The sequence below is a fragment of the Leisingera sp. ABD4_442 genome, from assembly GCF_056160905.1.
Window position 1 is genome coordinate 1 of sequence record NZ_JBSWYB010000026.1, and the last position, 56,890, is coordinate 56,890.

At 61.7% G+C, this 56,890-nt stretch carries 49 protein-coding genes and 1 pseudogene (1 of these 50 cut by a window edge); 22 read left to right on the forward strand and 28 right to left on the reverse strand.

Annotated features, from left to right (window positions below):
• Positions 1–937 precede the first annotated feature (937 nt).
• On the forward strand, positions 938–1,888 hold the full coding sequence (locus tag ACXAHG_RS16740; RefSeq protein WP_475059106.1) for a GlxA family transcriptional regulator: 951 nt from the start codon (positions 938–940) through the stop codon (positions 1,886–1,888).
• Positions 1,889–1,972: 84 nt separating this feature from the next.
• On the opposite strand, the gene ACXAHG_RS16745 is transcribed toward ACXAHG_RS16740, so the two are convergent.
• Both ACXAHG_RS16745 and ACXAHG_RS16750 read right to left on the reverse strand, forming a co-directional pair.
• Positions 1,973–3,037, reverse strand: a complete 1,065-nt coding sequence (locus ACXAHG_RS16745; RefSeq protein ID WP_475059109.1) for a D-cysteine desulfhydrase family protein — start codon at positions 3,035–3,037, stop codon at positions 1,973–1,975.
• 6 nt (positions 3,038–3,043) lie between these two features.
• A complete protein-coding gene (locus ACXAHG_RS16750; protein ID WP_475039200.1) occupies positions 3,044–3,772 on the reverse strand; it encodes a hypothetical protein in 729 nt (242 codons plus the stop codon).
• 89 nt (positions 3,773–3,861) lie between these two features.
• On the opposite strand from ACXAHG_RS16750, the gene ACXAHG_RS16755 reads away from it, so the two are divergent.
• Positions 3,862–4,767 (forward strand): LysR family transcriptional regulator, encoded by a 906-nt coding sequence (locus tag ACXAHG_RS16755; protein WP_475059112.1) that lies wholly within the window; start codon positions 3,862–3,864, stop codon positions 4,765–4,767.
• 96 nt (positions 4,768–4,863) lie between these two features.
• Here ACXAHG_RS16755 and ACXAHG_RS16760 read toward each other — a convergent pair whose 3' ends face one another.
• Positions 4,864–7,281: a GcvT family protein gene (locus tag ACXAHG_RS16760; protein WP_475059114.1), complete on the reverse strand. Its 2,418-nt coding sequence runs from the start codon at positions 7,279–7,281 to the stop codon at positions 4,864–4,866.
• Positions 7,282–7,537: 256 nt separating this feature from the next.
• On the opposite strand from ACXAHG_RS16760, the gene ACXAHG_RS16765 reads away from it, so the two are divergent.
• From ACXAHG_RS16765 to ACXAHG_RS16785, 5 genes and pseudogenes are all read left to right on the forward strand, one after another.
• Positions 7,538–8,452, forward strand: a complete 915-nt coding sequence (locus ACXAHG_RS16765; protein WP_475059117.1) for a LysR family transcriptional regulator — start codon at positions 7,538–7,540, stop codon at positions 8,450–8,452.
• Positions 8,453–8,490: 38 nt separating this feature from the next.
• Positions 8,491–8,817: a Rieske 2Fe-2S domain-containing protein gene (locus tag ACXAHG_RS16770; RefSeq protein ID WP_475039207.1), complete on the forward strand. Its 327-nt coding sequence runs from the start codon at positions 8,491–8,493 to the stop codon at positions 8,815–8,817.
• Positions 8,818–9,021: a hypothetical protein gene (locus ACXAHG_RS16775; RefSeq protein ID WP_475059119.1), complete on the forward strand. Its 204-nt coding sequence runs from the start codon at positions 8,818–8,820 to the stop codon at positions 9,019–9,021.
• Positions 8,973–9,257 (forward strand): hypothetical protein, encoded by a 285-nt coding sequence (locus ACXAHG_RS16780; RefSeq protein ID WP_475059122.1) that lies wholly within the window; start codon positions 8,973–8,975, stop codon positions 9,255–9,257. Before ACXAHG_RS16775 ends, ACXAHG_RS16780 begins: the two co-directional genes overlap by 49 nt.
• A pseudogene (locus ACXAHG_RS16785) lies at positions 9,241–9,417 on the forward strand (aromatic ring-hydroxylating dioxygenase subunit alpha); the annotation flags it as partial. The gene ACXAHG_RS16780 and the pseudogene ACXAHG_RS16785, both read left to right, overlap by 17 nt.
• Before the next feature lie 143 nt (positions 9,418–9,560).
• Here ACXAHG_RS16785 and ACXAHG_RS16790 read toward each other — a convergent pair.
• The 7 genes from ACXAHG_RS16790 to ACXAHG_RS16820 form a co-directional block, all read right to left on the reverse strand.
• Positions 9,561–10,361: a phosphodiesterase gene (locus ACXAHG_RS16790; RefSeq protein WP_475059124.1), complete on the reverse strand. Its 801-nt coding sequence runs from the start codon at positions 10,359–10,361 to the stop codon at positions 9,561–9,563.
• A gap of 28 nt (positions 10,362–10,389) precedes the next feature.
• Positions 10,390–11,190 carry a carbohydrate ABC transporter permease gene (locus ACXAHG_RS16795; RefSeq protein ID WP_475059126.1) on the reverse strand — a complete coding sequence of 267 codons (801 nt, stop codon included), beginning with the start codon at positions 11,188–11,190 and terminating at the stop codon, positions 10,390–10,392.
• A complete protein-coding gene (locus ACXAHG_RS16800) occupies positions 11,187–12,080 on the reverse strand; it encodes a carbohydrate ABC transporter permease (protein ID WP_475039212.1) in 894 nt (297 codons plus the stop codon). Before ACXAHG_RS16800 ends, ACXAHG_RS16795 begins: the two co-directional genes overlap by 4 nt.
• A gap of 63 nt (positions 12,081–12,143) precedes the next feature.
• Positions 12,144–13,406 carry an ABC transporter substrate-binding protein gene (locus ACXAHG_RS16805; RefSeq protein ID WP_475039213.1) on the reverse strand — a complete coding sequence of 421 codons (1,263 nt, stop codon included), beginning with the start codon at positions 13,404–13,406 and terminating at the stop codon, positions 12,144–12,146.
• 1 nt (position 13,407) lies between these two features.
• Positions 13,408–14,526 (reverse strand): ABC transporter ATP-binding protein, encoded by a 1,119-nt coding sequence (locus ACXAHG_RS16810; RefSeq protein ID WP_475059129.1) that lies wholly within the window; start codon positions 14,524–14,526, stop codon positions 13,408–13,410.
• Positions 14,523–15,284 (reverse strand): DeoR/GlpR family DNA-binding transcription regulator, encoded by a 762-nt coding sequence (locus ACXAHG_RS16815; RefSeq protein ID WP_475039217.1) that lies wholly within the window; start codon positions 15,282–15,284, stop codon positions 14,523–14,525. The genes ACXAHG_RS16810 and ACXAHG_RS16815 overlap by 4 nt, the downstream gene beginning before the upstream one ends.
• A gap of 218 nt (positions 15,285–15,502) precedes the next feature.
• Positions 15,503–16,396 carry a LysR substrate-binding domain-containing protein gene (locus ACXAHG_RS16820; RefSeq protein WP_475039218.1) on the reverse strand — a complete coding sequence of 298 codons (894 nt, stop codon included), beginning with the start codon at positions 16,394–16,396 and terminating at the stop codon, positions 15,503–15,505.
• Between the two features lie 229 nt (positions 16,397–16,625).
• Here ACXAHG_RS16820 and ACXAHG_RS16825 point away from each other — a divergent pair, with 229 nt between their 5' ends.
• The 4 genes from ACXAHG_RS16825 to ACXAHG_RS16840 are packed head-to-tail and all read left to right on the forward strand — an operon-like array spanning position 16,626 to position 22,925.
• Positions 16,626–19,055, forward strand: a complete 2,430-nt coding sequence (locus ACXAHG_RS16825) for a GcvT family protein (RefSeq protein ID WP_475039220.1) — start codon at positions 16,626–16,628, stop codon at positions 19,053–19,055.
• A 26-nt stretch (positions 19,056–19,081) separates the two neighbouring features.
• Positions 19,082–20,608: a trimethylamine methyltransferase family protein gene (locus tag ACXAHG_RS16830; RefSeq protein ID WP_475039222.1), complete on the forward strand. Its 1,527-nt coding sequence runs from the start codon at positions 19,082–19,084 to the stop codon at positions 20,606–20,608.
• Positions 20,609–20,664: 56 nt separating this feature from the next.
• Entirely contained in the window at positions 20,665–21,687 is a 1,023-nt protein-coding gene (locus ACXAHG_RS16835) for an Ldh family oxidoreductase (protein WP_475059131.1), read from the forward strand.
• A complete protein-coding gene (locus tag ACXAHG_RS16840) occupies positions 21,684–22,925 on the forward strand; it encodes an NAD(P)/FAD-dependent oxidoreductase (RefSeq protein ID WP_475059134.1) in 1,242 nt (413 codons plus the stop codon). Before ACXAHG_RS16835 ends, ACXAHG_RS16840 begins: the two co-directional genes overlap by 4 nt.
• A 24-nt stretch (positions 22,926–22,949) precedes the next feature.
• Here ACXAHG_RS16840 and dld read toward each other — a convergent pair whose 3' ends face one another.
• The 3 genes from dld to ACXAHG_RS16855 form a co-directional block, all read right to left on the reverse strand.
• Positions 22,950–24,632, reverse strand: coding sequence for a D-lactate dehydrogenase (dld, locus tag ACXAHG_RS16845; protein WP_475059136.1), 1,683 nt, complete (start codon positions 24,630–24,632; stop codon positions 22,950–22,952).
• A 19-nt stretch (positions 24,633–24,651) separates the two neighbouring features.
• Positions 24,652–26,718, reverse strand: a complete 2,067-nt coding sequence (locus tag ACXAHG_RS16850) for a TRAP transporter large permease subunit (RefSeq protein ID WP_475059139.1) — start codon at positions 26,716–26,718, stop codon at positions 24,652–24,654.
• A gap of 123 nt (positions 26,719–26,841) precedes the next feature.
• On the reverse strand, positions 26,842–27,894 hold the full coding sequence (locus tag ACXAHG_RS16855; RefSeq protein ID WP_475059142.1) for a TRAP transporter substrate-binding protein: 1,053 nt from the start codon (positions 27,892–27,894) through the stop codon (positions 26,842–26,844).
• Between the two features lie 329 nt (positions 27,895–28,223).
• On the opposite strand from ACXAHG_RS16855, the gene ACXAHG_RS16860 reads away from it, so the two are divergent.
• From ACXAHG_RS16860 to ACXAHG_RS16870, 3 genes are all read left to right on the forward strand, one after another.
• A complete protein-coding gene (locus tag ACXAHG_RS16860) occupies positions 28,224–28,997 on the forward strand; it encodes a FadR/GntR family transcriptional regulator (RefSeq protein WP_475059145.1) in 774 nt (257 codons plus the stop codon).
• A gap of 320 nt (positions 28,998–29,317) precedes the next feature.
• A complete protein-coding gene (locus tag ACXAHG_RS16865) occupies positions 29,318–30,358 on the forward strand; it encodes an efflux RND transporter periplasmic adaptor subunit (protein WP_475059147.1) in 1,041 nt (346 codons plus the stop codon).
• Positions 30,359–30,368: 10 nt separating this feature from the next.
• Complete coding sequence (locus tag ACXAHG_RS16870; protein WP_475059150.1) at positions 30,369–33,410, forward strand: efflux RND transporter permease subunit; 3,042 nt, start codon at positions 30,369–30,371, stop codon at positions 33,408–33,410.
• Positions 33,411–33,474: 64 nt separating this feature from the next.
• Here the strand turns inward: ACXAHG_RS16870 and ACXAHG_RS16875 are convergent, their stop codons facing one another.
• From ACXAHG_RS16875 to ACXAHG_RS16895, 5 genes are all read right to left on the reverse strand, one after another.
• A complete protein-coding gene (locus tag ACXAHG_RS16875) occupies positions 33,475–35,718 on the reverse strand; it encodes a methyl-accepting chemotaxis protein (RefSeq protein WP_475039236.1) in 2,244 nt (747 codons plus the stop codon).
• Positions 35,719–36,140: 422 nt separating this feature from the next.
• Positions 36,141–36,923, reverse strand: a complete 783-nt coding sequence (locus ACXAHG_RS16880; protein ID WP_475059153.1) for an alpha/beta fold hydrolase — start codon at positions 36,921–36,923, stop codon at positions 36,141–36,143.
• Positions 36,924–36,934: 11 nt separating this feature from the next.
• The gene (locus tag ACXAHG_RS16885) at positions 36,935–37,129 is read right to left on the reverse strand and encodes a 2-hydroxymuconate tautomerase (RefSeq protein WP_475039239.1); all 195 of its coding nucleotides are present in this window, start codon (positions 37,127–37,129) and stop codon (positions 36,935–36,937) included.
• The gene (locus ACXAHG_RS16890) at positions 37,120–37,635 is read right to left on the reverse strand and encodes a flavin reductase family protein (RefSeq protein ID WP_475039241.1); all 516 of its coding nucleotides are present in this window, start codon (positions 37,633–37,635) and stop codon (positions 37,120–37,122) included. Before ACXAHG_RS16890 ends, ACXAHG_RS16885 begins: the two co-directional genes overlap by 10 nt.
• Positions 37,632–38,675: an LLM class flavin-dependent oxidoreductase gene (locus tag ACXAHG_RS16895; protein ID WP_475039243.1), complete on the reverse strand. Its 1,044-nt coding sequence runs from the start codon at positions 38,673–38,675 to the stop codon at positions 37,632–37,634. The genes ACXAHG_RS16890 and ACXAHG_RS16895 overlap by 4 nt, the downstream gene beginning before the upstream one ends.
• Positions 38,676–38,779: 104 nt before the next feature.
• Between ACXAHG_RS16895 and ACXAHG_RS16900 the strand changes: the two genes are divergently transcribed.
• Both ACXAHG_RS16900 and ACXAHG_RS16905 read left to right on the forward strand, forming a co-directional pair.
• A complete protein-coding gene (locus ACXAHG_RS16900) occupies positions 38,780–39,613 on the forward strand; it encodes a LysR family transcriptional regulator (protein ID WP_475039244.1) in 834 nt (277 codons plus the stop codon).
• A gap of 60 nt (positions 39,614–39,673) precedes the next feature.
• Positions 39,674–40,123, forward strand: a complete 450-nt coding sequence (locus ACXAHG_RS16905; protein ID WP_475039246.1) for an Lrp/AsnC family transcriptional regulator — start codon at positions 39,674–39,676, stop codon at positions 40,121–40,123.
• On the opposite strand, the gene pdxR is transcribed toward ACXAHG_RS16905, so the two are convergent.
• A complete protein-coding gene (gene pdxR, locus ACXAHG_RS16910; protein ID WP_475039247.1) occupies positions 40,120–41,598 on the reverse strand; it encodes a MocR-like pyridoxine biosynthesis transcription factor PdxR in 1,479 nt (492 codons plus the stop codon). The two genes, ACXAHG_RS16905 and pdxR, sit on opposite strands and share 4 nt — an antisense overlap.
• 160 nt (positions 41,599–41,758) lie before the next feature.
• Between pdxR and ACXAHG_RS16915 the strand changes: the two genes are divergently transcribed.
• Both ACXAHG_RS16915 and ACXAHG_RS16920 read left to right on the forward strand, forming a co-directional pair.
• The gene (locus ACXAHG_RS16915) at positions 41,759–43,342 is read left to right on the forward strand and encodes an ABC transporter substrate-binding protein (protein WP_475059155.1); all 1,584 of its coding nucleotides are present in this window, start codon (positions 41,759–41,761) and stop codon (positions 43,340–43,342) included.
• Between the two features lie 68 nt (positions 43,343–43,410).
• A complete protein-coding gene (locus tag ACXAHG_RS16920) occupies positions 43,411–44,337 on the forward strand; it encodes an endonuclease/exonuclease/phosphatase family protein (protein ID WP_475059158.1) in 927 nt (308 codons plus the stop codon).
• 6 nt (positions 44,338–44,343) lie between these two features.
• Here ACXAHG_RS16920 and ACXAHG_RS16925 read toward each other — a convergent pair whose 3' ends face one another.
• Positions 44,344–45,279, reverse strand: coding sequence for a LysR family transcriptional regulator (locus ACXAHG_RS16925; protein WP_475059160.1), 936 nt, complete (start codon positions 45,277–45,279; stop codon positions 44,344–44,346).
• 169 nt (positions 45,280–45,448) lie between these two features.
• Here ACXAHG_RS16925 and ACXAHG_RS16930 point away from each other — a divergent pair, with 169 nt between their 5' ends.
• The 4 genes from ACXAHG_RS16930 (at position 45,449) to ACXAHG_RS16945 (ending at position 48,950) form a co-directional block, all read left to right on the forward strand.
• The gene (locus ACXAHG_RS16930; protein ID WP_019294599.1) at positions 45,449–46,462 is read left to right on the forward strand and encodes a TRAP transporter substrate-binding protein; all 1,014 of its coding nucleotides are present in this window, start codon (positions 45,449–45,451) and stop codon (positions 46,460–46,462) included.
• Positions 46,463–46,533: 71 nt separating this feature from the next.
• A complete protein-coding gene (locus tag ACXAHG_RS16935) occupies positions 46,534–47,070 on the forward strand; it encodes a TRAP transporter small permease (RefSeq protein WP_475039255.1) in 537 nt (178 codons plus the stop codon).
• Positions 47,071–47,088: 18 nt separating this feature from the next.
• Positions 47,089–48,429: a TRAP transporter large permease gene (locus tag ACXAHG_RS16940; protein ID WP_475039257.1), complete on the forward strand. Its 1,341-nt coding sequence runs from the start codon at positions 47,089–47,091 to the stop codon at positions 48,427–48,429.
• Between the two features lie 17 nt (positions 48,430–48,446).
• Positions 48,447–48,950 (forward strand): universal stress protein, encoded by a 504-nt coding sequence (locus tag ACXAHG_RS16945; protein ID WP_475039259.1) that lies wholly within the window; start codon positions 48,447–48,449, stop codon positions 48,948–48,950.
• Between the two features lie 59 nt (positions 48,951–49,009).
• Here the strand turns inward: ACXAHG_RS16945 and ACXAHG_RS16950 are convergent, their stop codons facing one another.
• The 8 genes from ACXAHG_RS16950 to ACXAHG_RS16985 all read right to left on the reverse strand — a co-directional run.
• Positions 49,010–50,506, reverse strand: coding sequence for a M81 family metallopeptidase (locus ACXAHG_RS16950; RefSeq protein WP_475059162.1), 1,497 nt, complete (start codon positions 50,504–50,506; stop codon positions 49,010–49,012).
• 5 nt (positions 50,507–50,511) lie between these two features.
• A complete protein-coding gene (locus tag ACXAHG_RS16955) occupies positions 50,512–52,134 on the reverse strand; it encodes an amidohydrolase (protein ID WP_475059165.1) in 1,623 nt (540 codons plus the stop codon).
• Positions 52,135–52,152: 18 nt separating this feature from the next.
• On the reverse strand, positions 52,153–52,941 hold the full coding sequence (locus tag ACXAHG_RS16960; RefSeq protein ID WP_475059168.1) for an SDR family NAD(P)-dependent oxidoreductase: 789 nt from the start codon (positions 52,939–52,941) through the stop codon (positions 52,153–52,155).
• Positions 52,938–53,876: an oligopeptide/dipeptide ABC transporter ATP-binding protein gene (locus ACXAHG_RS16965; RefSeq protein ID WP_475039267.1), complete on the reverse strand. Its 939-nt coding sequence runs from the start codon at positions 53,874–53,876 to the stop codon at positions 52,938–52,940. The genes ACXAHG_RS16960 and ACXAHG_RS16965 overlap by 4 nt, the downstream gene beginning before the upstream one ends.
• On the reverse strand, positions 53,873–54,853 hold the full coding sequence (locus tag ACXAHG_RS16970) for an ABC transporter ATP-binding protein (protein WP_475059171.1): 981 nt from the start codon (positions 54,851–54,853) through the stop codon (positions 53,873–53,875). The genes ACXAHG_RS16965 and ACXAHG_RS16970 overlap by 4 nt, the downstream gene beginning before the upstream one ends.
• Positions 54,850–55,707, reverse strand: coding sequence for an ABC transporter permease (locus ACXAHG_RS16975; RefSeq protein ID WP_475039269.1), 858 nt, complete (start codon positions 55,705–55,707; stop codon positions 54,850–54,852). The genes ACXAHG_RS16970 and ACXAHG_RS16975 overlap by 4 nt, the downstream gene beginning before the upstream one ends.
• 14 nt (positions 55,708–55,721) lie before the next feature.
• Positions 55,722–56,660 carry an ABC transporter permease gene (locus tag ACXAHG_RS16980; RefSeq protein WP_475059173.1) on the reverse strand — a complete coding sequence of 313 codons (939 nt, stop codon included), beginning with the start codon at positions 56,658–56,660 and terminating at the stop codon, positions 55,722–55,724.
• Between the two features lie 111 nt (positions 56,661–56,771).
• On the reverse strand, positions 56,772–56,890 hold the final stretch of the coding sequence (locus ACXAHG_RS16985; protein WP_475059176.1) for an ABC transporter substrate-binding protein. The gene runs 1,444 nt beyond the window's last position; the window shows 119 of its 1,563 coding nt (coding positions 1,445–1,563); its start codon lies beyond the right edge, outside the window; it ends in the stop codon at positions 56,772–56,774.

Below are 56,890 nucleotides of genomic sequence, written 5' to 3' on the forward strand. Positions count from 1 at the left end.
GGAAGACCCCAGCAGAGGTCTTCCGGGAAAAGATGCTAGAGGAAATGAGGTGAGCCACCTACCCTGGACCCAGACAAGAGTCGCGGTTCAAGTATCGCTCACAGAGGTGCAGGCTATCGGTGATTGACAGGTTTGCGGTGGTAAATATACCAACAAAGGCGGCTCATAGTTCATTAAAAAAGAGGCGAGCAATCTGTAATGCTCAAGGGAGCGATATTCCTAACTGGTGCCGTGTTAATCGCACTGATGGGATACCTGCCTTTCGAACTTTTGGAATGCGACGAGTTGATCGCAAGACATGGCGCAGTGTTTTTCTGCATCCCGATCACATTTATTGCGATACCGTCAGTGGCGGCGGTTTTCCTAGCGTTGATCATTAAGCTCGCAAGGTCACAATCGCTTTAGGCATCCCCTTTACCCACAAGGCTTTCCAGTCCTTCGATATTTGATATCCGCGGGCTGAAAAGCCTTGTTACTGTAGTGCTATGCGGTGACTTTCCTGCTTTGCACTGCCGATGGCATTTCTGAATGGGGCTTACAAGGACGTGCCAGGGGCGCGCACCCCCGACTAGCGGCATGTGTCATTTTAAAGTGGGTATATCATTTCTCAATTAATGGGTCTTGAGAAGGACCCATTATCTGGTGGCAAAATAGTGTCGTCACCTCTGGGCCGGGCTGGCTTGCCCTATCGGCGGCAATCGCCGCAGCGCCAACCGGTACAGAGATCAACAGGAGCAAAGAATGACTGGCCGCCAGCACCCGATTGCACGCCGCCGCCGCAGGCGCAGAGGCCAGCCTGCGCACGCCGGGCCCGGGCTCTGCCGTCCGGCATCTGGCGCAACACCTTAGCAAGACAGGAAGCAGACAGATGACACAGCTTCATGCCTTTCCGGCCGCCGCGGCCCAATTGCACCAACGGCCGCGGCGATATCACAATGTGGCAATACTTTTGACTGGGGGGTTTTCGCTGCTCAGCCTGACTTCGCTGACCGATGTGCTTGATGCAGTGCAGACGGTGTCCAGCGGCGATTGTGCTGAGGTCTCTTTGCTGACACTGGATGGGGCACCGATCAGGTCGCGCTCCAAGGTGCTGGTGGCGCCGGACGGGGTACTGGCGGACAGTCTGCGCAGCACGGAGGCACAGCCCCGGCCTGATGTTTATGTGATCTGCTCCGGCCAGCATTTGACCGCAGACGAAGAAGTGGCGGTTTTGGACCTGGTGCGCCGCTGCCGCACCGCGGCGACCCCAGTCTGCGCAATGGGGGCTGCCGTCCGGGTGATTGCGCGATCGGGCCATATCAGACGCGGCACAGACCACTGGTCCCGGCTGCCGGCCAACCGTGAGACATTGCCCCATGTGGAGTTCGAGGACTCAATTTTTGTCCGGGATGGCAATCTGTTCAGCTGCTCCGGTGAGCTGGGGGCAATGGATTTTGCCCTGAATTGGGTGGAGAACAAAATTTGTGCCGGAACCGCGGGCAAGATCCGGAACTACCTGCTGCTGCAATCTGCCCGCAGCGGCGGCCGGGCGCAGACCTGCTCTGCGGCAGACCGCTACAGAGGGGTGCCGCCCAAGCTGCAAAAAGCCATTGATCTGATGCTGGCCAATATGGAAGAGCCCCTGCCCGTCAATGAGATTGCGGCCGGGATCGGCCTGTCGGTGCGCCAGGTGGAACGGATGTTTCTGCGCCATCTCGGGACCTCGCCGGTGAAATTCTACCGCGCGCAGCGGCTGGAACTGGGCCGCAGCCTGGTCGAGGACACCAGCATGCCGGTTACCGAGATCGCACTGGCTTGCGGCTTCAAGTCGCTGTCATCTTTCATCAAGCTGTTCCGCAACAGCTTTGGTGCCACGCCAGTCAGTTTCCGCGCATCCAAAGCTGCCTAAGCCGCCTTCTCTCCCATCGGTGCGGTCCGCCGCGCCGCTCTCCTCTTGCAGGCGGCTTGGCAGCTGGGTCCCCTCCGGGGTGTTTCACTCCGGAGGGCTTTTGCCGGCATTGCCATATTTCGCGAGGCCACGTGCCTGCAGCTCCTCCTGATAGGCAAACAGGGCGGCCTGCCCGCCGGTGTGCAGCAGAACAACTTTCTGCCCTTTGCGGATTACCCCTTCATTCAGCAGTCCCAGAAGCCCCGCAAATGTCTTGGCGGTATAGACCGGATCCAGAAAGATCCCCTCGCTGCGGGCCATGAGCTGCAGTGCAGCGCGGGTGCCGGCCCCAACCTGCCCGTAGCCGGGGGCCAATGCGCCGTCCCAGGTACGGATACAGCCTGTCACCAGCGCCGGATCAAACTGCATCAGCGCAGCCAGATCGCTCAGCACAGTCTGCATCCGGGAATGCTGCTGCGCCTGGCTGCGGCGCACGCAAATGCCATAGACCGGTGCGGTTTTGCCCGCCAGCCGCAAGCCGGTCAGGAAACCGCCGTGGGTCGCGCCGCTGCCGGATGGTACCACAGCCGCATCGAATCCTCCGGTCTGGGCGGCTAGTTCAGCCGCGCCGGCCACATAGCCAAGCGCGCCAAGCGGCGGATGGCCGAGACCCAAATGAATGACATAGGGATTGCGCCCTGCCGCCCGAAGCTGGTCCGCGCGTTCGTGAAGCGCGTTGTCGGCACCCGCTTCATCCTCGCCCAAAGGGTAGCTCATATGCTCCGCCCCCAGAATCTGCGCCAGCAGCACATTGCCGGAGCGGTAATACAGGTCACCCATATCGGCCACCCGTTCCTCCAGCTGCAGCACGGGCTGCATTCCCAGTTTCACTGCTGCGGCGGCAGCAGTGCGGACGAAATTGGACTGCACCGCGCCGGTGATCAAAATGGTGTCCGCCCCCCGCTGCTGCGCCTCGCCCATATAGAATTCCAGCTGGCGGGTCTTATTGCCGCCAAAACTGAGGCTGGTCAGATCGTCGCGTTTGATCCACAGGTCGATGCCCAGCTGGTCCGACAGGCGGTCCAGCCGCTCAACCGGTGTTGCAGTGTTCATCAATCTGGCGCGGGGGAACTCTGCCAGCTTCTTGCCGATGTCCATCTGTTCTTTCATCCTTTGTCATACAGCCAGGTATGCGCGCCGGAACAGGGCGGCACAGGCGAAAATTGAAATCCCGCGGGTCATATGTACCACAACCGCCTGCGGCAGATACGGCCCGGCCAAGCGGCCCAGCAGGCTGCCGGCCGCCGCCGCCACTGTCAGCTGCCAAAGCCAGGGGGCACGGGCCAAGGCGGCCCAATCGGACAGGCAGTGCAGCGCGAACGCAGTCCCATATGCCGCCAGTGCCACCGGTTGCACCAGCTTGCGGCAGTCCAGCGCCGTATGGCCGGCCGCAAGAAGGCCCAGCATCATCAGCGGCCCGGGGGTTGCGGCCCAGACGGTGGCCAGGCCTGAGAGGCCGGAAATTGCCCTGAAGCCGCGTGCCCCGGCCACCCTGACCCGCGGCAGCAGCGATGCGGCAACACCCGCCAGCAGCAGGACCGCTGTCAGGGCCAGGACAACAGGCTCCGGCAAATACGGATAGATCAGCAGACCCAGCAGAATTCCCATCAGGCAGCCGGACACCGCACTGCGGATCAAAGGCCTGCTGCCCCGCCAGGCTTGCAAATCAATCGCCACGGCGGAAACCAGCGTGTTCAGCAACAGCAGCACCGGAACCGCTGTGGCGGTGCCCAGCAATACCATCATCACCGGGGCGGCAATGATGCTGAAGCCGATCCCGGTCCCGGCCTGCACCCCTGCCCCGGCAGTTACGGCAAACAGCATCAAGGCAGTCTCGGAGGTCACTGCAATCTCCCTGCGGTCTTGGATGGTCCGCAAGATACCGGCGCAGCTCATGCATGAAAAATCATCTTATTGAATTTTCCGATGCTCACATGTTATCGGATGGGATGCGCATCACTGCCCGCCAGATCGAGATTTTCCAGATGGCGTACCGCCATCGTTCCACCCGTAAGGCCGCAGACGCTTTGCATGTTTCGCAACCGGCCATCAGCCGGGCTGTTGCGGACCTGGAGGCGGAGATGAGTGTTGCCCTGTTTGACCGCGCCGGCCGGGGATTTGCGCCCACCGCGGCGGCGCACAGCCTGCAGCAAGCGGTTCAGAAGCACTACCAGGGGCTGGAACGGATCCGGGAAACTGCCTTGCAAATCGCCTCCGGCACGGGCGGCCACCTGAGGGTGGCCGCAGTTCCTGCGGCCGCCGATACCCGGGTCGCTGCTGCGGCAGGCAGGCTGATGGCAGAACACGCTGCGCTCAGAATTGACTTGGATGTTCTGAGTGAAGGCGCCTGCCTTGCAGCACTCAGGGAAGGCAATGCCGATTGCGCCGTCATCTCGTCCGATCCGGGCGACCCGAACCTCATCTGCACGCGTCTGGCCGGCCTCCAGCCCGTGGCGGTCCTGCCGCTGCAGGATCCAATGGCCGGTGCCGCTGCCATCTCAGCGGCAGAGCTTGCGCAACAGCCGCAGGTTATGCTGCCTGCCAGCAGCCCCTTCCGCCGCGCCGTGGAGCTGATGTTCGGACGCGATGATATTTCCTTTCATATCCGTGCCGAGGCACGGACCCAAATGGCATTGATCAGCATGGCCGCGCAGGGAGCGGGCCGGGCTATCGCAGATGCCGAGGTGCTGGCGGCAGCGAAGGAAAGCAACGTCGCCGCCGTACCGCTGGCCGCAGAGCTGAGCTGGCCGCTGCGCTGTGTTACGCTGGCGGCTTCGCAGGACATTCCAGGCCTGCGCCGGCTCATCGCAGAGCTGCAGAACCCGTACGGGCCCGGCTGATACAGCCCTTTTCCGGCGGGACCGGCTTCCGTCATTCCCTTGCCGGCCAGGCTCCGGCCGGCAAGGAACCCGTAAATCGGGCCGGTCCAAGGTGGTTCAGCCTTTCATCCGCAGGCCAGCCGGATCATAGGGCGGTTGTGACAGCGGCACGGCGCTGTATTTGCGCCCTGCTACTTCGATCTCGAACCTGCGTGCCCGGGTTGCGGCCAAAGTTTCCCCTGGTGCGATGGCAATGTTGGCAAAGCACAGATTCTTTCCCGTCCTTGGCCCCCAAGCGCCGGAGCTGGTCAGCCCGGCACGGGCGCCGTTTTCCCAGACCGGTTCGTCGTGCAGGAGCAGCGCATCGCCCTGCACTTCCAGCAGGATCTGGCGGCGGGTCAGGCCGCCCTCCTTTTGGGCCAGCAAGGCGTCTCGCCCAAGAAACTCTCCCTTGGTCCAGTTCACCGCAAATCCGATGCCTGCCTCCAGCGGCGAGATGTCCGGCCCCAGATCGTGGCCCCAATGCTTGAAACCTTTCTCAATCCGGCAGCCGTCAAAGGCGTGAATGCCAAGCAGTCCCGTGCCCTCAGCCCGCAGCGCTTCGAACAACACAGGCCCCTGCCCTGCCGGAACGGAGATTTCCCAGCCCAGCTCGCCCACGAAACTGATCCTGGTAGCGCAGCCGGCAACGCCTGCCACTGTGACTCTTCGGGCTGTGGAAAAGGCAAAGACGTCCCAGTTGTCAGCTGACAACTTTTTCAGCAGCGCGCGGGAGCCTGGCCCCATTACGCCAATCACCGCTTCTGTTTCTGTCACATCGGCCAGGGTCACGTCAAAACCCTTCAGCCGGGCCTGTTTCTGCAGCCAGTGCAGATCCTTGCGCCGGGTCGCAGCGCCGGACGTCACCCGGAAGCAATCCTTGCCTGTCCGGGTCACGGTCAGGTCCGCCTCGGTGCCACCGCGCTGGTTCAGCCAGGCGGTATAAACGGCACGGCCCGCCGCCACGTCCACGTCAGCGGTGCTGACCCATTGCATCAGCGCCAGCGCATCCGGCCCCGAGACGTCGATTTTGGTGAACATCGACAGGTCAATCAATGAAACACCCGCTGCCATGGCCTGTGCCTCGCGGTTGGCTGCATACTGCCATGTCTGCGGGCCTGCGGCGTAGGGCAGGTTCTTCTCGGCCTCATCCTGTGCAAACCAGCGGGTGCGTTCCCAGGCGCCGCCAACCCCCCAGACTGCACCGGCCTGATCCAGCTGCCCGTGCAGCGGCGACAGCCGCAGGTTCCGTCCGGATATGGGCTGTTTGAACGGCCAGTGCATGGCAAAATTGTTGCCGACGGACTCCTTCATCTTGTCCTCCATGTAGGCATGGCCGGACTGCAAAGGATCGCAGCGCAGAATGTCGATATCCCAAAGGTCGCTGGGGGCTTCGCCGTCAATCATCCAGCTTGCCAATGCGTCGCCAACGCCGGCCGAGGACATAATGCCCACCGAGTTCAATCCGGTCGCCACAAACAGATTTTGCATTTCGGGCGTTTCTCCCACCAGCGGACGGCTGTCCGCAGTAAAGCTTTCCGGTCCGTTCAGAAAATGCTGGATGCCGGCGCTCTCCAGCCCCGGAAACATGGTCAAAGCGGCTTCGATAAAGGGTTCGGCCTGCTCCCAGTCGTCTTCCATCTCCAGGAATGGCCGGTCGCCCTCGGGGCTATGGGGATCCCAGGGTTTGGCATCCATCTCGAACCAGCCGACCAGCAGCTTGCCGGCGTCGCCCTTCATGTAGACATGGGTTTCCATGTCGCGGAACACCGGGAAGGTTTTGGGAAAGCCCTCGATCGGCTCCGTTACCACATACATGTGCTTGACCGCGTGCTGCGGCAGCACCACGCCGGCGTCATCGGCCAGCTTCTTGGACCACGCGCCAGCGCATAGGGCCACCTGGTTAGCCTCGATCCGGGTACCATCGGACAGTTCAACACCTGCCACCCGGCCCCCCTTCTGCAGCAGCCGCGCCACCGCGGCCCCTTCGCGGATCTCCACTCCGCGGCTGCGGGCGCCCCTGGCATAGGCCATGGACAGATCGACCGGGTTGACCTGCCCGTCTTCCTTGAGCGTCAGCGCGCCGTAGATACCTTCGGCGCTGATCCCTGGCACCCGGGCAGCCACTTCTTCGCCCGTGAGGATTTCCGGCGTCATGCCGGTATAGCCGGCCATCGCGTGGATCCGGTGCAGCTCATCCATCCGTTCCGGCCGCCGGGCGATCCAATAGCCGGTTGTCTGCTGATAGCCGGTCGCAAGCCCGGTTTTCTGCTCCAGCTCCGGGAAGGTCTGCAGCGCCCTTGACGCCAGTTTGGTCATGTTGAAGGTGGAGCGAAGCGGGCCAACAATGCCTGCCGCGTGCCAGGTGGTGCCGGAGGTCAGCTGGTTGCGTTCCAAAAGCAGGATGTCCTCTGCCCCCTTCTTTGCCAGGTGGTAAGCCAGGCTGAGGCCGATAACCCCGCCGCCGATGATGACAATATTGCGCTGCTCAGGCATGGCGCCCTCCAATTGGTTTCTTGCCAAAATGATGCGGTAAACAGCGCGTGGAGGCATTTGTTCAATTCTTGAGGGTGAGGTAATATATTGAAAAAAATCATATTTTTTCTTTAGCAGTCGTTTCGTAAACTTAAACGGCTTCTTGGGAGCGCCAATCCATGCTTTTTTCGCATGAATTTCCGTGTAGTTTCCCGATGACGTTCACACGGGAACCTTTGAGATGCCGCCAGAAACCGATTCCTTTCTGCTCCCTGTAATGAACGCGCTGGCGGCCTTTCGCGCGGTTGCGTCGCTTGGCTCGGTCAGCGCCGCGGCGCAAGCGCTTGGCACGTCGCAGTCCAGCCTGTCGCGCCATGTTCAAAACCTGGAGGAGCACCTGCGCTGCCCGCTGTTTTTGCGTCAGAACCAGCGGATGGTGCTGACCGCCGCCGGGCAGCAGTTTTTTGCGGCGGTTGATGCAGGGCTTGGCGCCATTTCGCAAAAGGCGCAGGAGCTGCACCGCCAGCAGGGGCCGGGAGAAATCCGCATCCGCTGCGGCCACGGCTTTGCCTACTTCCGGATGATGCAGCTTTACCCGCGTCTGCAGCGGGTCTATCCGGATCTGCAGATCAACCTGTCCGTGGGACCGCTGGGGCTCCATGCGGAGGGCAGCCTGCCGGATCTGGATGTACGGCTTGGCCCGCACCCGGATCCGGAATGGCATTCGGAAAGGCTGATCCCCGAAGATATCTGCCTGGCCGCCGCGCCCGCTCTATTGGACCGGCTTGGACTAGCTGGCCGCAGGCCAGAGCTGCAGGAGCTGACCGGTCTGCCGCTGCTGCACCTGGACCGCGGCGAATACGGCATCTTGTGGTTCGGATCCTTCTTCGAGCGTTTCGGCATCGAATACGAACCGGATCCGGCAACCTTGTTTTTCAACAGTTATCCGCATGTGGTTCATGCTGCGATCGAAGGCCGCGGCATCGCTATTATCTGGCGCGGCCTGGATGACGGTGCGCTGGAAAGCGGCGAACTGGCCGAGCTGCCCGGCACCGGCTTGCGCACAGAAAACGGGTACTTCCTGACCTGCCGCCGCGCCGTTCAGGCCGAGCCGGAAATCGCCCGGATCCGCCGCTGGCTGATCAATGCCTGTGCCAGCGGCGGGCTGCCGCGGCGGCAGCAGGCAATCTGATCCGCTATTCCCGGCGCCTCAGACAGAAGAGGCTGAACATGTATCTCCGCAACACCTGGTGTGTCACTGTCTGGGACAGCGAAGTCACCCGCGAACCGCGCCAGATCAAAGTGCTGGGCGAAAAGATCGTGATCTATCGCACCGAAGCCGCCGCACCGGTCGTCAGGATCGACGCCAGCCCGCACCGCAAGCTGCCACTGCGCAAGGGCTGTACAAAGGGTGACCAAATCGAATGCGGCTTCCACGGGACGACCTTTGACTGCGCTGGCGGCTGCGTGCTTGTCCCCGGTCAGGACAAGATCCCGGCGGCCACCAACATTCGCTCCTATCCGGCCGAAAGCTGTTGTGTCCTGGTCTGGATCTGATTGGGCGGTCCGGCGCTGGCGGGTGCGGACAAAATGTTCAAGGTGGAGCGTTTCGACAATCCCGCCTGGGGTATCAACATGGGCGCTGCAATGCCGTTTCCTTGCAGTTATCTTTGCATCACCGACAACCTGCTCGACCGTCTCATGTTTCTTGGGTGCATCAAAACTCCTTCAGCAATGCTGCTTGCGAAGGGGAGCCGCTGACCGTCGCCGGCACCGATGACGGGGTAATCGTGCCGCGCTGGATGTATTTTGTGGAGGCCGCGCCCTTTCACAAGAAACTGGTGCCGTGTGGGGGCAACTGCGACCGCGAGCAGCATTACGAGGTCCGCTATCCGTCGCTGTCCTATATCAAGGCGATCTTTACACCTGCCGGTAACGGCGGTGACGCGGGCAATCTGCCGGATGGACAGCTACAACTTCATGACCCCGGTGGATGAGAAAACCACGCGCTACTACTGGTTCCAGATCCGGAATGTGCATCCGGATGATGCAGAAATCTCGCAGGAAATAAGCGACTCTGTCAAATTCGCCTTCGACCTGGGTCTCGACATTCTGGTTGAGGTGCAAAAGGTCATGGACGGGAAAACAACACGCAATGCAGACTCGGCGATTGAGGCCGGCCCGCTGCTGTTCAGCCGCCGCCTGCAAAGGCAGATCAGCGCGGAGCAAAAAAGGCGGCTGCACCCATTTGAAGCCAGGCGATCCGGGCAAGGCGCTTTCTGCTGCCTTTGCCCTGCCGATCAGGAAAAGGCCACGGCGGTGCCGAAGTCGTGCAGTGTAATCAGATCTGTGCGGAACCGGCCATCAAAGCTGTGCAAAATGGCGCCGCTGCCGCCCTCTACCCAAGCCAGCGGGCCCTTGCCCTCCGGATCCAGCGCAATGCTGTGTGAGGCGCCCGGTGCAGTGGCCAGCGGGAAGGAGGCGAAGATGCCCATGCTCATGCGGTGTATATGGCCGCAGCCGATCTGCAAGGGGCCGCGGTAACGGGCCAGTATTTCTGACAGGCGTTCAGGCATCTTCAGCCCGATTTCATTCATGGCGGCAATCCCGGTCCCGACCGGCGGATGATGCAGGAACAGCAGAACCGGGCGCCCGCCTGCACCGGCAAGCTGCGCATCCAGCCAGTTGCAGGTTTCCAGGCTCAGTTCGCCATGTGCAGCCCCTTCCACAAGCGTGTCCAGCCCGATCAGGATCACTTCGTCCAGATCCTGCTGCCAGTTAACCGGGCCGGTTGCCGGCATCCAGTCCCTGCCCTGCAGTGCCGCGCGCATCGGCGCCCGGGCGTCGTGATTGCCGGGAGTAGCCAGCCAGGGCAGCGGGCTATCCTGCATCAGCCGCAGGAAATGGCCATAGGCGGCAGCACAGCCGGTTTCGGTCAGATCTCCGGATACTACAATCCGCGCGACCGGGCCGATGCGGGGCAGCAGCTGCTTCAATCCGTGCAGCAGCCGGGTCAGGGCGGCGGCAGTGTCTATCCGGCCCTGAAACAGCTGGCCTTCCGGCAGAATGTGCGTGTCTGAGATCTGCAGGATTCTGATCATGGTTAACGTGTCCGTTTCGGGGCCGGCGTCATTTGACACCAGCGGTCAGGAAGGCCTGGACAAACTGCCGCTGGAACACCAGGAACAGGATCAGGAGCGGCGCGATCACCATCACGGTGGCAGCAGAGATCACCGAGATATCCACCCCGTTTTCCGGCGCCCCGAACAGCGACAGGCCAACGGTCAGCGGCCGCGTGCTTTCGGAGTTGGTCACGATCAATGGCCACAGGAAGTTGTTCCAATGGGTCGAAACTGACACCAGCGCATAGGCCAGATAAGTGGGCCGTGCCGCCGGCACATAGACCCGCCACAGCACGCCCAGGGTTGAGCAGCCTTCGACCCGGGCGGCCTCTTCCAGCTCCTTTGGCACAGATTTGAAGGCCTGCCGCATCAGAAAGATGCCAAAGGCCGACGCCATATAGGGTGCGCCAATCCCGGTCAGGCTGTCCAGAATTCCCAGGGTGGCGGCAACCCGGTAGTTTTCGACGATCAGAACCTCAGGCAGGATGAAAAGCTGCAGCAGAACCAGGATGAACAGGGTGTCCCGGCCGCGGAATTCGGTCTGGGCAAAGGCAAAACCGGCCAGGGTGCACAGGAAGAACTGGCCCGCCAGGATCAGTGTCACCAGCAGAAAGGTGTTCAGGAAATAGCGCAGCCAGGGTGCGCCGTCCCAAGTCGTGCGGAAGTTGTCCAGCGTCAGCGGGGCGCTCAACCGGAAATTCACGGCATCGCTTACGTCATGGAACGCGGCCCAAAAGGCAAATATCAGCGGTGAGATCCACAACACCGCCAGCACGATTGCCAGGACCGGTTCGATATAGCGGCTCATCTGTAATGGGTCCTTTTGTCCAGCACCAGGAATTGGAAGGCTGCCAGCAGGCCCAACACGCCCAGCACCAGCGCAGTCATGGCTGCCGCGGCGGGGCGGTCGAAATAGGCAAAGGCATTTTCCCAGATGTAGTAGAGGATCAGCTTGGAGCTGTCGGAGGGCCCGCCCTTGGTCAGGATGAACAGGTGGTCGATCAGCTTGACCGAATTGATCATCGCATTGACCAGGATGAACAGCGTGGTCGGCATCAGCAGCGGCAGCACGATCCGGCGCAAATAGGTCCAGCGGCTGGCGCCCTCGATATCGGCGGCCTCCTTCAGGTCCGGCGGTATGGTCTGCAGGGCCGCCAGGTAAAAGATCATAAAGAAACCGGCTTCTTTCCAGATCGTCACCGCACAGACAGCCCATAATGCTGTGCCGGGTTGGCCCAGCCAGTTCACCGGTTCTGCCCCGAACAGCGCGCCGATCTGGTTCAGGATGCCAAAACTCGGCGTATAAAAGAACAGCCACAGGTTCGCAGCTGCAATCATTGGCAGCACAGTCGGCGTGAAATAGGCCGTGCGGACAAAGCTGCGTGCCGGGATTTTCGAGTTCGCCCATAGCGCCATGGCCAGCGCCAGAGCAATGGAGACCGGGATGGTGACGGCGGCATAAAGAAGGTTGTTCCACGCCACCAGCCAGAAGGTGGGATCCTCAAACAGATACTGGTAATTCTCCAGCCCCACGAACTCCGCAGGCCGGCGGCGGGTGCCGCGCGACCAGAGCGAGGTCACGACAGTGGCAATCGAGGGGTAGAAGGCAAACACCGACAGCATGACCAGGGCCGGGCTGAGCAGCAGCCAGCCATTGATCGCCCGGCGGCGGCGTTCCAGTGCAAAGATGTCCGTCATGTTGTCTCCTGGCTGAAAGCGGGGGCCGGGCAGATGACCCGGTCCCCGGACAGAGTTTGCGCCTTACTTGTAGGCGCGCAGCAGGCGTTCAGCGGCGGCCTGCGCTTCTCCCAAAGCGTCTGCGGCGGATTTCTCGCCGGTCAATGCCGATTGGATTGCTGCGTTCAGCCCATCGCGCACCCGTGCGGTTTCGAAGGTCGAAAACTCGGCCACCGCATGCTCCAGCTGGTCGCGGGCCACCAGAGCGGGCGGGAATTCCGCGGTGTAGGCTTTCAACGCTTCGGTCTCGTAGGCGGCAGGCGACACGCCCATATAGCCGGTGGCGATCGACCATTCGGCGGCCTGCTCCGGCGCGGTCATGAACTTGATCAACTGCAGCGCGGCTTCCCTCTCCTCAGCGGTGCTGTCCTTGAAGACATAGAAGTTGCCGCCGCCGGTGGGCGAGCCCAGCCGCACATTGCCAGGAAGCTTTGCCACGCCAAAGTCGAATTCGGCATTGTTTTTGACCGCGGTCAGGTTGCCGGTCGAATGCCACATCATCGCGGTTTTGCCTTCCAGGAAGGCCTGGCGCAGGGTGCCCCATTCGACGGTGCCTTCGGGCATGATGCCATGTTCCTGGCTCAGAGATTGCCAAAATTCCAGCGTATCGACCACGGCTTCGTCATCGAAATAGGTGGTGACGCCGTCGTTGGACATAACCTCCTTGCCGTTCTGGATCGCCAGCGCCTGGAACATCCAATAGGGGTAGCCGGTTGAGGGGATCATCAGGCCGTGATGAGCATCGCTTGTCAGGGCTTTGCCCATATCCACCAGCTCATCCCAGGAGGCCGGGGCCTTCTCTGGATCCAGGCCGGCCGCGCGGAACATGTCCTTGTTGTAATAGGCCACGATGGTCGAGCGCTGGAAGGGGACACCCCAGGTCTTGCCCTCGATTTTGCCGTTTGCCATCAGAGCCGGGTAAAAACTGTTCAGCCAGGCTTCTTCCTCAGCCCCCTCGACCAGATCATCAAATGGCACCACCAGGTCCTGTTCGATCAGGTCATAGGCGTCGATTGAGAACATAACCGCCAGCTGGGCGGGCTCCCCTGCTTCCAAAGCGGCCAGGGACTTGATGCGGGTGTCGTCGTAGTTGCCCGCATAGATCGCATTGACTTTGATATCCGGGTTCTGATCCTCGAATTTGCCAATGATACCGTCAACCACTTCGGTGAGCTTGCCGCCAACGGCAATCGGATAATACATCGTCAATTCAGTCTCTGCTGCCGCCGGATTGACGATAGCAGTCGATGCGGCAAGAATGGCCGCCAAGGCAGGCATACGGGTCATATCAAGTTTCCTTCTGGGCAAGTTCAGGTGACAAGTTCAGGTGACGGGGGGCCTTGGGCCCTGTTCCGGACGCTGTGTTTTGGCGAATGCGCGTCACGGAATTCTGCTGAGGCTCCTTTTCCAACTTCCCCGTGCGGGCGTTGAAAAGGAGCCGGCTTTCCTCTGGAATGGACACTCCGACTTCCTGGCCAAGCGAGAACTCCGCATCAGCCGGAAGAATGGCGGCCAGCCCGCGGGCTGCAGCATTGTTGAGCGCCAGGCGGGTTTCCGAACCGAGAAACTCGATATCTTCAATAGTTGCAGTGAGATCTCCTGCCGCCCGCGGCAGGATTTGAATGGCTTCGGGGCGGATGCCCGCCAGAACGCTGCTGTCCAGACCCAGCGCCGGGCCCTCAATCAGCGCCGCGGGTGGTTCACCGATGAATTGCGCAGCAAAGGTTGAGGCAGGGCTGCTGTAAAGTTCTGCTGGGCTGCCGGCCTGTTCGATACGGCCAGCGTTCATCAGCACCACGGTGTCAGACAGGCTCATCGCCTCGCCCTGGTCGTGCGTCACGTAAACCACCGTCAGCCCCAGCGTGCGCGCCAGCGCCCGGATATCCCGGCGCACCGAATGGCGCAGTTTGGCGTCCAGGTTCGATAGCGGCTCATCCATAAGGCACAGGGGTTTTTCCGCCACCGCTGCACGGGCCAGCGCCACCCGTTGCCGCTGGCCGCCGGACAGCTGGGCAGGCTTGCGCCGTTCCAGCCCCTGCAGGCCGGTCATCTCCAGTGCTTTGGCCAGGCGTTTGGCCTGTTCGCTGCGGCTGATCCGGCGCACCTTGAGCCCGAACAGCACGTTTTCAGCAACGTTCAAATGCGGAAACAGCGCATAGGACTGGAACACCATCGACAGGTTGCGCTGTGACGCGGGCAAGGCCGTTACGTCTTTGCCGTCAATCAGAATGCGCCCCGATTGCGGCTGTTCCAGCCCGGCAATCAGCCGCAGCAAAGTCGACTTGCCGCAGCCCGACGGCCCCAGGATGGACATGAATGCCCCTTGGGCCAGGTTCAGGCTGATGTCTTGCACTCCTCCCTGCCCATCCCACTGACGGCTGATCTTTTCCAGAGCGAGAAAGGTCATGGCTGCTCTCCTGCGACAATTAGTTGGCTGTCCAGAGGCTCCAGCAACGCGTTAAACGGCGGCCCAGGCCGCTGGTCGATCACGATATGATCCGCCTCTTCCAGACGTCCGCCGACGGCCGCAGCCCGGCGACCGAATTTTGAAGCATCCGCCACCAGAACTGAGGAGCGTGCGTTACGGCGCAGGCATTGGCGGATCTGTACTTCTTCCTCGTGGAAATCCAGCAGGCTGCCGTCGCTGTCGATGCCGCCTACCCCATAGACCGCGAAGTCGGCGCGGTAGCCGCGGAACAGATCCAGCACCTGGGCGCCCAGAATGTCCCGGTCTGGCAGCCGCATCGCACCGCCGGGCAGAATGATCCGTGCGCCGGGGGCCTCTGACAGGGCCATGGCAGCGTTGAGATTGTTGGTGATGATGGTCAGGCCTTCACGCCCTGCCAAGGCGGCGGCCACCAATGCCGGGGTAGTGCCGATTGAGAAGAACAAGGTGGCGCCATCAGGAATAAGCTGAGCCACCTGCCCGGCAATCTGTTTCTTGGCCGCGACATTCAGCGTCGAACGTGTGGCATAGGGCAGGTTTGAACTGCCTTCAATAAACTCGGCGCCGCCATGCAGCCGCCGCAGTTTGCCTTGTTCGCACAGGGCATTGATATCGCGGCGGATCGTATGCGCGGACACCTGCATTTGCTCTGCCAGCTCATCCACAAGGACCTTGCCTTGGGATTGAGCTGTTTCGAGAATCGCTGTTTGCCTGTTCATATCCCACCTCATAGTGCTCATATGAGCATATTATGTGACAATCTCATGACTATTCTGCTCAAAAGAGCGCAACGGTCAAGCTTCAGCTTCGCTGCAGGGCAGCGGCCGATGGCTGTGACAGACCTGACAAAGTGGTCCAAGCGGGTTGTGTCCGGCGTTGCGCGATGCTGAGGAGACCGCAATCCAACAGTTTTGCCGCTGGCTGGCAGCCTGTGAAATCAAAGTGTTTTCTTGGAGAACCCGGTCAGCCAGTCAAATACCAGTCTGGCGCGGTCGGATGCCTGGTTGTGCAGCTTGACATAAAACTCCAGCGGCGCCGAAATGGTGTCGGGCAGCAGCTTAACCAGCTTGCCGGAGGCGACCAGATCCGCAGTCAGGCCCTCCCAGCCCAGCACCGCCCCCATGTCGTCCTGCGCGGCCTGCAGGGCGATGACATAATTGTTGACGCGGTGGGTGGATTTCAGCGGCCCGCAATAACCCAGGGCCTGCGCCCAGCCCTGCCAGTCGGTGCCGCCGGTTTCCAGCGAGTCGAGATGGATCAGCGGCACATCCGCGATGTCCGCGACGCTGGCAATCCGGTGCTGGGCGGCAAACCGCGGGCTGCACAGCGCCATGATCCGGTCCCGGAACAGCGCCCGGCAATGGCCGCTGTCACGGGACATGTCGCCGTAGTGCAGGCTGAGATCGCAATCGCCGGCGGCGTTTTCAATATCGCTGACGATTTGTGCCACAGAGATATGCTCGTAGCTTTTCCAGAAATGGGCCAGCCGCGGCGTCAGCCACAGCGAACTGACAGCGGTGCTGGAGCGGACCGTCACCGAGCTGCGCCCGTGCTGGGCCCGCAGCTGCTCGAAGGCATCGCTGATCCCCTCAAACCCCCGTTGCAGGGCGACCAGCAGATAGGCGCCGCTTTCGGTCAGCTCGACACCGCGGTGAAAGCGGTTGAACAGGCTGCACTGCAGCTCCCGCTCCAGCGTTTTGATCTGGTGGCTGACCGCGGCGGGGGTGACGTTCAGCTCGCTTGCGGCCAGTTTGAAACTGGTGTTCCGGGCAGCGGCTTCGAAGCTGACCAGGGAGCTCATCCGGGGCAGGTCATAGGGGCGCTTGGGCAAGGCGGCTTTATCCTTTTGCAGGAAATGCTGATTGCTGCATGTCTCTTTTCTTGGTCTTGGGCAAATTCAGCTAAGCCAAGATGAAAATTTTTGCAATTGCCGGATGCGGGAATGACGCCAGAATGCAGCATCATTCCCCGGCACAGGATCAGCACCTGCCGGGCGATACCGTCAGGAATTCTGCCGCTGCAGCCCAAGCTGCCGGAAACCCGCAAACAGGAGTTGGTCTATGAAGTCGCATGCAAAAGTGGTGGTCGTCGGCGGCGGCTGTGTCGGAGCCTCGATCCTTTACGGGCTGACGCAGCACGGCTGCAGCGATGCGGTGATGCTGGAGCGGACCACGCTGACCTCCGGGTCGACCTGGCATGCGGCGGGGCTGCTGGTGACCTTCGTGCGCTCGCACAACATCTCCAAGATGACGATGGAAACCATCCGCATCTATGGCGAGGTGGAGGAGAAACTGGGGTCCTCCGTCGGCCTGCGCCAGGTCGGCCAGCTGCGGGTGGCCAATACCGAAAAGCGCTGGGATGAGTTCCAGTCCTATATCTCCATTGCCGAGGCCGCCGGCGTGCCCTGCCGCCTGGTGACGCCGGAGGAGATCAAGGAGATCCACCCGTTGCTGGCGCAGAGCGAGAACATCCGCGGCGGCATCCTGCATGACCAGGACGGTTACGTGAACCCGGCCGACATCACCATGGGCCTGGCCAAGCTGGCCCGTGACCAGGGGGCCACCGTCTATCAGAACACCGAGGCGCAGGGCTATGAGAAGCTGGACAACGGCCATTGGAAGGTGACCACCAGCAAGGGGGAGATCACCTGCGAGCATCTGATCTTTGCCACCGGCAACTATGCCCGCGAGAACGCCCGCCGGGTGGGGCTGGACCTGCCCTGCATCCCGATCGTGCATCAGTACTGGACAACTGAGACCGTGCCGCTGTTGAAAGAGCGCCGCGCCGAAGGTCTGCCCGAATTCCCGATCCTGCGGGATGAGGATTACGGCGCCTACCTGCGCGAGGATGTCGGCGGCTTCCAGTTCGGCCCCTATGAGTTCGAAAAAGACCTCAAGCTGTTTGCCGAGGACCGGGTTCCGGCCGATTTCGGCGCCGACCTGCTGCCGGAGGACTTCGAGGCGGTGGAAACCCAGTGGGAACGCGCGCTGGAGCGGGTGCCTGCCTTGGGCGAAGTGGGCATCAAAGCCAACACCCGCGGCCCCTTCCAGATGACCCCGGACGAGCTGCCGCTGTGCGGTCCGGCACCGGGGCACGACAACCTGTGGCTTGCCGAGGGCGTGCCCGGCGGCATCCTGTGGGGCGGCACCATGGGCGAACGCCTGGCGCGCTGGATCGTTGATGGCCACCCCGGCATCGACATGTCCGAAATCGACCCGCGCCGCTTTGGCGACTATGCCTCCAAGCGCTGGACCATGGACAAGGTGCGCGAGACCTGGGGTACCCATATGGACGCCCATGTCCCGGGTGAGGACTTCCCTTCCGCCCGGCCGATGAAGACGATGCCGTCCTACGATCTGCTGACGGCGCATGGCGCGGTCTGGACCACGTTCAACGGCTATGAATTCCCGCGCTGGTTTGCCAAATCGCCCGCTGAGGCCATCCCCGAACACAGCTTCCGCCGCACGGATCACATGGAGCTGGTGCAGGAAGAGGTGCGCGTCACCCGCGAGGAGGCCGGTTTCATCGAGATGTCGCCGATGACCAAGTTCACCGTGCGCGGCCCAGGTGCTGCCAAATGGCTGGACGGGATCATGGCCAACAAGCTGCCCAAGGTTGGCCGCATGACCCTGGCGGTGGCGCTGAATCCGCAGGGTGGCATGGAGGGCGAATACACCATTGTCCGCTACGGCGAGAACGACTTCTACCTGGTCTCCACCCCGAACGGGCAGGTCTACAACTGGGATTACCTGTCGCGCCTGCTGCCGGATGATGGCTCGGTGATCATGGAGGACATCTCGGAACAGCTGGGTGTGATTGCCCTGGCGGGGCCGAAGTCCCGCGAGATCCTGCAGCAGCTGACCGACAATGACCTGTCGAACGCGGCCTTCCCCTGGCTGACGGCGCAGATGGGCGAGGTCGGCTATGCCAAGGGCGTCCATTTGCTGCGTGTCTCCTACACCGGCGAGCTGGGCTGGGAGCTGCATCATCCGGTCGGCTACAACCGCCATCTGGTTGATCAGCTGCTGAAGGCCGGGGTCAAACCCTTTGGGCTGGAGGCGCTGGAATCGATGCGGCTGGAGAAATCCTACCGCGCGATCAACCGGGAGATCTGCAAGGACATGACCCCGTTCGAGGCCGGGCTGGACCGTTTCGTGGCGCTGGAGGGCCGCGAGTTCATCGGCCGTGAGGCACTGCTGCAACAGAAGGCCGCAGGCGGCTACAGCACGCTGGTCACCCTGAAGCTGCCGTTCTGCGACACCTCGGTGATGGCGGATGAGAGCGTGTACAAGGACGGCACGCTTGTCGGCCGCGTCACCTCGGGCGGGTTCTCCTATTACTGCAACCACGACATCGCGATGGCACTGGTGCCGCAGGAGCTCACCGCCGAGGGCACGCGCCTGCAGGTGATGGTCCACAACGAGATGCGCGAGGCCGAGGTGATCGGCGTCTGCGCCGTCGACCCAACCAGCGCCCGCGCGCGGGCTTGATCCCGGCCTAGCCACAGGAGCATGACATGACGGAACAAACAACACGGGCGCCGCGCGGCGCCCGGGGCGGACGGGCTGCGCGCGTCAAAGCCCGCACCAACCCGGCCCCGGTCTACCTGCCTGCGCTGAACCGCCGGGTCGGCCCCATTGATCTCTTGGGTCCTGAAGGGGTGGAGAAGATCCACAACGCGGCGATGACGATCCTGGAGACCACCGGCATCGAATTCCGCGATCCGGTGGCGCTGGCTGACTGGAAGCGCGCGGGCGCCGATGTGCAGGGCGAACGGGTGCGCATCGGGCGGGACATGCTGATGGAGCTGATCTCCTCGGTACCGTCGGAATGGGGCTATGCCGCCCGCAACCCCGACCGCTCGCTGCGGGTGGGCAACCGGCATTCGGTCTTTGCCAACGCCTATGGCGCGCCTTTTGTCTACGACCTGGACGGCAACCGCCGCCCCTCGGTGCTGGAGGATGCGCATAACTTCTTCAAGCTGAGCCAGATGAGCCAGTCGATGATGGTTCCGGGCATCCTGCCGGTGGAGCCGCAGGACGTGCCGGTGCCGCAGCGCCATCTGGAGCTGGTGCACGCGGCGCTGACGCTCACCGACAAGCCGATCAAGGGCTCGGTGCTGTCGGAACAGGCGGCGCGCGACACGGTCGATATGGTGCGCATCGTCTTTGGTGAAGAATTCGTCGACAATAACGTGGTTCTGGCCGCGCTGCTGAACTGCAACACGCCGCTGGTCTGGGATGAGACCATGCTGCAGTCCTTGCGGGTCTATGCGTCTGCCAACCAGCCCTGCCTGTTGTCGCCCTTTGTGCTGGCCGGCGCCTCGGCACCCGCCAGCCCGCAGGGCGGTGTGGCGCTGCTGATCGCCGAAAGCCTGGCGGGCATGGCCTACAGCCAGATCATCCGCCGCGGCGCGCCGATGGTTCTGGGGGTGGCAATCATGGGCGTGTCGATGAAGACCGGTGCCCCGATGATGGGCTCGCCGGAACCCGGCCTGATGAACCTTCTGGTCGGCCAGATGGCGCGGTTCTACGGCGTGCCCTGGCGCACCTGCACCATGTGGACCGGCTCCAAATCGCCAGACATGCAGGCGGGTTTCGACACCGCCAACACCATGTGGCCGGTGCTTTTAGGCGGTGCGAATTACATCGTGCATTCGGCTGGCTTCCTGGAGGGTGCGCTGGGGGTCAGCTATGCGAAGTGGGTGCAGGACACGTTGCAGCTGGAGAACTTCCACCGCTTTTTCAGCGGCTTGCAGGAGGAAAGCCTGGATGCGCTGCTGGGTGACATCGCGGCGATTGGCCCCGGCGGTCATTTCCTGGGCACCGATCACACCCGCGAAAACCCGATGCATATGAACCCGCTGCAGAACAACGACAGTTTCGAGCAATGGGAGGCGGAGGGCGCCAAAACCGCGGAACTGGTGGGCCGCGAGGAGGCCCGGCGGATGCTGGACAGCTACGTGCAGCCGCCGATGCCGGACGGTCAGCGCGGCGCACTCGACGAATATGTTGCCAAAAAGCGCGCACTGTACCAAGCCTGACAAGGCGGGCGCCAAAGCGCCCGGTTTGACCCGACACAAGGACAGGATTTGAGCCCATGACCACAGCTTCGACAAAAACGCTCTCACTCGCCGAGGTGCGGGATTTGGCCAAATCTGTCCTTGTGGCCGCAGGGATGGACGCGGCGGGCAGCGATGTGATTGCCGATATCGTCACCTGCTCCGAACGCGACGGTCCGCGCAGCCACGGCCTGCGGATGCTGCCGGTCTATGCGCAAAGCTTCACTTCCGGCTATGCCAATGGCGCCGCGGCCCCCAAGATCGAAAAGATCGCGCCGGGCGTGCTGCGGGGCGACGCGGACAACGGCTATTACCAGATCGCCGCGGCCGCCGCGCGGCAGGAGCTGATTGCCCTGGCGCGTGAGAACGGCATAGCCGCCTTCACCTGTTCCAATTGCCACCACCTGGGCGGCTTGCGCTTTGACACCGAACCGCTGGCCGAGGCCGGGCTGGTGGCGCTGGCCGTCATCAACTCGCTGTCGATGGTGGTGCCGCAGGGCGGTGTGCGCCCGGTGTTCGGCACCAACCCGATGTCCTTTGCCTGCCCGCGCGACGGCGCAGAGCCGGTGGTCTGGGACCAGGCGGCCTCAATGGTGGCGCTGATGGACATCCGCATGGCTGCGGCCGAAGGCCACGATCTGCCCCGTCCTGCGGGGCTGGATCCGGATGGCAACCCCAGCACGGACCCTAATGCGATCCTCGAAACCCGTAGCCTCTTGCCCTTTGGCGAGCACAAGGGGGCCGCGATTGCCTTTATGATCGAAGTGCTGGGCGCCGCCTTGGCGGGCGGAAAATTGTCAGCTGACAATAATGAGCGTGAATCCTTCGGCGCACTGAACATCAAGGGCGGCGCCACCCTGATCGCCATCGACCCGTCCCGTTTCGGCAATGCCGCATTCGGGGATTACATCACCCGCATCTGCGCCGAGATCGAGGGCAATGGCGCCGCGCGGGTTCCCGGCGACGGGCGGCTGAAGAAACGCACTGCTGCCGAGGCGGAGGGTGTCGAGGTCAGCACAGACCTGCTGGCGCAGCTGCACCAGCTGGCAAACCCCGCATGAAACGGGTGGTGATTGCGGGCGGCGGCGTTGTTGGCATCTCCTGCGCGCTGGCGCTGCAGGCCGAGGGCCACAGCGTCACCGTGCTGGAGCCCGGACCAGTTGGCGAGGGCGCAAGCTGGGCCTCCTGCGGCTGCATCGCGGTGGGGGAGATCGTGCCGCTGTCGCAGCCGGGCATGCTGATGAAAGTGCCGGGCTGGCTGCTGGACCCGGAGGCACCGCTGTCGCTGCGCCCGGCCAGCGCGCTGCCCTTGCTGCCCTGGTTTGCCCGCTTCACCGCCAATTCCCTGCCCTCCCGCATGCGCGCCATTGCCGCCGATCTGGCGCGGCTGACCTTTGCCGCCACCGCGGACTTTAAGGCGCAGCTGGCGGATATCGGCGCGCCGGAACTGCTGGTGGAACGCCCGGTGATCAAGCTGTTCGATGATGAGCGCGACAAGGCCACCATGGGCGCCGCCTTTGATCTGGCGCGCGAGCTGGGCTGCACCATCGACGACATCTCCGGCCAGGAAGCTCATGAGATGGACCCGGCCATCGCCGCCGATTTCAAATACGCGTCAGTTTTGCGGGACTGGAGCTTTGTCACTGATCCGAAACAACTGGTTGAAAGGCTGACGCGGACCTTTGTCCGGCGTGGCGGCACGGTGCTGGCGCAGGCATGTTCAGGGTTTGAACGCGACGGCAGCCGCATCATCAATGTGCGCGCTGCGGACGGGCAGCTGGTGGCGGCAGATGAAGTCGTGATCGCAGCAGGCACCCATTCCAAGGGCCTTGCCGGACAGCTTGGCATCCCGCTGCACATGGAAGGGCTGATTGGCTATTCCACCGCCTTGCGGGATCCCGGAGTTGATCTGAAACACACGGTTTTCTATCCCGCGGGCGGGTTTGGCCTTACACCCTACAGCGATGCGCTGGCAGTTGCGGGCACAGTCGAGTTCGCCAGCCTGTCAGCCGCCCCGAAATGGCGCCGGGCCGATGTGCTGGTCAAACGCGCGCACCGGGTTCTGCCGGGCTTGCAAGCAGATAAACGCGAGCGCCGCATGGGCCGCCGCCCTTTCACCCCCGACACCCGCCCGATTATCGGGCGCACCAGCAAGCTGGCAAATGTGAGCTTTGCCACCGGCCACGGCCAGCTGGGCCTGACCCTGGGCGCCACCACCGGGCGGCTGATCGCGGATGTGGTTTCAGGACGGCCGCTGGAGCCCGGGCTGGCAGGTTTTGGGCCGAACAGGTTTATGTAAAGCCCCGCCGGTTGCGATGCCGCATCAGGCGTAGTTTTTCCTGCGGGACATCTTGCCGATGCCGGGGTTCATGCTGTTGGTGGGGTCGACCGATTTGTAGAACGCAGCCAGGTCCGGCTTGGCCGGATACAGGTGGCCGACGTTGTGCTCTGCCGGGTATTCGGCCCCGCGCTTGTCCAGCAGCGCCAACATCGCGTCCTTCAGCGCTTTCGGGTCTGCGCCCTTCTTCACGATGTAATCCTGATGCAGCACATGGCACATGAAATGCCCGTAGTAGAGCCTGCTGACCAACTGGTCCGCGATCTCCGGCGGCAGTTCCTCGAACCAGTCCTGATCGTTGCGGCGCAAGGCGATATCCAGCGCAATGATGTCTTCCACTTCTGCACGGTGCACCGCCATGTAACGCACTGCGGCGCCGGCGGCTGCAAATCGGTGCAGCCCGGCCATCTTGGCCTCGCGCGGGGTGCATTCGAAATAGATGAGGTCGCCGTTTCCAGCCATTTCCTCCAGCAGCGCGCGGGCCTCGGCAATGCCGCCATCGCGCATCTTGAGGATCAGGTGATGCGGGTGGGACCGGCGGAATGCCCGCATCCGCCGCGGCAGAATGTCCGGCCAAAGGCGCGACAGCATCTGCATCACGTGGTCGGTCAGATTGCCAAGCCCCGGAATGCCGGCCAGCCGCGCATCCACCGCGCCCTTCAATGCAAAGAACATCGGCAGCCGGTCGGTGCCGAGCTTGTCGATCATCACCATGGTGTCCTTGCCATAGCGGTCCGACAGGTCAAAGACGTCCTTGTGCATGTATTCGGCGCTGACCGGCAGGGTGGCAAACTCCGCCAGGATGCGGCGGCGCAATGCGGTCAGCGCCGCGGTGGTCTGGCTGCCCACGTAAAAGGTCAGCTCCTCGGCGTTTTTCGGGTAGGTGTCCAGCCGCACCGCAAACACCGCCAGCTTGCCCGCACAGCCCGCCGCCTCATAAAGCCGCGACTTGTCGGCGTTGAACCGCGCCGGGGTCGGCGCGTCGATGTCGCGGACCCGCCGGGCATAAGACGTGTCCGAGGCCTTCCGGTTGCCGGTTTCGATATCTTCAGGGCGGTAATCGCCACTCTGCAGCCGGGTCAGGATCTCCTCCGGGCTGGCGCCCAGATTGATGCCCAGATGGTTGACCAGCTCCAGCTCGCCATCCCCGGTGATGCGGGCAAACAGCGACAGCTCGGTATAGGACGGCCCCCGCTCCACCAGCGACCCGCCGGAGTTGTTGCAGACCCCGCCCACAATCGACGCGCCGATGCAGGAGGAGCCGATCACCGAATGCGGCTGGCGGCCCAGGGGCGCCAGCAGTTTTTCCAGCGCAAACAGGGTGCTGCCCGGGAAGCTGACGACCTGCTTGCCGCCGTCCAGCAGCTGCAGCTGATCCATCCGCCGGGTGTTGATCAGCACCACATCGCGGTCATAGCTGCCCTTGGGGGTGGAGCCCTCGGTCAGCCCGGTGTTGGCCGCCTGCATGATGACGATCTTGTCCGCCGCGACACAGGCCTGCAGCACCTTCCACTGCTCCAGCAGGGTTGCCGGCCGGACCACCGCAAGCGCCTCCCCCTCGCCCGAGCGGAACCCCTTGCGGAACCGCCGAGTGGCGCGGGCGGCGGTCAGCACATGGCGGCGCCCGCAGATGGATTTCAGCGTCCCGATCAGCTCTGCATCGCTCATGACAGCCGCCCTCCCCTGCTCAATACGCCACTGACGGCAGCCAGGTCGCCAGCGCCGGCCACAGGTAGACAAACATCAGCCCGGTCAACTGCAGCAGCACGAAAGGAATGATGCCCTTGTAGATATGGCCCAGGCGGATTTCCGGCGGGCACACGCCCTTGAGATAGAACAGCGCAAAGCCAACCGGCGGCGTCAGGAAGGAGGTCTGCAGCGTCACCGCCACCAGGATCACGAACCACACCAGTGCCGGCTCATCAATGGCGCCGAACCCGGGGATATCCAGTCCCAGCCCGTTCACGATCGGGCGCATCAGCGGCAGCACGATCAGGGTGATCTCGATCCAGTCCAGCACGAACCCCAAGAGGAACACGATGAACAGGATCATGAAGACGGTGCCCTCGGGGCCGAAACCGGTGCCCTGGATCATCTCCTCGATCAGCGCGTCGCCGCCCAGCTCCCGCAGCACATAGGAAAACACCGTCGCGCCAAGGAAGATCGCAAAGATATAGGCGGTGGTGTTGAAGGTCGCCTTAAGCACATTGACCAGCTTCGCCAGCGTCAGCTTGCGGTAGCCAAGCGCCAGCAGGGTGGCCCCCAGCGCGCCCACGCCCGACGCCTCGGTCGGCGTGGTGAGACCCGCAAAAATAGAGCCTAACACGGCCAGAATCAGCCCCAGCGTCGGCAGCACCGCAATCAGCACGTCCTTGACCGCGGCCCAGTCCGGGCGCTTGGCGCCTGCCGGCACCGGGGCCACGTCGCGTTTGATCAGCGCAATCACAAAGATATAGGTGAGGTACAGCGCGCCGATGATCACGCCCGGGAACACCGCGGCCATGAACAGATCACCGACGCTCAGCGCCATCTGGTCAGCCATGATCACCAGCATGATCGACGGCGGGATCAGAATGCCCAGCGTGCCAGAGGCCGACACAACGCCCGCCGCCAGCGACGGCGCGTATTTCTGCTCCATCATCGACGGCAGCGACAGAACGCCCAGCAGCACCACAGAGGCGCCAATGATGCCGGTTGAGGCCGCCAGGATGATACCAATCATGGTGACGGTGATCGCCAGCCCGCCGCGCACGGTGCCGAACAGCCGCTGCATCGCCCCCATCAGCCGCTCGGCAACACCGCTTTCGTCCAGCATCAGACCCATAAAGATGAACATCGGCAGCGCCACCAGAACCGCGTTCGACATGGTGGCATAGACCCGGTTCACCACCGCGCCCAGCGTCAGGTAATCCAGCCCAGTCAGGGTTTCCTCCAGCCCGGTCCAGTTCATCAGGCCATTGTCGAACAGATAGGCCAGCCCGCAATAGGCCACCCCTACCCCGGCCAGCGTCCAGGCCACCGGAAACCCGGTGAACAAGAGCGCAATGAAAGTCAGGAACATGGCGATGACCAGTTTTTCCTCGGTGCTCTCCACCAGGAATGTCAGCGCCGTTGCCACGACCGCAAAGCCAACCAGTGCCCAGATCACCAGCCGCAGGCTTTTGCCCGCACGCTCCTCTGCCGGACCTGCCAGCAGCGCGTGGCCGTCATGGATCAGCCGTGCCAGCGCCGCCGCTGCCAGCATGACAAAGCTAAGCGGGATCACCGCCTTCAGCGCCCAGCGGGCCGGCAGGCCGGTGGGGCTGTCAGAGCGTTCATTGACCCGCCAGCTTTCATAGAAATAGTCATAGCCCTGATCGATCATCAGATAGATGAACGGCACCAGCAGGGTCAGGATGCCGATCACCTCGATGATCCGCCGGGCGCGGCGGCTCAGCTGCATATGCAGCACATCCACCCGCACATGGCTGTCTGTGACCAGCGCATAGGAAATGCCAATCATCGTCACCAGCCCGTAGAAATGCCACTGGATCTCGTCCAGCTTGGGATAGTTCTGGTTCAGGAGATAGCGCATGGCGACCTGCGAAACGATGGCCAGCACCAGCAGCAGGTTGGCCCACATCACCAGATTGCCGGTCCCCTTGACCGCGTTGTCGATCCACACTGCCAGCCGTTGCCGGTCTTCGTCGCCGTGTTCCAGGATCTCTTCGTAGCGTTCGATCGGGTCGTCCTGCAGGTGCAGATTCTCAGCCATGGTTTCCTCCTCCGGAACGTGGCGTGCGCGGACGTGAATGCGCCCGTATCAGTAAGGGAAATGACGAAAATCGGGAAAGGCGGGGCGGCGGAAATACTGCCGCCCCAAGGTCGCGCAAGCGGGTTACTTGCGCGGGAGGAATGCGTTTTCCTTCCAGACCGCATAGCCCTCGCGGAAGCCCTGCATGTCGCCCAGAACCTTGCTGAAGAATTCGTTGTTGGCAGCTTCTTCCTCGGCAACCTTGTTCCAGGTGGTGCGGAACAGATCCAGCATCTCAGCGTCCCACTGCTTGATCTGCACGCCGTTGTTTTCGACGTTGTCGATCAGCGCCGCGTGCTGGATCGCCTCGCCTTCGGCAAAGCTGTCGGCCATGGATGCCTTGCAGGCATTTTCGATGATGGCCTTGTGCTGGTCGCTGGCTTCGTTCCAGACGTCCTTGTTCACCAGCAGCTCAAACACGGTGGCCTGCTGGTGCCAGCCGGGGAAGTAGTTGTATTTCACCAGCTTGTGGAAACCGAGACGGGCGTCGATTGCAGGCATGGAAAATTCGGTGGCGTCAATCGCCCCCTTCTCCAGCGCCGGGAAGATCTCACCACCGGGCAGCAGCGATGTGGCAACGCCCAGCTTCTGCATCACCTTGCCGCCCAGGCCAAAGAACCGAATCTTCAGGCCTTTCAGGTCCTCGGCGCTGTTGATCTCCTTGGCGAACCAGCCAGAGGTCTCCGGCGCAATCACCGCGCAGGGCAGAACCTTCACGTTATAGCCCGCCTGGTCGTACATCTCCTGATACAGGGTCATGCCGTTGCCATAGTAGAGCCAGGCCATGTATTCGCCCGCTTCCGGGCCGAACGGTACGGCAGAGAACAGCGGCGCGGCCGGAATCTTGCCCGCCCAGTAACCCGCGGTCGTGTAGCCGGAGTTGATCTTGCCCGAGGACACCGCGTCCAGGATCTCGAACGGCGGCACCAGCTTGCCGGGCTCGTAGACCTTCATCTTCAGGCTGCCGCCCGACATCAGGTCCAGCTGCTCCGCCACCCGCGGGATCGGTGAGCCAAGTCCCGGCAGCGCAGTCGAAAACGCAATCGGGGTTTTCAGCAGCAGCTTGTCGGCAGCCTGTGCGGCAGGGGCTGCCAGCAGCGAAGCGGCCACGGCCAGCGAGGTCAGGGTCTTTTTCATGGGGTCTCCTCCGGGTTCAGTCCGGCCGCTCCTCCGGCCGCAGATCCTACCGCTGATGCGGCATGGCTGGTAAATATTGTTGACCAAGCAATCCAGTCAACAACTTTATTTACCACTGATTGGGTTGGCAGCGGGATTGTGAGACAGGCGAAACCGCATGTTTTTTCGGCACTTTGAAGACGGGTTCATGAAATATTGTTTTCTTTCATATCATTGCCTCGAAGTCGGGCATCCGTATTTCTGGGTACATCGGCTTGCAGTTTTGCGGGGCAGTGGTAAAGTTTCAGAATGACCTCTGTTCCGAGGTTCCCAGCATCTAAGTGGACGCCATGACCGACATCCGCCCGTTTGACCCCGTTGGACACGAATCAATTGCCGATGCCGTGGTCGAGCAGATTGAGACGATGATCGTCGACGGCATCCTCAAAGAAGGCCGCAAACTGCCCTCCGAGCGGGAGCTGGCAGAGGCCATGGGGGTCTCGCGCCCCAAGCTGCGCGAGGCGCTGCAAACGCTGGAAAGCCGCGGTCTGGTCAATGTCCGCCATGGCGAAGGCACCTTCATCGCGCCGCTCACCGGCCGGGCCATGTCCCCTGCCCTCCTGTCGCTCTACACCCGCCACGGCGGCGCCTTCTACGACTACCTGGAATACCGCCGCGAGCAGGAGGCCTTTGCCAGCCGCCTGGCCGCCACCCGCGCCACAGACTCCGACAAGGCGCGGTTGGCCGAGATCGTCGCCGATATGCAGACCGCATGGGAGCAGGACGATCAGGACGCCAGCCAGGAGGCCGACTTCCGCCTGCACACCGCAGTGGTCGACGCCAGCCAGAACACCACGCTGATCCACATGATGGCCTCGGTCTACGACCTGACCCGGCAGGGGGTGTTTTACAACCGCGAATTCCTGCGCACCATGGACGGCACCGGCGCCGAGCTGCTGAAGCAGCACAAGGAGATTGCCCAGGCGATCATCGACGGCGACCCGGACCGCGCCGAGGCCGCTGCGCGTCGGCATATGGATTTTGTCGAAGCCTCGTTCCGAACCGGCCGGGAGCAGCAGGCCCGCGAAATCCGCGCCGCCAAGCGGCGGCAGCTGACACGCTAATGCCCAAGGCGCTGGCCCCGGAGTCTTGGGAGCGCTGGACTGTCCGGGGCAGCCGTTATTCTGCCCTTTGTGTTGCAGCAGATTATTCGGTGAAACCCGCAGTTTTGTGACCTGGTTCACAGGAACGTTTCCGATTGCCGGCTAGACACCGCAAATTCCCAGGCCAGTGAGTCGGGCAGCAAAGGTTGTTCACAGCACCGCATAGGCTGCTGTTTGCTAGTGAGCTTGAGGCCCAGTTCCAAATTGAAGGCAACTGGCAGCGGAGGCGAAAACAGCTATCATGCGGGTTGGCGGCAAGCGGCCTGGAAGGAGAGACAGTCATGCGTTGGAACCAAACCCCTGCCCTGGTCTGCGGGCTCATTGTTTGGGCGGCGGCTGTCGGGGCCGAGGAGCCGCCGAGGCCAGTTAAACTGTTGCAGACGTCCTCTAAGGCACTGCTGCTTGAGCGGCAGTTTTTTGGCCAGGTGGCGGCAAAGCAGACAGTTGATCTTGCCTTTCAAGTGAGCGGCCAGATCCTGGATTTTCCGGTTACCGAAGGCGGCACAGTTGCGCGGGGCGCACTGATCGCAGAGCTGGACCTGGAGCCGTTTGAGCTGAAGCTGGAACAAGCGCGTCTGCAAAAGGCGCAGGCCGACCGGACAGTTGCCAGGCTGGAAAAACTGACCGGGACGGTCAGCCAGGTGTCCATTGACGACGCAGAGACCGAGGCCGGGCTGGCTCGGGTGGCTTTGCGTGATGCGCAGTATGAGCTTGACCATGCCACGCTGAATGCGCCGTTTGACGCGCTGGTTTCCAGCCGCGAGGTGGAGCAGTTCACCACCGTCAGTGCCGGCACGCCGATTGTGCGTCTGCACGATATGTCGGAGCTTCACATTGAGGTTGATGTTCCGGAAGTGCTGTTTCAGCAGGCCGATGAAAGCGACGCGCTGACAATTGTTGCCAACTTCCCTGGGCAAGACACGCAATACCCGTTGGAAATTCTGGAATTTGACGCCGAGGCGAGCAGTGTCGGCCAAAGCTACCGGGTTACGTTCCGCCTGCCCCCGCCCGAAGGCCGCCAGATTCTGCCTGGCGCCTCTGCCACGGTGGCGGTCAGCGTTGATACCGGTGATGCCGCGATCCGAGTTCCAGGAACTGCACTGGTCGCCGCAGCCGATGGTGCCACCGGGGTGATGGTCTTTGAACCCGCAGGTGCTGATGAAGGGGCGGTCAACTGGACTGCTGTCAAAGTTGATGCCACCCAAAACGGGGATTTCCGTATTGCGGAGGGGCTCGCCGGCGGTGAGGAGATTGTCGTGACAGGCGGTGCCGCGCTGAAGGACGGGCAACGGGTCCGCCGTTTCTCCGGTTTTGGTAACTGAGGGCAGGCAGATGGACATCGCACGCGGGTCGATCAACCGGCCGCTTTACACCTGGATCATCATGCTGGCCGCTTTGCTGGGCGGCATTTGGGGCTTTCTGAGCCTCGGCCGGCTGGAAGATCCAGCGTTCACCATCAAATCTGCAGTAATTTCAACGCAGTATCATGGGGCTAGTAGCGAGCAGGTGGCTCTGGAAGTCTCCGAGCCGCTGGAATCAGCAATCCAGAAGATGGGCGAAGTAAAGCTGATTACTTCGGTCAACCGTCCGGGCCATTCACTGATCGAAGTGGAGATGCAGGACATCTATGATGGTACTGAGCTGCCGGCAATCTGGACCAAGCTGCGGGCAGAAATCCGTGATGCGGCCCGCGCGCTTCCAGAAGGTGTCAGCCAGCCCTATGTCAATGATGGCTTTGGTGACGTGTTCGGCCTGTTTTATGCGGTGAGCGCCGAAGGGTTCACAGATGCGGAAAAGCATGAGCTGGCCACCTTCTTGCGGCGTGAACTGCTGACGGTGGACGGGGTCGCCGATGTTGAAATCGCAGGGCTGCCGCAAGAGGCTGTTTTTGTCGAACCCAAAATGGCGGTTGCGGTCAATCAGAACATCCCGATTGAAGCAATTAACAGCGCGCTGGCGAACGCAAATTCTGTCCGCTCCGCCGGCAGTCTGGAGGCGGGAGCTGCTGAAACCCGGCTGAGCGCGCCGGAAGGTTCAGACTCGGTGACCGAGATCGCCGGCCTTGCAATCGGCTCTCAAGGCGAAGTGGTCAACGTGATCGATATGGCTGATGTGCATCGCGGGCGTGTCAGCAAACCAGACCTGATCATCCGGTTTGACGGCGTTGAAGCCTTCACACTGGGCATAGCGGGGCTTGCCACCGAAAACATCGTCGAGGTGGGCCGCAACGTCGATTCCAAGCTGGCAGAGCTCGACAGCCAAATCCCCTACGGCGTCGAGCTGAAACCGATCTACCAGCAGCATGTAGTGGTGGAGCAGGCCTCCAACGACTTCCTGGTGAACCTCGCCATGTCGGTCTCCATCGTGGTCGTCGTTCTGGCCCTCTTCATGGGCTGGCGCGCCGCCGTGGTGGTGGGCACCACCCTGCTGCTCACCGTGGTCGGCACCCTGTTCTTCATGAACATGTTCTCAATCGAGATGGAACGGATCTCGCTGGGGGCGCTGATCATCGCCATGGGCATGCTGGTGGACAACGCCATCGTGGTCGCCGAGGGGATGCAGATTTCCATGCTGCGCGGAAAATCCTCGCGCAAGGCCGCGCATGAGGCCGCCTCGAAAACCCAGATCCCGCTTCTGGGCGCTACCGTCATCGGCATCATGGCCTTTGCCGGCATCGGCCTAAGCCCCGATGCCTCGGGCGAATTCCTTTTCTCGCTGTTTGCTGTCATTGCCATCTCGCTGCTGCTCAGCTGGCTCTTGGCGCTGACCGCAACGCCGCTTCTGGGCCATTACTTCTTCAAGCAGGGCAAGGGCGGGGACAAAGACGCCTATAGCGGTATCCTGTTCCGCACCTATGGCGTCATCCTGCGCGCTTCGCTGAAACTGCGCTGGCTGGTTGTCGCCGCGCTGATTGGCGTCACCGTGGCCTGCTTTGCCGGCTTCGGGCTGGTGAAGCAGCAGTTCTTTCCGAACTCCAACACGCCCTTGTTCTTCGTCCACTACAAGCTGCCGCAGGGCACCTCGATCCACACCACTTCCGACCACATGCAGGTGTTCGAGGACTGGCTGGCCAAGCGTGACGACGTGGTCTCAGTGGCCTCCTTCACCGGCCAGGGCGCCACCCGTTTCATGCTGACGTACTCGGCGGAAAAGCCAAATCCCAGCTATGGACATCTGATAATCCGCACCGAAAACCTGGAAGCCATCCCGCCCTTGCAAGCAGACCTCGAGACATTCGGACAGGCGCAATTCCCCGAGGGGGAATTCCGCACCAAGCGGCTGGTTTTCGGTCCCGGTGGCGGCGACCCGATCCAGGTGCGCTTCTCCGGTCCTGACCCGCAAGTGCTGCGCCAACTGGGCGAGGAAGCCATCCGGCGGCTGGAGGGCGCCTCCCCCGACATCCTCAGCGCCCGCCATGACTGGCGCGAACAAGAGGCTGTGCTGAAGCCGGTTTACGCCACCGACCGTGCGCAAACCGCAGGCGTTACCCGTGAAAACATCGCAGATGCGCTGCAGTTTTCCACCGACGGCCTGCAGATGGGTGTCTTCCGCGAGCGCGACCGGCTGATCCCCATCGTGGTGCGCCGCGCACCCGAGGGGAGCTATAACATCTATGACCAGGTGGTATTCTCTTCCTCGGGTGGCAGTTTCGTGCCGCTGGAGCAGATGATCGACGGCATTGATGTGGCGATTGAAAACACCCTGGTGCACCGGCGCGACCGGGTACCTACGCTGACCGTCGGCGCCGACATCCCTGCGGATCTGACTGCCGCCACTGTCTTTGCCGAGGTGCAGGAGACCATCGAGGCGATGGAGATACCACCCGGTTATTTGATGGAATGGGGCGGCGAGCATGAAAGCTCGGGCGATGCCAACGAAAGCCTTGGCAAGCAGCTGCCGGTGACGCTGCTGATCATGGTGCTGATCTCGGTTCTGCTGTTCAACGCGATCCGCCAGCCGGTGATCATCTGGCTACTGGTCCCCATGTCAGTGAACGGCGTTGTGATCGGGCTCCTGGGTACCGGCTTCCCCTTCACCTTCACCGCGCTGTTGGGCCTGCTCAGCCTCTCTGGGATGCTGATCAAGAACGGCATCGTGCTGGTGGAGGAAATTGACCTCGTGCGGGAAACCGGCAAGCCGCTGCGTGAAGCGATTGTCGAGGCCTCAGTCTCGCGCCTGCGCCCGGTGATGCTGGCAGCGGTGACCACCATCCTCGGCATGGCGCCCTTGCTGACAGATGCCTTTTTTGTGTCGATGGCAATCACCATTATGGGCGGCCTGGCCTTTGCAACCGTCCTGACCCTGGTGGCAGCGCCAGTGTTTTACCTGATCTTTTTCCGCCGGGCGGAGAAACAGGAAACGGCATCCGCCTAACTAGGCTTTGCTAGCAAACCGGGGGCGCACGCGGTATCAGCGCCCCCGGTCAAAGACCTCGTGTTCAAGCACTCAGGCGCTGCGGCACGGTGCCGGCCCTGTGGTCTAGATGCTCCTTGCCCAGATCGAAGCGCCCGACGATGCCCGTCAAACTATGCGCTTCATTCTGTAGCAATTGGCTGGCTGCGGCAGCCTCTTCGGACATCGCCGCATTCTGCTGGGTCATGTTGTCCAGCTGGTGCATCGCGCCGTCGATCTTTTCCAGCCCCCTGGACTGGGTACGCACTCCGTCTGCGATTTCGGTCACAAGGCCTGACACGGCGGACACTTGCTCGATGATACTGGTCAGCGCGTCGCCGGCGCGGCCGACCATAGCAACGCCATTGGCCACGTGCTCCTCGCTGGCCGAGGTCAGCCCCTTGATCTGTCCCGCCGCATTGGAGGCCCTCTGCGCCAAGGCACGCACCTCTGAGGCAACCACAGCGAAACCGGCGCCTGCAGGGCCTGCGCGGGCGGCTTCGACGCCTGCGTTCAGTGCCAGCAGATTGGTCTGGAAGGCGATGTCGTCAATCATGTTGATGATTTTGGAAATCTCCGCCGAGGCCTCCTGGATCTGGTCCATTGCGGCCACGGCAGATGTCACCACATCGGTGCTTTGCTCAGCTTCGCATCGGGCGCCGCGCATGGTTTCGTCCATCCGTCCCGCCCGCTCTGCAGTGTCGCGGATGCCGCCAGTCAGCTCCCGGATGGCACCTGCGGTTTCTTCCAGGGTGGCTGCCTGACTTTCGGTGCGATGCGCCATTTCCGTTGCGGCGCCGCGTTGCTCCTCGGAGAAGCGGCCAACGTTCTCCGCCGCGCCGACGACCTCAGCCATTGAGCCGCGCAGCCGTTCCAGACTGCGGTTGAAGTTTTCCCGCAGCGTTTCGTAGTGGCCGTCGAACGGCGCCTGGATGTCGCAGGCCAGGTTGCCGCGCTGCAATTCGGAGAGGGCCGCGCTCATGCTGTCGACTACGGCAGCGGTATGGCGGGCGGCCTCCACTTCGCGGGCTGAAGCTTCATCGGCTTCCTTCAGCTTGCCGCGGAAACTGTCCAGGCTGCGCGCGAGGTCACCCAATTCGTCACCACGGTCCCGGCCGTGGATTTCGGCATCATAGTTGCTGCCGGCCAGCGCATTGGTGGCCTCCCGCAGGGCATGGATCGGGCGGGTGACGCTGCGCGCCGCCAGCCAGGATACGCCAATGGCCGCCAGTAACGCCGCACCGATCAGCGCGGCAGCAATCAGGCGGATACGTTCGACAACAGCAAAGGCGGTATGCTCGTCAGTTTCCAGCACCAGCGACCAGTCCAAGCCGGGAAGATCCAGCGGCATCACCAGGGCAATGGCGCGTTCACCCAGAGAGGAGCTGACCCCCTCAAATTGACCGCCTTGCCGCGCCTTGGCTGCCTGGATTTGCGGCGTCTCCGGCATTTGCTGCAGCACCGGGAACAATCCCTCAACCGAAGAAGGGCTGCGGGCCATTCCGTCGCTGCTGACCGCAAAGATGTTCTGATGGGTGCCCCCTGACAGGTTGCTGGTCAAGGCATTGACAACTCCTGCTGTTCCCAGCCGCACCGCAATCACCCCGGCAACATCGCCCCGTTTAGTGAAGACCGGAGCGGCCATAAAGGCAGCCGCCCCTTCGCTGTGGCTATAGGCCGCAAAATCGGCCACTGCCACACTGCCCGCCTCGGCGTCCAGTGCCGCCCGGAACACCTGTGCAAGCCCACCCTCGGTGCCCGGCTGAAGACCGGTCAGGAAATCCCCCTGTTTTTTAACCGTGTAGACGATCTGCCCATTGGGCGTGATCAAGTAAAGGTCCTGGTAGCCGTTCAGGCGCAGGCTTTGCAGGAAAGTCGGATGATAGGTCACATGCGACTGGTTGTAATAGGATCCGTCACCGGCATCCGTCAGCTCCTCGCGCAGATGAACAGGGTTCGGATTGCCGCTCGCATAGGTCTGTTTCAAGTAGGTGACGGGGTCGTCTTCCTCCACCATGCCGATCACCCTTTCAAAATTGCCGATCGCCCTGAAAACCGCGGGCTGGGCGGCAAGGCTGGACACATCAGAACGCGCAGCCTTGAGCAGGAATTCCAGGGCTTGGGCACCGGATTTTGCCTCAATCCTCTGAGCGGCAAACGCATTTTCCCGGATGCTGCGCTCTGCCATTGAATAAACGAGTAAGGAAACTGTAACGAGGAATGCCCCCGTCAGCGCCACCATGATCAGCGGCAGTTTCAGTTTCAGCGGCAGCTTCGTGGTCCGGGGCATTGGCGAGTTTCTCCTGCAAACGGCGGCGCCCAGGCACAGACCTGGACATACAGGAGTGTTAATCAGGAAAGTCCTGAAAAAGTGTGTATCATTAAGTTATCGCAAATGAAGTTTTCCGGAATTCATTCTGTCGAAATGCCGCAAATTTGAAGTTACGCCTGTTCCGGCCAATTCAGCCTGAAAATCCTTTGAAAACTAGTGCAGGCGTGATCGATTGTGAGCGCGGCGCGAAAACTCATGCCGCAAACCGTCACCCAGGATCTCATTCACATTTGATGATTTGACAGAAAGGGCAACGCCTTCAACTTGCTCCTGAACTAAGTTCCGGCAAGTTCCTGGTAAGATTTCAGCGCCCTGAAACAGAGCGCAGAAAGTCCCTTGTTATACAGCAATTTCTGCTGCCACCCGATTCCGGTTTTCACTTACAACCCTGCCAAGGCGTCTGTGAAGCGGATGATTTCCTTGGCAACCTGCTCTCCAGCCTCTAGCAGCAGGGAGTGTTTCAGGCCCGGAAGGATGACCAGTTCTGAACTGGGCAAGGCTTGAGCAATCTGCCGGTTCAGGCGCGGGTTGCAGCCGCCATCGTGTTCTCCGGTCAGCACCAGCGCCGGTACCCGGACCTGATGCAGCCAGGGTGACATTTCTGTGCCCGCATAAATCCGGAAGACGTTCAGAAACACGTCTGGGGCGGTTTCAATCACCTGCTTCAGCCGGTTCTGCACCACGCCGGGGTTGTCAGCGATAAAACTGTCTGTGAACCAGCGGGCAGTCAGTGTTTCCAGCACCTGAGGAATGCCTCTTTCCTCCATGGCCTGTACCACAGCCCATACTTTGGCGCTGTCATCCTCTGTCCGGAAGGCTGCCGTCGAGAGCAAGCCCAGAGAGAGGACCCGCTGCGGGTACTTCAGCGCGTAGGCTGGACCAATCATACCGCCCAGTGAATGCCCGGCGAAATGCCCGCTGGCAAAACCGGTTCGTTCCCGCACCCGTTCCAGATCTGCCACCAGTTCATCAAGGCCGAACGGAACTGCCGGCAAGGGCGACCCCCCATGTCCGCGCAGGTCGTAAGTGACAACCGTAAAACGCTGCGCAAGCTCCGGCAGGGCCCTTGCCCAGGTGTTGCGGGCCGCTCCGATACCGTGGATCAGAAACAGCGGCGGGCCATCGCCCTGAACAGTGAATTCACAATCAATCGCCTTGGTCATCACAGCCCTCCTCAATCCGGAAATTTATCTGAACACAATTCCCCGCCGGAGCCCCAGTTGCTCTTGTCCACATCGGTCAGAACCACATGCACGCTGGCTGGGGTCCCGCCCGCAGTTCTGACAAATGCATCGGTCAGCTCGCGGACAATGGCGCGCTTTTGCGCCTCGCTGCGACCGGCGAACATTTCAACACGGATTATTGGCATCCTTGGTCTCCTGTCTCAATTTGAGGGGGACGGACACATTGAAAGGCGCCATCCAAATATGTAAGCGGGCGCACAGCCGCATTGCGAATGCTGGTTACACGTCCGATCGCTACGGTGTGCGTTGCGTGCACAAGGGTCTTTTCCAGACAGCAGTTAAGGGCCGTGGCCCCAGCCAGGAGCGGGCCAGAGGGGGACTGCTGGTTTGCAACGGTCTCAAATCTGCTGCCGGAAGCTGCGCCAGTCAGCCCGGCGAAGATACGGGCGGTCCGGGCGGCGTCCTCTGGCAGGATATTGACGCAAAATACCTCGTTTCCTGTCACTGCGCGGGCAATCCGGCTGCCGCTGTAAAGGCAGACCAACACGGATGGAGGATCTGCGGACACGGATGCAAATGCGCTGACAGTGGCCCCGGCCTGCCCGGCAGGGCCGCCGGTTGTGACCACGGTGACTGAACTGGCCACCTGCCGCATCGCATTGGTAAATGCCTTGGCATCCACTGCCGTCATTCTGCAGCTTCCGCAGCAGCGCGCCCGGTGAATTCCGGCATCACCTCTTCTGCAAAGCACTGAATGCTGTCCAGCGTCTCTTGGGCGTCGCAGCCGAAATTTGGGTTCAGGATCACACGGTCGATACCAAGCTCCGCATAAGGCGCCAGTTTGTCTATCATTTCCTGCGGGGAGCCGATCAGCAGGCTTTCCGCCAGGTCTTCTGCGCTTTGCTGACGCGGTATTTCGCGGATCATGCCTTTGTCCACGATCCCGGGGCCTGTGAACACGTTGTCAAAGCGGCTGTAGTAGCTGTGAGCAGCTCTAATTTTCTTCTGCCGTTCCGCAGCGTTAGGGGTCACGAATCCGACCCGTGAAAGCGACAGCGTCAAGCCGCGCCCGGCCTCCTCCATTTCGTGCTTGGCGCGGTTGAACGCTGCAACCTGGTCCAGCAGCAGTTGGTGGTTTCCCGACAGCGGCGTGGTCTGAATGTGGAACCCGCGTTTGGTGCAGTGATAGATGCCTTCGGGGTTAAGCACCGCCATCATCATCTGCGGCCCGCCGGGCTGCAGCGGGCGCGGCATGATCGTGATCGGATCGAATTTATAGTATGTCCCGTCCCAGCTCACCTCTTCTTCCGACAGCAGCGCCTGAAGAACGGCCAGTGACTCGTTGAACCGGGACTGGGTTTCTTCCATCGGCACACCCAGCCGCTCCATCTCGTATTTGAAGGCACCGCGGCCAACTCCCAAAAGCAGGCGTCCGTCAGTGAAGATGTCAGCGGCCACAACCTCGCCAGCATAGATGCGCATGTCATGCAGCGGCAGCACCACAATTGAGGTCATGATCTTGATACGCTGCGTGTGCGCGGCAATTTTGACAGCGAATTGCAACGGTGCCGGCATCATCAGGCAATTGATGAGATGATGTTCCGTCACTGACACGGCATCAAAGCCCAAGCTATCCGCAAGCTTCGCCTGATCCAGCATATCAGCGTAAACGCGGTCGCCGCCGTAGGATTTATCCGGATAATCCGCTGACAGCTGGATACAGAATTCCATTTTTGGCCTCCCCTAAGTGACAGGCGCAGCGTGGCAGAAATCAGTAAATCAAGAAAACGGATTTATTCTATTCTTAAATGCAGTATTATTGCATTATCTGATGCATGAACATTGCCGCCATCAAAACATTTCTCAGCGTGGTCCGTACCAGAAACCTGAACCGGGCCGCAGAGGAGCTGAACATCACGCAATCCGCTGTCACGGCCCGGCTGGACACGCTGGAGCAGGCGCTGGGGGCAAAACTTCTGGTGCGGTCCCGAAAAGGCGCCACACTGACCAAGGAAGGGTTCGCCTTCCTTGAGCAGGCAGAGGTGATTGTGCGCAGTTGGGAAAATGCCCGGGCACGGATCAGCCTGCCGCAGGGCGTGACACGGTTGTTCAGCTTTGTCTGCGATCCGGGCCTGTGGACCGGGCTGGGCGAAGCCTGGATGGCCGGTATCCGGGAAAGCTATCCTGAAACAGCTTGTGAAGTCTGGGCAGGCTTAGCTGCGGACGCCCACTCCTGGCTGCAGAGCGGGATGAGCGATGCCGCGCTGCTTACCGAACCGCTGTCCGGTGCACAATTTGCCAGCAGGGAATTTTCCGCATGCCTGCTGGTTCAGGTCGCGACCAGCCCGCGCCGGGCTGTGGACTGGGACCCTGCGTATATCTATGTCGACTATGGCCCCGCTGTGCGCTCACAACATGCGGAAACCTGGCCCAGCGGTGAAACCGCTTCTGTTGCGTTCAGCAATCCGGACTGGGCCTTGGCGCATTTGCTGTCCAAGGGCGGATCTGCCTATCTGCCGCGGCGGATGACCGCTGATTTGATCTCAAAAGAGCTTCTGTTTGAGGTCCAAGGCGCGCCAGCCTTTGAGCAGCGGAGCTTCCTGTCCTGGCGCAAGGACCGCGAAGACGCCTTTTGCTGGCTTGCGGCGCATGGGGTTTCTCGCACCTGAATTGCCAGGTTTCTGCCGATTCAAGTTGTCTTCCAGGCCGAACCAGAGGAAAAATTCGTCATGGACGACAAAGACCACGATATACTCCGGCTGATCCAATCGAATGCCCAACTGACTGCAGAAGCAATCAGCCACGAAATCGGCCTGTCGGCGCCGGCTGTGCAGAAACGGCTGAAGAAGCTGCGCGACACTGGCGTGATCGAGAAGGAAATCGCGCTTTTGTCCCCGTCAAAACTGGGACGGGAAATGACAGTGATCGTTCAGGTCGTGCTGGAGCGTGAAAGCCGGATGCATTTGGATGCGTTCAAACGAAAGATGCGCAAGGCGCCGCAGGTCCAGCAGTGCTATTACACCACGGGTGAGGCGGATTTTATCCTGGTTGTCATCGTCAAGGACATAAAAGAATACGAAACCTTCACCCAAGAGTATTTCTTTGATGAATCCAATGTCAGCCGATTTACATCCTCAGTGGTGATGGACCGGGTCAAGGTCTCTTTGGATATTCTTTAGGCGCCGGACAAACAGGCACACAGGGTTTCCACTGCGTTGGGAATATCGTCTTCGTGAGTGCAGCCAAAGCCCAGCAGCAGCCCGTTAAGGTCCTGCCTTTGCACACAATAATAAGAAAGCGCATAGGCTGACAGCCCGCGTGCTTCCAGCCGTTCCAGAACATCCATGTCTTGAATTCCCGCAGGAAGATCAGCAATCACCCGCAAGCCGCTGGTGTTCTGACGCAGGAAAACTTGCGGGTTGGCAATGCGTTCAAAACTGCTGAACATTGCCTTGCGGCGGCGAATATAGGCGCTGTGCATACGGCGCATATGGGTGCTCAGATGGCCCTGGCCAATGAACTCCGCCAGAACCGCCTGCAGCCAAGTGTTGGGACCGCGGTCGGTGATTGCACTCAACGCCATCAACGGCCGTGACAGCGCCACGGGTGCGATGATGAACCCCAGCCGCAGCGATGGGAACAGCGCGTTGTTGAAGCTGGAAACATAGATCGTGCGCGCCTGATGATCGTCGCAATAGATTGCCGGATCCGGGCGGCCGCCAAACATGAACTCATTGTCCAGATCATCCTCGATTAGCCAGGCACTGTTGCGGCGGGCCCAATCCATCCACTCCAGCCGCTGTGCGATCGGCATCACCGCGCCCAGCGGATACTGGCAGGAGGGCGTCAGGTAGGCCAGCCGTGCCCCCCTGGATTGCGGGCAGTCCGCCGGCACAGCGGCGCCGGTTTCCGACACTGGAACCGGCATAATGGTCCCGCCTTGCGCCTGAAAACTCAGCCGCACAACCGGGCTGGAGGGGTCCTCCATCAGCACTTTACTGCCAGGATCAAGCAGCAGCGCCGCAATCAGATTGAGCGACTGCTGGGAGCCGTTGGTAACAATCACCTGATCCGGGCTGCATTTCAGCCCGCGCCGGTTCAGTACGTAATCGCAAATCGCTTCACGCAACGGCGCGTAGCCGCCGGGCTGGCCATAAGCCATCATCGTGCTGTCCAGACGGTTGCGGATCCGGTTTTCAATACGGCCCCAGATCTTGTGCGGGAACAAATCTATGGCTGGGATATTGGCCAGGAACGGGCGCACCCGGACCGGGTCAAAGTAGGACGGGTCCAGCCCTTTGGCCGCTGTCATTCCGCGCTGTGACAGCCTGGGCGGACGGGGCGGTTCTGCCGCGCTTCCGGTATTGGGAGTGAGGCCCGGGAACTCCGGGTTCACAAAGGTGCCGGAACCGGTCCGGCTTTGCAGGTACCCTTCGCTCACCAACTGTTCAAACGCGGCGACCAGGGTGCTGCGGGCGATGCCATGGTGATCCTTCAGCCAGCGCGTGGAGGGCAGTTTCTGTCCCGGCTTGATATCTCCGTTCTGAATCATCCCGCGAAGCTGCTGGACCAGCTGCAGATAAAGCGGTGTGGCTGAGTCACGGTCCAGCTGCAGAAACGGCAGCGGGGCAAAATGCTTCGTTTGCTCCGGCACGGGATACCTTCAAAATGGTTTGCATCATTTAATCAAAATGGCCGTAGAAGGCAAAACCATTTTCTGTCAACACATCTTCATCAGCCCGGACTCGGGCCTGCGAACAGTAAGAAGGTTGCACTGGCCAGAGCGGCCGCGGTGCGGCCAGCAGGGGAAGAACATGTCTGACATCATCAACCACTATGTGGAACAGGCGGTCAAAGGCCTCATGAACCGCCGGGAATTCATTGGCCGTGCCGGGGCCTTGGGGGTTGCCGCGGCCAGCGCCAACAGCCTGCTAGCCTCGGCTGCGCGTGCCGAAGGTCCGAAGAAGGGCGGCCTGCTCCGCGCAGGTCTGCAGGGCGGCGCCAGCACTGACAGCCTGGATCCGGCGCTGGCGGCCAGTTCCGTTGCCAACAACGTGCTTACCGCCTATGGCGACCTGCTGGTCGAAGTTGACACGCACGGGGAAATCGTGCCGCGTCTGGCAGAGTCGGTTGAAGCCAGCGCCGACGCCAAGACCTGGACCTTCAAGATCCGCAAAGGCGTTGAGTTCCACAACGGCAAGACCATGACGCCGGAGGACGTGCTGAAAACCATGCAGCGCCACTCCAACGAGGACAGCCAGTCCGGCGCGCTTGGCATCATGCGCGGCATCGAGTCGATGAAGGTCGACGGCGATTACTTCAGAGTGACCCTGGACACGCCGAACGCCGACCTGCCGTATCTGATGGCCGACTACCACCTGGTGGTGCAGCCCGGTGGCGGCATGGATGCCCCGGCGTCCGGCATCGGTTGCGGCCCCTACACGCTGGAAGTCAACGAGCCCGGCGCTCGGCATGCCTTCAAGAAATTCGCCAACTACTGGGACGAAGGCCGCGGCCACGCCGAAGAGATCGAAATCCTGGTGCTGAACGATGACACTGCACGTACTGCAGCGCTGCAGAGCGGCCAGGTGCATTTCATCAACCGGGTGGCGCCGAAGATCGCCAAGCTGCTCGGCCGGGCGCCGGGCCTGCGAATCGAGAGCATTGCCGGGCGCGGCCATTACTGCTTCCTGATGCATTGCGACACTCCGCCGTTTGCCAGCAACGACCTGCGGATGGCGCTGAAACTGGCGGTCGATCGGCAGGAGATGGTCGACAAGGTGTTGCGTGGCTTTGGCAGCGTCGGAAATGACTCTCCGATCAATGCCGCCTATCCGCTGTTCTCGGATGATATCGAACAGCGCGCCTATGATCCGGATCAGGCCCGCCACTACTACCAGAAGTCAGGCCATGACGGCCCGATTGTGATGAAGGTCTCCGACACCGCCTTCCCGGGCGCGGTGGATGCAGCGCAGCTGTTCCAGCAAAGCGCCTCCAAGGCGGGCATTCCGCTGCAGATCGAGCGCGTCCCCAGCGACGGCTACTGGTCCGAGGTCTGGAACAAAGAGCCCTTCTGCGCCTCCTATTGGGGCGGCCGCCCGGTGCAGGATCAGATGTTCTCAACCGCGTATAAATCGGACGCTGATTGGAATGACACCCGTTTCAAGCGCGAAGACTTCGACGCGCTGCTGCTGCAGGCCAAGGGTGAGCTGGACACCGCCAAGCGCACTGCGCTGTACCGTGAGATGAGTGTCATGGTCGGCAACGAGGGCGGCGCGATCATTCCGATGTTCAACGACTTCATTGACGCGGTCAGCGAACAGGTCGGCGGCTGGGAGAATGATTCCGGTGGCGGCATGATGTACGATGGCGCGCTGGTGAAAACCTGGCTGCTGTAACTTGACATCCCGAAGACTGCGGCGGGCGGCCTTCCCCCGGACGTCCGCCGTTTTTTCAGGGCGATCTTATGAAGTTGGTTACTTATAACATTCGTTACGCGCTAGGCCCTGATGGGGTCTATGATTATGGCCGGATTGCCGACTCGGTGCGCGATGCCGATGTCATCGCGCTGCAAGAGGTGGAACGGAACTGGCGCCGCAGTGCCATGGCAGATCAGCCTGCGCTACTGGCTGATCTGCTGCCGGACTGCCACTGGAGCTATTTCCCGGCCTTCGACATGGATGCAGGCAGCACCGGTGCTGATGGCCAGGTTTTAAACCTGCGCCGTCAGTTTGGAGTGATGCTGCTGTCCAAATACCGGATCTTAGAGGTGCGCCGCCACCTGCTGCCCAAGATCGCTACTGCCCGCAGCCTGGGAATGGAAACCGGAGCATTGGAATGTGTTCTGGCAGCGCCTGCAGGTCCGCTCAGAGTCTATTCGCTGCACCTTTCGTCCGCCTCCCGGCGGGAGAAACTGGCACAGATTCAGCATCTCATTTCCCTGCATCAGGGTGCCCAGGCGCGCGGCGGCTCCTGGACTGGCGCCGCACCGGAGCATGATCCCGCCGAACTGGCCAATTTCCATGCCATGGACTGGGCCCAGGGCGAAACCCAGCCCGCTCTGCCCCGCCACACGATCCTAATGGGCGACTTCAACATGGTGCCGGACAGTCCGGAATATTCTGCCTTGATGGGCGAGTCGGATCTGGCCACCGGCCATAACCTGCATTGGGACAGTTTTGCAGACAGCTGGCATGCGGCGCACAACGGCGCGGATGATGCTGGCTATACCTGGTGGCCGGATCCGCCGGGCAGGGCGCCGTCGGAACCTTTGCGGCTCGACTACTGCCTGCTCAGCGCCGGGCTGGCAGGGGCTGTGTCCCGCGCTTGGGTCGATACCTCAGCCGATGGGTCCGACCATCAGCCCTATTGGGTTGAACTGCACGGGGTCTGATCCGCATCAAACCTCAGCTGCCGGGCCGGAGTGGGCGGCAACCAGTGTATCAAGAAACAGCTTGGTTATGCGGTTAACGGCCGGACGCTTGCGAGTGACTGCGGCAAATTGGGTGCGGTAGAAAATTTCCCGCGGCAGAACCTTGCGCATCAGGCCGCTGCCAACAAACCCGGCCGCCAGATGATCCGGCAGAAAACCCAGATAGCTGCCTGACATGATCAGAATGGCAAGCGCCTGCTCATTCTGCACCTTGGCGGCACGTCTGAAACCGAGTTTTTGACCAACATGCAGGTTCGGCGAGTTTACCCGGATACCCGCATAATTCATCGCCCGCACATCAGGCAGCCCCAGGATAGCGTGGTCGCAGTCGAAAAACGGATGCCCCTTGCCGCAGTAAAGAAACATGTTCTCACCATAAAGCGGCATGTAGTCGAGACTGGGAGAAGGCCGGTGCAAAGCCAGAATGCCGATATCCAGCTGGCCGCTGATGACCTTGGTCTCAATCACATTCGGCGGTTCCAGCGACAATTCGATCTCCACCGACGGCGCCGCCTTGTTGAAGACCCGGATACCGCCGGGAACAAAGGCCTCTGGATTGGAGGCGCATTGGTCGAACAGGGCAATCCGGATTGTGCCGGCCAGCTGCTGCTTGATCTCATTCACTTCGGCCCGGAAATCCGAAACAGACGTCAGCAGACCTTCGGCAGATTTCAGCACCTTGGTGCCGTCGTCGGTCAGGGAAAACCCGGCGGGTCCGCGGTTGCACAGCTTAAGGTCCAAGCGCAACTCAAGATCGGCGATATATTTCGAGATCGTCGATTTGCCGATGTTCAACTCGGTTTCTGCGGCTGCCAGTCCGCCGCTTTCTGCCACCGCCTTGAACACCCGCAGCAATTTCAGATCTGCGTCGGCAACATGTTTGAGCTGAGTTTTTCGATTCATTTCCAAGTTCGATATATGTGAAACCTTGCGTTCATAAGTTTACATTCTCGAAACATAAACTGCAATGTAGCTTCCCGCAGACCAAGGATGGATCGGACTGGCTGCAACGCTGTGGAGGGCGGGCCAGCGCGCACCTTGGATCCCAAAGATGACAATACGGGAGGAAGTTATGTCATTTCTCAAGAAGGTCTGCACGCTGACTGCGGCCGTTTCCGCCGCCGCTATGCTGACCACCGGCGCTGTTTCCGCCAAGAACTTCAAAATCGCCGTAGGCGACGGCGCCGGCAGCTCGCAGGAAGGCACCGGCAAATTCTTCATTGAGGCGCTGGAAGAAAAGTCCGGCGGCAAGCACACCGGCACCATGTTCCTCAATGGCCAGCTGGGCTCTGAGCAGGACACTGTGAACGAGGCGGCCATTGGCACCCTGGACATGTCGCTGCTGGCGATCAACAACGTCACTCCGTTCTCGCCGACCGTTGGCGTGTTCACCCTGCCCTACGTGATCCTGTCGCTGGAAGATGCGGAAAAGCTGACCCAGGGCCCGATCGGCCAGGAGTTGACCGAAAACACCATCCGCGATGCCGGCGTGCGCATTCTGGCTTGGACCTACACCGGCTTCCGCCGCCTGACCAACTCCAAAAAACCGGTCACCACCGTGGCCGACTTGCAGGATCTGGTCATCCGCGTTCCGAAAAACGAGATCATGATCGAAACCTACAAGTCCTGGGGCATCAACCCGACCCCGATGGCCTGGTCTGAGACCTTTACCGGGCTGCAGACCAAGGTTGTTGACGGTCAGGACAACCCCTACACGACCATCAACGCGATGAAGTTCTACGAAGTGCAGGAATATGTGACCAACCTGCGTTACATCTTCTCGATTGAGCCGCTGATCGTGTCTGAGGCGGTGTTTCAGGACCTGTCCGAAGAGGATCAGCAGATCCTGATCGAGGCAGGCAAGGAAGCAACCGTGAAGTCGGCTCAGTTCCTGCGCGACATTGAGGCTCAGATCAAAGAAGAGCTGCTGGCCAAAGGCATGCAGATCGACGATCCGGCAAACGATGAAGCCGAATTCATCAAACTGGCAACCGAAGCCGTGTGGCCGCAGTTCTACGACTCCATCGGCGGTGTCGAGAAACTGAACACCGTGCTGACCACCATCGGCCGTGATCCGGTTCAGTAAGCCTCTGGCAAATCTATAAAAATAACAAAGCAGCGCCTTGTGCGCTGCTTTGCACAGGGGAGGAGTACAACATGTTCTGGAAATTCCTGGACAATATAGAAAGCTATATCTGCCGCCTATTGCTGTCCGGCTTTGTTATTCTGCTATTTGTTCAAATCGTCTCGCGCGAGGTGTTCGGGCATTCCTTTTCGTGGATCGAAGAGCTCTCGGTCTACATGTTCGTCTGGTTTGTCTACTTCGGCGCCAGCTATGCAGCACTGAAGGGCGCGCATAACCGTGTGACCTTCCAGTTCAAATTCCTGCCCGCCGGCTGGATCAAGTACGTTGAGGCGTTCGCCGATCTCTTCTGGCTGTTCTTCAACTGTTATTTCCTGTGGCTGGCCACCGATTTTGTCTTCAACAAGATGAACAAATTCTGGAAGTCGCAGACCTTGGGCATCGAGATGAAATACATCTACATGGTTCTGCCCATCGCCTTCACCCTGATGACGATCCGCATCCTGCAGGTGAACTACCGCAAACTGATCCGTGGCGAAGAGATCCACGATCCCGACCAGATCGACCTTGACGAAATCAAGGCCGCTACTGGCGCAGACGACCGCAAGTAATCACGGGAGGGATAGAAAATGGAATCTGAAATCGTCACGATCCTGTTTGGATCATTTCTGCTGCTTCTGCTCCTGGGCGCACCAATCACGGTGGCGCTGGGGGTCTCATCGCTCATCTCTTTCCTGTATCTGGACGAAAACCCGATCAAATTCGTGCAGATCGCCTTTACCTCCGTTGGCTCTTTCCCGCTGATGGCGCTGCCGGCCTTTATCCTGGCTGGTGCCCTGATGGAGGCCGCGGGGATATCCAAACGGTTGATCAACGTCGCTGAAAGCCTGGCCGGGCCCTTCACCGGGGGCATTTCCGCTGCCACAGTAATGGCTTGCCTGTTCTTTGGCGCCATTTCCGGCTCCGGCCCGGCAACCACTGCTGCTGTCGGCATGCTGATGATCCCGGCCATGATAAACCGCGGCTATGAGAAGGGTTATGCCTCTGCCGTCACCGCGTCCTCTGGCGGTCTCGGCATCATCATCCCGCCGTCGATCCCGATGGTGATCTTCGGCATTGCAGCCCTAGGTATGGCACCGCCGCCGGAAGCGGTGGAAAAATACGGCACTTTCCAGTCAGTCTCGATCTCGAAACTATTTATTGCAGGCTTTGTGCCGGCCTTCCTGATCGCCACCAGCTTGCTGATCCTGAACTACTTCATGTCGAAACAGCGCGGCTACAAGGGCATGTCCGACGGCTGGTCGATCCGCAATGTCGGTTGCGAAATGTACCGCGGATTCTGGTCGCTGATGGCACCGCTGGTGATCCTGGGCGGCATCTACACCGGCTTCTTCACTCCGACCGAGGCTGCCATCGTTGCAATCTTCTACACCCTTGTGGTGGGTGTTTTCATCTACCGCGAGCTGACATGGTCGTCGCTGTTCCAGTCGCTGGAAGCCACGACCTGGCTGACAGGCCGCGTTCTGCTGATCCTGTTCACCGCGACCGTGTTCGGCCGTCTTTTGGTGGAAAATCAGATCCCGGCGATCATCGCCGACAGCATGCTGAGCTTCACCCAGAACCTCTATGTGATCTGGGCGTTGATTATCTTCTTCCTGCTGTTCGTCGGCATGTTCATGGAGACCTTGGCAACAATCCTGATCCTGGTACCGGTGATGCTGCCTGTTGCCTATTCGGTGGGCATCGACCCGATCCACTTTGGCGTGGTGATGGTCTGTACCTTGGGTATCGGTTTCCAGACACCGCCTCTGGGTGAAAACCTGTTCATTGCCTCGGGTATCTCGAACATCTCGATCGAACAGATCTCGCTCCGGGCCCTGCCCTTTGCTGCAGTGAATACGATTGCGATCTTCATCATCGCTTTCTTCCCGGAAATCTCGCTATGGCTTCCGCGGCTGTTTGGCTATTGATCTGAAAGGGGACTGATATGAAACCGATGATCACAAACATCCTGTTTGCAACGGATCTGTCGCATAATTCCACCCATGCTTTGCGCCATGCAGCCAGCCTGGCGCAGGCCACTAAGGCGGAAATTCACGTGCTGCACGTGAATGAACCGATCTCGGAGGATGCCAAGATCACCTTCGAGATGTTCGTGCTGAACGATGAAACGCGCAAGTCCGCGGCCAAGCGGCGGCATGAAATGGTCAAAAAGGTTCTGGCCGAACGCCAGGCCCGTTTCTGGGCTGCCCTCGAAGGCGATGACGCCAGGATCCGCGATCAAGTAAGCTCAATTGAGGTGACCGACGGCCACCCGGCGGAGGTGATCCTGCGCCGCTCGGTCGAGCTGGGCTGTGATCTGATTGTGCTGGGGGCCCATGACCATGGGTTCTCGCACACTTTCCTGGGGACCGTCGCTAAGCGGGTTCTGCGCCGCTCACAGATCCCGACTCTGGTGGTGCCTTACAACAACGGCGACGACGAGGACTGATCCTCCCCGCAAGCAGCCAATCTCAGGCTGCTTGCGAAGACCGCCCTTGCCGACAGGTGTCAGCCCTGTGCAGGGGCGGTTCTAACGTCCGGGTGCAGGTTGCTATAGGAGACGCTCTGCAGGTCGCAGGGGAAAACACCTGGTGCGGCCACCGGGTAGACGGCACTTGCGACTGGTTCGAAATCGGCGCGGAAGTGGGCGGTGCTTTTGACACAAACTGTGCGGAAGGCCTGCGGCTCCAGCCCCAGATGGGTGAAATGCGCCAGGTCCAGGCACTGATTGCGGATGCTGGTAACGACCAGGGTGATATCTGCATCTGAGTTTGCCAGCCGCAAAGCTGCTGTCAGGCCCAGCGTTGCCACACCGCCGCCGTACATTTCACCAGTGTAGCGGCAGGTGCCGTCGCTGAGAGCCACCACTTCGAACTCCGCTTCAAACGGTGCATCACCCGCAACGCCCGACCGTCCGCCAAGCGCTGCCCGGAACACCCCTCCGCGCCCCAGTGCATGGGCCATGGCCGCGGCTTCGGGATCATGAAACAGGCCCGACAGCACGCCTTGCGCGCCAGCTGCCGCCAGTGCAGCCAGCATCCCGGTAGTATCCGAGGTGCCGCCCGCGCCTGGGTTGTCCTGTACATCGGCCAGCACTACGGGCTTGCCCGTCCTTGGCTCGCAGGCAATGACTGCGGCCTCCTGAGGCGATAGCATGGGGTGGGCCGAGTCTGCTTCCAGCGCGGTGAACAGTGCAGAAATACTGTCCGCGGCATCTTCCACGGCCTCAGCCGTGGCGCCATAGGCAACGCAGGATGGCCGTGTATCCGGGAAGTCCGCGGCGGTGAACCCCAGCGCGATATCGGCCAGAACGCCGTCCGCCTCCAGCGGCGGAAGTGCGGCATAGAGCTCCTCACCCGGCGTGGCGCCGGTGTACTGCGCGTGCAGTGGGATCAGGTAATCCATCTGCCGGAACGCCTTGTGCAGTGTCTCGCCCGTCAGCAGCCGTTGCAGCACAGGCAGGCAGCGCGCGCCGGTGCCGCCCATGTCCAGATGCGGGTAGGTGCGGAAAATTGCCAAGTATGACGCCAGCTCCACCGTGGCGGCCGAGACATTGGCGTGCAGGTCCAGGCTAACCACGATTGGAAGCTCCGGTCCCACAAGCGTCCGAATCCTGCGCAGAATCTCGCCTTCGCCATCGGGATGGCTCTCTGTCACCATTGCCCCGTGCAGGTCCAAGTAGATCCCGTCTAGCGCACCGGCTGCACGGACGCCGTCCAGGATCTTGGCGCAAATGGTTTCAAACGCATCATCGGTCACCTGTGCCGAGGGCTCCGCGGAGCACCACAGGATCGGCAGCAGTTCCATCCCAGCATCCTCTGCCGCCTTGGCAAAGCCCGCGATGGGCAGGTTCATGCCGCGGGTCTCGGCGATCACCTCGTTCCCGTGCAGCATTGCGGGCCAGGAATCTGCCATCTCGAATTCCGCCAGCCCGGCCTTGGTGGTGCCGAAGCAATTGGTTTCATGCTGAAAACCGGCAACGGCGATCCGCGGTTTGGACTGCATGGTGCTCACTGCTCCTGTGCCCAGACAACCCGCCCGCGGCGGATGGTTTGGGTGACCTTGGTGGTCTCGATGTTGTCAGGGTCCTCCAGCGGGTTGCTGTTTAGCACCGCTAGATCCGCCAGCTTGCCCGGCTCGATGGAGCCGCGGGTGTCCTCCTGGAACACCTGCCAGGCGGCGTCGATGGTCTGCGCCCGCAAGGCCGACAGCGCACTGATCCGCTGCGCCTCGCCCAGACGGCGGCCGCCGGCGGTGATCCGGTTCACTGCGCAATGAGCCAGATGGATGGGCCGCGTTGGCGTTACCGAGGCGTCGTTGTGGATGGTGAAGCGCACGCCATACTGCTCGGCCGAGGCACAGGGTGAGATCCGCTCGGCCCGTTCCGGCCCCAGGAAGGTATCGTAGTGGCGGTCGCCCCAGAAATGCACATGCGCCGGGAAGAAGCTGACGGTGATGCCGAGCCTCGCCATCTGCTGCAGCTGGTCGTCGCGCAAGGCCTGCCCGTGGATGATGGTGTGCCGGTGATCGGCGCGCGGGTTGGCTTCCAGTGCGGCGGCCACCGCATCGATAAACATCTGCGCCCCGGCGTCGCCGTTGCAATGGCAGTGTATCTGATAACCCAAGTCGTGCAGTTTCTTGACCTGAAGCCGGTGTTCCTCCGCGCATTCATAAGACATGCCGCAAGGATGCTCCGGGTCCACTGGCTTGTGGTAAGGTGCGCTGAGGAAGGCTGTTTGCAACTGGAACGCCCCGTCGGTGAACAGTTTGCGCGGACCCAGGGTAAAATGCGGGTTGCCGGGCCAATCGAGTGGATCAGGGCCGTCCGTCAGCGCCGGTTCCAGCTCGCCGATGGGCAGCAGCATCAGGTCATAGCCCGGGTCCTGATCCGCAGGCAGCGAGGCGAAGTGCTCCAGCATCTCGCGGGTGGCCCAGGCGTTTTGCGCGTAGGTGACGCCATGCGCCAGGTATTCGTCCCGGCAGCTGTTGAACCCGGCCCAGAACCGTTCGCGGTCGATCAGGAAATCGGTATCCCCCATCTCGCGCATCGCCGAAAGCCCCTCGATCAGCCCGGTGAGCGCGCCGGTCTCCGGATCGCGCCCGAATCGGCCGCCCAGAGGGTCGGGCGTGTCCCGGTTCACCCCGTGCTTCTCCAGCGCCATTGAGTTCGCAGACCCATTGTGGCCCGAGGCGTGGATCACCCAGACCGGATGTTCGGTCGAGACACTGTCCAGCTCGCTGCGCGTCGGCATCCGGCCCTCGGCAATGGCGGTGTTGTCGAACAGAACCCCCATCACCCATTCACCGGCAGGGGTTTCCGCGGCCTTGGCCCGCAGCCGTTCCAGTGCTGCGGGAATGTCCGGGCAGTCGCCGCGCGGCGGTGAGGCCAGGTCGACCCGGAACAGCCGGATAAAGCCCGGGTCTGGAAAATGCCCGTGCGGATCAATGAAAGCGGGGATCAGGGTCTGGCCTTGCAGGTCCGCTTCCTGTGTGCCCGCGGGCATCTGCGCGCGCAGCTCTGCTTCACTGCCGGCGGCGCGAATGGTTTGGCCTTCGGTCAGCACTGCCTCAGGCGTCGAATTGGCCGCATCCATCGTCAGGATCGGGCCGTTGAAATACAGCACGGATGTCATGGCTTGGCTTTCCGGTGTTCAGTCTTGGGATTTCAGAACCTGCCCGCGCTGCGCCAGCAGAGGGCGGGAGGGGTAGTCGATCAGGGTCAGCCGGCCGTCCACGATCAGTGTCTGGCCGGTAACAAAGGACGCGTCTTCGGAGGCCAGAAAGACCACCGCGCCCGCGATTTCAGACGGCGTGCCAATGCGGTCCAGCAGCGAGGGCGGCAAGTCCCAGTTGCCATCCGCATTACCCGAGGCGGAGGCGTTGATATCATTGGCAATCCAGCCCGGACTGACGGCATTGACCCGCACCGGTGCGGCCTCGGCGGCAAAGGCGCGGGTCAGGGCCTCAACCCCGGCCTTGGCAACGCCATAAAGTCCCCAATTGCCATGCCACGTGGCGGTCGAAGAGATGTTGACCACCGATCCGCCGGAGGCTTTGAGAAGGGGCAGGCAATGTGCGGTCAACAGGTAAGTGCTGTCCTGATTGGCACCTCGGATGCGGTCCCAGCGGGTGCCGGGGCTTTCCCCGGGGGCGTGTTCAATACGGCGGCTGCCGAGGCCCGCATTGTTGACCAGCACGTCGAGCCGCTCCAGCCCGGCGGCCATTTCGCGCACGTTCTCCTCGCGCGACAGGTCCGCGGACAGGAACCGGGCGTTTGCACCTTGCGCCGCAAGCTTCTCCGCCGCGGTATCGCCCTTTGCCTGGTTTCGCCCGGCCAGGATCAGATCGGCGCCTTCTCGGGCAAAGCGCTCGGCGATGCCAAAGCCGATACCGGTGTGGCCGCCCGTGATCAGGACGGTTTTGCCTGCAAATCGGGTCATGCAGCCCGGCCCTGGTGCAGCGGCGCCAGGCAGCGGAGACCATGGCCGTTATCCACTTCCCATTGCGGAGTCTGGGTGCAGATCTCCTGGGCAAAGGGGCAGCGCTCGCGGAACTCGCAGCCGGAGGGGCGTTTGAGCAGGCTGGGCGGCTCGCCTTTCAGGGCGATACGCTCAAGGCGCGCATCCGGATCGGGTTCCGGGTTGGCTGACAGCAGGCAGCGGGTGTAGGGGTGTCGGGGGTCGTGAAAGACCGCCTCGGTGCTGCCTTCCTCGACCAGCCGGCCCAGGTACATGATGCCCATCCGGTCGGCCACATGGCGCACGACGTTGAGGTTGTGGGTGATGATCACCATCGCCAGCCCCAGCCGCTCGCGCAGGTCGTTGAGCAGGTTCAGCAGTTCCCCCTGCACCGACACGTCGAGGCCCGCAGTGGGTTCATCCGCCAGGATCAGCTTGGGCTCCAGCGCCAGGGCACGGGCCACACCCACCCGCCGCGCCTGGCCGCCGGACAGCTGATACGGGTAGCGGTCGGCGAAATGCGCGGGCAGGTTCACCATCTCCAAGAGGCGTTTGGCCTCGGCATCCAGATCACGGTCCTTCATGCCCTGGATACGGTAGGGTTCGGTGATCAGGCTGCGGATCGTCAGGCGCGGCGACAGGCTGCCGACCGGGTCCTGGAACATCATCGCAATGTCCTTGCGAAGCGGCCGCAGGGTGCGCTCAGAGGCGCCGCGGATCTCCTGCCCGTCGAACTTGACCGAGCCCTCCTGCGCCGGCGCCAGCCCGGCAATGGCACGGATCACCGTGGTCTTGCCAGAGCCGCTTTCGCCGACCAAAGCATAAGTTTCGCCCGGCTCCACGGCAAAGCTGACACCGGCCAGCACATTGACCGGCCCATAGCTGGTCTTGAGGTTCTTCACATCCAGCAAGGTCATCCGGCGGCCTCCTCATGATTCAGCCAGCAGGCGGCGTGGTGGCCCTCTTTCAACTTCGCAAGCGGTGGCACCTGCGATGCGCAGCGCGGCATGGCCAAATCGCAGCGGTCGCGGAAGATGCAGCCGCCGGGCAGGTTGGCCAGGTCTGGTACTTCGCCGGGGATGGTCGGCAGCACCCGGGCGCGTTCCTTGATGTGGCCCGGGTCGCAGTCGATCAGGCGGCGGGTGTAGGGGTGCTTGGGATCATGGAAGATCTCGCGCACCTCGCCGCTTTCGACCACCGCGCCGGCATACATCACCACCACCCGGTCGCAGAGCTCGGCAATCACGCCAAGATGGTGCGAGATGAACAGGATGGCGCAATTGAACTGCTGCTGCAGTTCCTGCAGGCGTTCGATGATCTGCACCTCCAGCGTCGCATCCAGCGCCGTGGTCGGCTCATCCGCGATCAGCAGATCCGGTTCCGACATCAGCGCCATGGCAATGGCAATACGCTGGCGCATGCCACCGGAGAACTCATGCGGGAACTGATCCAGCCGGGCCTCCGGATCGGGAATACCGACGGCGCCCAGCATTTGCGCGGCGCGTGCGCGCTTCTCGGGTTTGGACGTCTTGGAGCGGTGCTGAATATCCAGCATCTGCTGGCCGATGGACAGCACCGGGTTGTGCGTCTGCATCGGGTCCTGGAACACGATGGAGATATCGGCGCCGCGCAGATCCCGCATCTTGCGTTCCGGCAGTTTCAGCAGATCGTCGCCCTTGAACCGCACCTCGCCCTGGCGGAACCGCGTGTTCGGCGCGGTCAGCCGCAGAATGGACGAGATCAGGGTGGATTTACCGCATCCCGACTCGCCGACGATGCCGACAATCTCGCCTTTGCGCACATCAAAGCTGATATCGCGCAAGGCCTTCAGGTCGCCGCGGGCGGTCTCATAGTCGACGCTGAGGCGGTCGATTTCCAGAAGTGTATCGGTCATCGCTGTTTCCTCAGTTTTGGGTCAACCACGTCACGCAAGGACTCGCCCAGGAAGGTGAAGCCAAGTGTCGCCAGGATGATCGGCAAGCCGCCGCCCACCACCAGCCACGGGGTCTGGCGGATCAGCGAATAGCCGTCTTTCAAGAGCGCGCCCCAGCTGGGCGTCGGCGGTTTCACACCAAGGCCAAGGAAGGACAGCCCCGCCTCCAGCGCGATCACGGTGGGGATGTCCATTGCCGCCAGCACCGCCAGCACGCCAACGATGTTGGGCAGCATATGCACGCCCAGGATGCGGGTCATGCTGGCGCCCATAGAGCGTTCGGCCAGGATGAATTCGGAGTTGCGCAGGGTCAGCGTCTGGGTCCGCGCCACCCGGCCATAGGTCGGGATTGAGGTCGCCATGACCACAAACACCACCGTTTGCAGGCTCGGCCCCACCAGCGCCACCACAGCCAGTGCAAACATCACCGTCGGGAAGGAGCGGATGGTGTCAAAGAACAACATCAAAAGGTTGTCGAGCCACTTTGGCCCGTAGCCTGCAATCATGCCCAGCGTCAGACCGATAGCCATGGCGCCAAAGACGGCCGGCAGTGCGACTTTCAACGCGACCTGACCACCCATGACAACGCGGGAAAACGTATCGCGGCCCAGCTGGTCGGTGCCCAGCAGATGCGCGGCGGACGGGCCTTGCAGCCGGTCCTTGATGTTCATCGCCACGGGATCGTAGGGCACGATCCAGTAGGCAAAGATGGCGCAGAACACGATGGTGCCGACGATGATCAGCCCCATCAGCCCCAGCGGGTCGCGGGCGACGCCAGTGAGGATCTGGCCCAGTTCGGAACGGGATTTAGCCATATCTCACGCCCTCCTTAATTCGCCGTGCGGGCGCGGGGGTCGAGCCAGGCGTTGATCAGGTCGGCCAATGCGGTGGAAACCACAAAAAGGCCGGTTGAGATCAGCACCGACCCCATCACGATCGGGTAATTGCGGGTGGTGATGCTGTCGATCACCAGCTTGCCCAGGCCGGGGCGGGCAAAGACGATCTCGGCAAAGACGGCGGAGGACAGCAGGAACCCCATGCCGACGCCGATCACCGTCACCACCGGCAGGATGGCAATGCGCAAGGCATAGACCATCACTACCCGGCGCTCGTTGATGCCAAAGGCGCGGGCAGTGCGGATGTGGCTTTCGCCCATCACTTCCAGCATCGAGGCGCGGACCAGGCGGGCGATATAGCCGACCCAGCTGAGGCCGATGGCAAAGGCCGGCAGCACCAAGTGGTTGAGGCGCCCCCAAAAACCCTCGCCGGCGCCAATGGCCGGGAACCACTGCAGATGCACCGCAAAGATCAGCAGCGAAAGCAGCGCAACCACAAAGGCTGGCGCAGCGACAAAACTAACTGAAATAGCCGCAGTAATCCTGTCGATCAACGTGTTGGGATGCGCAGCGGCATAGGCGCCAAGAGCGATGCCCAGCGTAGCGGACCAGGTGATCGACCCTAGGATCAGCCACAGGGTATGCGGCAGCTGCTGAAACACGATCTCGGTCACCGAACGGCCCGAGAACACGTCGATCCCCAGGTCTCCCTGCATCAGGTTGCCATAGAAGATGAGAAGCTGTTTCCAGACCGGCTGGTCCAGTGCCAGCTCAGCCGTCAGCCGCGCCTGCAGCTCGGGCGTGGCGCGCGGGCCCAGCATGATCTGGACCGGATCGCCGGGCACGGCGCGGATCATCAGGAACATGGCGGTGACCGCCACGATCAGGATCAGCAATGCCAGCCCGAACCGCCGGGTTGCATAAAGTAACATGGCCGCATGGCTCCCTTATTTTCGCTCTGCGGTAGGAAAACGGCACGGCTGCACCGCAAATTGCAGCCGCGCCAGATCAGACCCAGGGGGAGGACCGGATCTGAAAAAGTATCAGGCTTTGCCGAAGTAGCGCAGCAACGCCAGCCCGTCGGGGCGCAATGCCGGCACGACGCCTGCCGAATGGATCACCGGAGTTGCCTCATGAGTCAGGAAGCGGTAGGCGCCGCTCT

Excerpts from the sequence above, each read along its gene's own strand:
- ACXAHG_RS16745 (WP_475059109.1), bottom strand. The coding sequence starts at position 3,037 with ATGAAAGAACAGATGGACATCGGCAAGAAGCTGGCAGAGTTCCCCCGC.
- ACXAHG_RS16755 (WP_475059112.1), top strand. The coding sequence starts at position 3,862 with ATGTTATCGGATGGGATGCGCATCACTGCCCGCCAGATCGAGATTTTC.
- ACXAHG_RS16760 (WP_475059114.1), bottom strand. The coding sequence starts at position 7,281 with ATGCCTGAGCAGCGCAATATTGTCATCATCGGCGGCGGGGTTATCGGC.
- ACXAHG_RS16765 (WP_475059117.1), top strand. The coding sequence starts at position 7,538 with ATGAACGCGCTGGCGGCCTTTCGCGCGGTTGCGTCGCTTGGCTCGGTC.
- ACXAHG_RS16770 (WP_475039207.1), top strand. The coding sequence starts at position 8,491 with ATGTATCTCCGCAACACCTGGTGTGTCACTGTCTGGGACAGCGAAGTC.
- ACXAHG_RS16790 (WP_475059124.1), bottom strand. The coding sequence starts at position 10,361 with ATGATCAGAATCCTGCAGATCTCAGACACGCACATTCTGCCGGAAGGC.
- ACXAHG_RS16795 (WP_475059126.1), bottom strand. The coding sequence starts at position 11,190 with ATGAGCCGCTATATCGAACCGGTCCTGGCAATCGTGCTGGCGGTGTTG.
- ACXAHG_RS16800 (WP_475039212.1), bottom strand. The coding sequence starts at position 12,080 with ATGACGGACATCTTTGCACTGGAACGCCGCCGCCGGGCGATCAATGGC.
- ACXAHG_RS16805 (WP_475039213.1), bottom strand. The coding sequence starts at position 13,406 with ATGACCCGTATGCCTGCCTTGGCGGCCATTCTTGCCGCATCGACTGCT.
- ACXAHG_RS16810 (WP_475059129.1), bottom strand. The coding sequence starts at position 14,526 with ATGACCTTTCTCGCTCTGGAAAAGATCAGCCGTCAGTGGGATGGGCAG.
- ACXAHG_RS16815 (WP_475039217.1), bottom strand. The coding sequence starts at position 15,284 with ATGAACAGGCAAACAGCGATTCTCGAAACAGCTCAATCCCAAGGCAAG.
- ACXAHG_RS16825 (WP_475039220.1), top strand. The coding sequence starts at position 16,626 with ATGAAGTCGCATGCAAAAGTGGTGGTCGTCGGCGGCGGCTGTGTCGGA.
- ACXAHG_RS16830 (WP_475039222.1), top strand. The coding sequence starts at position 19,082 with ATGACGGAACAAACAACACGGGCGCCGCGCGGCGCCCGGGGCGGACGG.
- ACXAHG_RS16835 (WP_475059131.1), top strand. The coding sequence starts at position 20,665 with ATGACCACAGCTTCGACAAAAACGCTCTCACTCGCCGAGGTGCGGGAT.
- ACXAHG_RS16840 (WP_475059134.1), top strand. The coding sequence starts at position 21,684 with ATGAAACGGGTGGTGATTGCGGGCGGCGGCGTTGTTGGCATCTCCTGC.
- dld (WP_475059136.1), bottom strand. The coding sequence starts at position 24,632 with ATGAGCGATGCAGAGCTGATCGGGACGCTGAAATCCATCTGCGGGCGC.
- ACXAHG_RS16850 (WP_475059139.1), bottom strand. The coding sequence starts at position 26,718 with ATGGCTGAGAATCTGCACCTGCAGGACGACCCGATCGAACGCTACGAA.
- ACXAHG_RS16855 (WP_475059142.1), bottom strand. The coding sequence starts at position 27,894 with ATGAAAAAGACCCTGACCTCGCTGGCCGTGGCCGCTTCGCTGCTGGCA.
- ACXAHG_RS16860 (WP_475059145.1), top strand. The coding sequence starts at position 28,224 with ATGACCGACATCCGCCCGTTTGACCCCGTTGGACACGAATCAATTGCC.
- ACXAHG_RS16865 (WP_475059147.1), top strand. The coding sequence starts at position 29,318 with ATGCGTTGGAACCAAACCCCTGCCCTGGTCTGCGGGCTCATTGTTTGG.
- ACXAHG_RS16870 (WP_475059150.1), top strand. The coding sequence starts at position 30,369 with ATGGACATCGCACGCGGGTCGATCAACCGGCCGCTTTACACCTGGATC.
- ACXAHG_RS16875 (WP_475039236.1), bottom strand. The coding sequence starts at position 35,718 with ATGCCCCGGACCACGAAGCTGCCGCTGAAACTGAAACTGCCGCTGATC.
- ACXAHG_RS16880 (WP_475059153.1), bottom strand. The coding sequence starts at position 36,923 with ATGACCAAGGCGATTGATTGTGAATTCACTGTTCAGGGCGATGGCCCG.
- ACXAHG_RS16885 (WP_475039239.1), bottom strand. The coding sequence starts at position 37,129 with ATGCCAATAATCCGTGTTGAAATGTTCGCCGGTCGCAGCGAGGCGCAA.
- ACXAHG_RS16890 (WP_475039241.1), bottom strand. The coding sequence starts at position 37,635 with ATGACGGCAGTGGATGCCAAGGCATTTACCAATGCGATGCGGCAGGTG.
- ACXAHG_RS16895 (WP_475039243.1), bottom strand. The coding sequence starts at position 38,675 with ATGGAATTCTGTATCCAGCTGTCAGCGGATTATCCGGATAAATCCTAC.
- ACXAHG_RS16900 (WP_475039244.1), top strand. The coding sequence starts at position 38,780 with ATGAACATTGCCGCCATCAAAACATTTCTCAGCGTGGTCCGTACCAGA.
- ACXAHG_RS16905 (WP_475039246.1), top strand. The coding sequence starts at position 39,674 with ATGGACGACAAAGACCACGATATACTCCGGCTGATCCAATCGAATGCC.
- ACXAHG_RS16915 (WP_475059155.1), top strand. The coding sequence starts at position 41,759 with ATGTCTGACATCATCAACCACTATGTGGAACAGGCGGTCAAAGGCCTC.
- ACXAHG_RS16920 (WP_475059158.1), top strand. The coding sequence starts at position 43,411 with ATGAAGTTGGTTACTTATAACATTCGTTACGCGCTAGGCCCTGATGGG.
- ACXAHG_RS16925 (WP_475059160.1), bottom strand. The coding sequence starts at position 45,279 with ATGAATCGAAAAACTCAGCTCAAACATGTTGCCGACGCAGATCTGAAA.
- ACXAHG_RS16930 (WP_019294599.1), top strand. The coding sequence starts at position 45,449 with ATGTCATTTCTCAAGAAGGTCTGCACGCTGACTGCGGCCGTTTCCGCC.
- ACXAHG_RS16935 (WP_475039255.1), top strand. The coding sequence starts at position 46,534 with ATGTTCTGGAAATTCCTGGACAATATAGAAAGCTATATCTGCCGCCTA.
- ACXAHG_RS16940 (WP_475039257.1), top strand. The coding sequence starts at position 47,089 with ATGGAATCTGAAATCGTCACGATCCTGTTTGGATCATTTCTGCTGCTT.
- ACXAHG_RS16945 (WP_475039259.1), top strand. The coding sequence starts at position 48,447 with ATGAAACCGATGATCACAAACATCCTGTTTGCAACGGATCTGTCGCAT.
- ACXAHG_RS16950 (WP_475059162.1), bottom strand. The coding sequence starts at position 50,506 with ATGCAGTCCAAACCGCGGATCGCCGTTGCCGGTTTTCAGCATGAAACC.
- ACXAHG_RS16955 (WP_475059165.1), bottom strand. The coding sequence starts at position 52,134 with ATGACATCCGTGCTGTATTTCAACGGCCCGATCCTGACGATGGATGCG.
- ACXAHG_RS16960 (WP_475059168.1), bottom strand. The coding sequence starts at position 52,941 with ATGACCCGATTTGCAGGCAAAACCGTCCTGATCACGGGCGGCCACACC.
- ACXAHG_RS16965 (WP_475039267.1), bottom strand. The coding sequence starts at position 53,876 with ATGACCTTGCTGGATGTGAAGAACCTCAAGACCAGCTATGGGCCGGTC.
- ACXAHG_RS16970 (WP_475059171.1), bottom strand. The coding sequence starts at position 54,853 with ATGACCGATACACTTCTGGAAATCGACCGCCTCAGCGTCGACTATGAG.
- ACXAHG_RS16975 (WP_475039269.1), bottom strand. The coding sequence starts at position 55,707 with ATGGCTAAATCCCGTTCCGAACTGGGCCAGATCCTCACTGGCGTCGCC.
- ACXAHG_RS16980 (WP_475059173.1), bottom strand. The coding sequence starts at position 56,660 with ATGTTACTTTATGCAACCCGGCGGTTCGGGCTGGCATTGCTGATCCTG.